At 60.9% G+C, this 56,141-nt stretch carries 55 protein-coding genes (2 of these 55 running past the window's edge); 21 read left to right on the top strand and 34 right to left on the bottom strand.

Annotated elements, in window-relative coordinates; translation table 11 throughout:
• Window positions 1-560, top strand: partial view of an exopolyphosphatase gene (ppx, locus tag HU730_RS14335; protein WP_003195352.1) — the 3' end only. It extends 943 nt beyond the left edge of the window; the window shows 560 of its 1,503 coding nt (coding positions 944-1,503); the start codon falls outside the window, past its left edge; the stop codon is at window positions 558-560.
• A 139-nt stretch (window positions 561-699) separates the two neighbouring features.
• Here the strand turns inward: ppx and ppk1 are convergent, their stop codons facing one another.
• Window positions 700-2,922: a polyphosphate kinase 1 gene (gene ppk1 / locus HU730_RS14330; RefSeq protein ID WP_186527241.1), complete on the bottom strand. Its 2,223-nt coding sequence runs from the start codon at window positions 2,920-2,922 to the stop codon at window positions 700-702.
• A gap of 18 nt (window positions 2,923-2,940) precedes the next feature.
• Entirely contained in the window at window positions 2,941-3,954 is a 1,014-nt protein-coding gene (hemB, locus tag HU730_RS14325; RefSeq protein ID WP_186527242.1) for a porphobilinogen synthase, read from the bottom strand.
• A gap of 208 nt (window positions 3,955-4,162) precedes the next feature.
• Between hemB and HU730_RS14320 the strand changes: the two genes are divergently transcribed.
• On the top strand, window positions 4,163-4,798 hold the full coding sequence (locus HU730_RS14320) for a DedA family protein (protein ID WP_034129029.1): 636 nt from the start codon (window positions 4,163-4,165) through the stop codon (window positions 4,796-4,798).
• On the opposite strand, the gene HU730_RS14315 is transcribed toward HU730_RS14320, so the two are convergent.
• Window positions 4,779-6,014 carry a sterol desaturase family protein gene (locus tag HU730_RS14315; RefSeq protein WP_186527243.1) on the bottom strand — a complete coding sequence of 412 codons (1,236 nt, stop codon included), beginning with the start codon at window positions 6,012-6,014 and terminating at the stop codon, window positions 4,779-4,781. The genes HU730_RS14320 and HU730_RS14315 overlap by 20 nt on opposite strands.
• Window positions 6,015-6,129: 115 nt before the next feature.
• Here HU730_RS14315 and elbB point away from each other — a divergent pair, with 115 nt between their 5' ends.
• Entirely contained in the window at window positions 6,130-6,795 is a 666-nt protein-coding gene (gene elbB / locus HU730_RS14310; protein ID WP_034129031.1) for an isoprenoid biosynthesis glyoxalase ElbB, read from the top strand.
• A gap of 146 nt (window positions 6,796-6,941) precedes the next feature.
• Here elbB and HU730_RS14305 read toward each other — a convergent pair whose 3' ends face one another.
• The 5 genes from HU730_RS14305 to abc-f all read right to left on the bottom strand — a co-directional run bounded on the left by HU730_RS14305 (window position 6,942) and on the right by abc-f (window position 12,775).
• Window positions 6,942-7,397 (bottom strand): YaiI/YqxD family protein, encoded by a 456-nt coding sequence (locus HU730_RS14305; protein WP_186527244.1) that lies wholly within the window; start codon window positions 7,395-7,397, stop codon window positions 6,942-6,944.
• A 1-nt stretch (window position 7,398) separates the two neighbouring features.
• The gene (locus HU730_RS14300) at window positions 7,399-9,294 is read right to left on the bottom strand and encodes an FTR1 family protein (protein ID WP_186527245.1); all 1,896 of its coding nucleotides are present in this window, start codon (window positions 9,292-9,294) and stop codon (window positions 7,399-7,401) included.
• Between the two features lie 202 nt (window positions 9,295-9,496).
• Window positions 9,497-10,129: a LysE family transporter gene (locus tag HU730_RS14295; protein ID WP_005792425.1), complete on the bottom strand. Its 633-nt coding sequence runs from the start codon at window positions 10,127-10,129 to the stop codon at window positions 9,497-9,499.
• A gap of 169 nt (window positions 10,130-10,298) precedes the next feature.
• A complete protein-coding gene (locus HU730_RS14290) occupies window positions 10,299-10,865 on the bottom strand; it encodes a mechanosensitive ion channel family protein (RefSeq protein ID WP_034129034.1) in 567 nt (188 codons plus the stop codon).
• Window positions 10,865-12,775 carry a ribosomal protection-like ABC-F family protein gene (abc-f, locus tag HU730_RS14285; RefSeq protein WP_014720438.1) on the bottom strand — a complete coding sequence of 637 codons (1,911 nt, stop codon included), beginning with the start codon at window positions 12,773-12,775 and terminating at the stop codon, window positions 10,865-10,867. The genes HU730_RS14290 and abc-f overlap by 1 nt, the downstream gene beginning before the upstream one ends.
• A 50-nt stretch (window positions 12,776-12,825) precedes the next feature.
• Here abc-f and HU730_RS14280 point away from each other — a divergent pair, with 50 nt between their 5' ends.
• Window positions 12,826-13,290, top strand: coding sequence for a TIGR02444 family protein (locus HU730_RS14280; RefSeq protein ID WP_034129036.1), 465 nt, complete (start codon window positions 12,826-12,828; stop codon window positions 13,288-13,290).
• Here the strand turns inward: HU730_RS14280 and HU730_RS14275 are convergent.
• A complete protein-coding gene (locus tag HU730_RS14275; RefSeq protein WP_217862459.1) occupies window positions 13,287-14,438 on the bottom strand; it encodes an AlgP family protein in 1,152 nt (383 codons plus the stop codon). The two genes, HU730_RS14280 and HU730_RS14275, sit on opposite strands and share 4 nt — an antisense overlap.
• Window positions 14,439-14,630: 192 nt before the next feature.
• Here HU730_RS14275 and HU730_RS14270 point away from each other — a divergent pair, with 192 nt between their 5' ends.
• On the top strand, window positions 14,631-15,308 hold the full coding sequence (locus HU730_RS14270; RefSeq protein ID WP_057975311.1) for an FKBP-type peptidyl-prolyl cis-trans isomerase: 678 nt from the start codon (window positions 14,631-14,633) through the stop codon (window positions 15,306-15,308).
• A gap of 53 nt (window positions 15,309-15,361) precedes the next feature.
• Here the strand turns inward: HU730_RS14270 and HU730_RS14265 are convergent, their stop codons facing one another.
• The 7 genes from HU730_RS14265 to HU730_RS14235 all read right to left on the bottom strand — a co-directional run bounded on the left by HU730_RS14265 (window position 15,362) and on the right by HU730_RS14235 (window position 21,750).
• On the bottom strand, window positions 15,362-15,820 hold the full coding sequence (locus tag HU730_RS14265; protein ID WP_057975310.1) for an Rsd/AlgQ family anti-sigma factor: 459 nt from the start codon (window positions 15,818-15,820) through the stop codon (window positions 15,362-15,364).
• A gap of 209 nt (window positions 15,821-16,029) precedes the next feature.
• Complete coding sequence (locus HU730_RS14260) at window positions 16,030-16,551, bottom strand: disulfide bond formation protein B (RefSeq protein ID WP_186527247.1); 522 nt, start codon at window positions 16,549-16,551, stop codon at window positions 16,030-16,032.
• Between the two features lie 236 nt (window positions 16,552-16,787).
• Window positions 16,788-18,029 (bottom strand): heme biosynthesis protein HemY, encoded by a 1,242-nt coding sequence (locus tag HU730_RS14255; protein ID WP_105228939.1) that lies wholly within the window; start codon window positions 18,027-18,029, stop codon window positions 16,788-16,790.
• A 5-nt stretch (window positions 18,030-18,034) separates the two neighbouring features.
• Window positions 18,035-19,150 carry a uroporphyrinogen-III C-methyltransferase gene (locus tag HU730_RS14250; protein ID WP_034129042.1) on the bottom strand — a complete coding sequence of 372 codons (1,116 nt, stop codon included), beginning with the start codon at window positions 19,148-19,150 and terminating at the stop codon, window positions 18,035-18,037.
• Between the two features lie 18 nt (window positions 19,151-19,168).
• The gene (locus tag HU730_RS14245; protein WP_060763908.1) at window positions 19,169-19,927 is read right to left on the bottom strand and encodes a uroporphyrinogen-III synthase; all 759 of its coding nucleotides are present in this window, start codon (window positions 19,925-19,927) and stop codon (window positions 19,169-19,171) included.
• Window positions 19,924-20,865, bottom strand: coding sequence for a hydroxymethylbilane synthase (hemC, locus tag HU730_RS14240; protein WP_034129044.1), 942 nt, complete (start codon window positions 20,863-20,865; stop codon window positions 19,924-19,926). The genes HU730_RS14245 and hemC overlap by 4 nt, the downstream gene beginning before the upstream one ends.
• 138 nt (window positions 20,866-21,003) lie before the next feature.
• Window positions 21,004-21,750 (bottom strand): LytTR family DNA-binding domain-containing protein, encoded by a 747-nt coding sequence (locus HU730_RS14235; protein WP_089041516.1) that lies wholly within the window; start codon window positions 21,748-21,750, stop codon window positions 21,004-21,006.
• 501 nt (window positions 21,751-22,251) lie between these two features.
• Between HU730_RS14235 and argH the strand changes: the two genes are divergently transcribed.
• Window positions 22,252-23,646 (top strand): argininosuccinate lyase, encoded by a 1,395-nt coding sequence (gene argH, locus HU730_RS14230; protein WP_003195396.1) that lies wholly within the window; start codon window positions 22,252-22,254, stop codon window positions 23,644-23,646.
• A 106-nt stretch (window positions 23,647-23,752) separates the two neighbouring features.
• Here the strand turns inward: argH and HU730_RS14225 are convergent, their stop codons facing one another.
• Window positions 23,753-24,412 carry a glutathione S-transferase gene (locus HU730_RS14225; RefSeq protein ID WP_034129047.1) on the bottom strand — a complete coding sequence of 220 codons (660 nt, stop codon included), beginning with the start codon at window positions 24,410-24,412 and terminating at the stop codon, window positions 23,753-23,755.
• Window positions 24,413-24,537: 125 nt separating this feature from the next.
• Between HU730_RS14225 and HU730_RS14220 the strand changes: the two genes are divergently transcribed.
• The 3 genes from HU730_RS14220 to HU730_RS14210 all read left to right on the top strand — a co-directional run bounded on the left by HU730_RS14220 (window position 24,538) and on the right by HU730_RS14210 (window position 28,182).
• A complete protein-coding gene (locus HU730_RS14220) occupies window positions 24,538-24,822 on the top strand; it encodes a hypothetical protein (RefSeq protein ID WP_014720450.1) in 285 nt (94 codons plus the stop codon).
• Window positions 24,823-24,917: 95 nt separating this feature from the next.
• Window positions 24,918-25,172 (top strand): TIGR02647 family protein, encoded by a 255-nt coding sequence (locus tag HU730_RS14215; protein ID WP_003195403.1) that lies wholly within the window; start codon window positions 24,918-24,920, stop codon window positions 25,170-25,172.
• 169 nt (window positions 25,173-25,341) lie between these two features.
• The gene (locus tag HU730_RS14210) at window positions 25,342-28,182 is read left to right on the top strand and encodes a class I adenylate cyclase (RefSeq protein ID WP_186527248.1); all 2,841 of its coding nucleotides are present in this window, start codon (window positions 25,342-25,344) and stop codon (window positions 28,180-28,182) included.
• Here the strand turns inward: HU730_RS14210 and rnk are convergent.
• The 3 genes from rnk to cyaY all read right to left on the bottom strand — a co-directional run bounded on the left by rnk (window position 28,179) and on the right by cyaY (window position 29,277).
• A complete protein-coding gene (gene rnk, locus HU730_RS14205) occupies window positions 28,179-28,592 on the bottom strand; it encodes a nucleoside diphosphate kinase regulator (RefSeq protein ID WP_034129049.1) in 414 nt (137 codons plus the stop codon). The genes HU730_RS14210 and rnk overlap by 4 nt on opposite strands.
• Before the next feature lie 131 nt (window positions 28,593-28,723).
• Entirely contained in the window at window positions 28,724-28,942 is a 219-nt protein-coding gene (locus HU730_RS14200; RefSeq protein ID WP_034129079.1) for a DUF1289 domain-containing protein, read from the bottom strand.
• A gap of 2 nt (window positions 28,943-28,944) precedes the next feature.
• Window positions 28,945-29,277: an iron donor protein CyaY gene (gene cyaY, locus HU730_RS14195; protein ID WP_034129050.1), complete on the bottom strand. Its 333-nt coding sequence runs from the start codon at window positions 29,275-29,277 to the stop codon at window positions 28,945-28,947.
• A 238-nt stretch (window positions 29,278-29,515) separates the two neighbouring features.
• Between cyaY and HU730_RS14190 the strand changes: the two genes are divergently transcribed.
• The 6 genes from HU730_RS14190 to HU730_RS14165 are packed head-to-tail and all read left to right on the top strand — an operon-like array spanning window position 29,516 to window position 34,103.
• Complete coding sequence (locus HU730_RS14190) at window positions 29,516-29,683, top strand: lipoprotein (RefSeq protein WP_003195417.1); 168 nt, start codon at window positions 29,516-29,518, stop codon at window positions 29,681-29,683.
• Window positions 29,684-29,697: 14 nt separating this feature from the next.
• Window positions 29,698-30,945 carry a diaminopimelate decarboxylase gene (lysA, locus tag HU730_RS14185; protein ID WP_186527249.1) on the top strand — a complete coding sequence of 416 codons (1,248 nt, stop codon included), beginning with the start codon at window positions 29,698-29,700 and terminating at the stop codon, window positions 30,943-30,945.
• A gap of 3 nt (window positions 30,946-30,948) precedes the next feature.
• On the top strand, window positions 30,949-31,779 hold the full coding sequence (dapF, locus tag HU730_RS14180) for a diaminopimelate epimerase (RefSeq protein ID WP_060766884.1): 831 nt from the start codon (window positions 30,949-30,951) through the stop codon (window positions 31,777-31,779).
• 13 nt (window positions 31,780-31,792) lie between these two features.
• Entirely contained in the window at window positions 31,793-32,509 is a 717-nt protein-coding gene (locus tag HU730_RS14175; protein ID WP_014720458.1) for a DUF484 family protein, read from the top strand.
• A gap of 2 nt (window positions 32,510-32,511) precedes the next feature.
• Entirely contained in the window at window positions 32,512-33,411 is a 900-nt protein-coding gene (gene xerC / locus HU730_RS14170) for a tyrosine recombinase XerC (protein WP_034129054.1), read from the top strand.
• Window positions 33,408-34,103 (top strand): HAD-IA family hydrolase, encoded by a 696-nt coding sequence (locus HU730_RS14165; RefSeq protein WP_014720460.1) that lies wholly within the window; start codon window positions 33,408-33,410, stop codon window positions 34,101-34,103. The genes xerC and HU730_RS14165 overlap by 4 nt, the downstream gene beginning before the upstream one ends.
• 188 nt (window positions 34,104-34,291) lie before the next feature.
• Here the strand turns inward: HU730_RS14165 and sutA are convergent, their stop codons facing one another.
• The 4 genes from sutA to glnK all read right to left on the bottom strand — a co-directional run bounded on the left by sutA (window position 34,292) and on the right by glnK (window position 37,072).
• Window positions 34,292-34,624, bottom strand: coding sequence for a transcriptional regulator SutA (gene sutA / locus HU730_RS14160; protein WP_014720461.1), 333 nt, complete (start codon window positions 34,622-34,624; stop codon window positions 34,292-34,294).
• A 102-nt stretch (window positions 34,625-34,726) separates the two neighbouring features.
• Entirely contained in the window at window positions 34,727-35,152 is a 426-nt protein-coding gene (locus HU730_RS14155) for a secondary thiamine-phosphate synthase enzyme YjbQ (RefSeq protein ID WP_034129056.1), read from the bottom strand.
• A 209-nt stretch (window positions 35,153-35,361) separates the two neighbouring features.
• Entirely contained in the window at window positions 35,362-36,699 is a 1,338-nt protein-coding gene (locus HU730_RS14150) for an ammonium transporter (RefSeq protein WP_020302863.1), read from the bottom strand.
• A gap of 34 nt (window positions 36,700-36,733) precedes the next feature.
• Complete coding sequence (glnK, locus tag HU730_RS14145) at window positions 36,734-37,072, bottom strand: P-II family nitrogen regulator (RefSeq protein WP_002555808.1); 339 nt, start codon at window positions 37,070-37,072, stop codon at window positions 36,734-36,736.
• A 423-nt stretch (window positions 37,073-37,495) separates the two neighbouring features.
• Here glnK and HU730_RS14140 point away from each other — a divergent pair, with 423 nt between their 5' ends.
• Window positions 37,496-37,759: an accessory factor UbiK family protein gene (locus HU730_RS14140; protein WP_003195432.1), complete on the top strand. Its 264-nt coding sequence runs from the start codon at window positions 37,496-37,498 to the stop codon at window positions 37,757-37,759.
• Window positions 37,760-38,409: 650 nt separating this feature from the next.
• Window positions 38,410-39,906, top strand: a complete 1,497-nt coding sequence (locus HU730_RS14135; RefSeq protein WP_034129058.1) for a YifB family Mg chelatase-like AAA ATPase — start codon at window positions 38,410-38,412, stop codon at window positions 39,904-39,906.
• 6 nt (window positions 39,907-39,912) lie between these two features.
• Here HU730_RS14135 and HU730_RS14130 read toward each other — a convergent pair whose 3' ends face one another.
• Window positions 39,913-40,488 (bottom strand): TetR family transcriptional regulator C-terminal domain-containing protein, encoded by a 576-nt coding sequence (locus tag HU730_RS14130; RefSeq protein WP_034129059.1) that lies wholly within the window; start codon window positions 40,486-40,488, stop codon window positions 39,913-39,915.
• A gap of 112 nt (window positions 40,489-40,600) precedes the next feature.
• Between HU730_RS14130 and HU730_RS14125 the strand changes: the two genes are divergently transcribed.
• Window positions 40,601-41,515 (top strand): ABC transporter six-transmembrane domain-containing protein, encoded by a 915-nt coding sequence (locus HU730_RS14125; protein ID WP_034129060.1) that lies wholly within the window; start codon window positions 40,601-40,603, stop codon window positions 41,513-41,515.
• 3 nt (window positions 41,516-41,518) lie between these two features.
• On the opposite strand, the gene HU730_RS14120 is transcribed toward HU730_RS14125, so the two are convergent.
• Window positions 41,519-43,495, bottom strand: a complete 1,977-nt coding sequence (locus HU730_RS14120) for a methyl-accepting chemotaxis protein (RefSeq protein WP_054896018.1) — start codon at window positions 43,493-43,495, stop codon at window positions 41,519-41,521.
• Window positions 43,496-43,671: 176 nt separating this feature from the next.
• Window positions 43,672-44,592, bottom strand: a complete 921-nt coding sequence (locus tag HU730_RS14115; RefSeq protein WP_014720465.1) for a LysR substrate-binding domain-containing protein — start codon at window positions 44,590-44,592, stop codon at window positions 43,672-43,674.
• 152 nt (window positions 44,593-44,744) lie between these two features.
• On the opposite strand from HU730_RS14115, the gene HU730_RS14110 reads away from it, so the two are divergent.
• Window positions 44,745-46,148, top strand: a complete 1,404-nt coding sequence (locus HU730_RS14110) for a NorM family multidrug efflux MATE transporter (RefSeq protein WP_096144033.1) — start codon at window positions 44,745-44,747, stop codon at window positions 46,146-46,148.
• Window positions 46,149-46,273: 125 nt separating this feature from the next.
• On the opposite strand, the gene HU730_RS14105 is transcribed toward HU730_RS14110, so the two are convergent.
• The gene (locus HU730_RS14105) at window positions 46,274-47,938 is read right to left on the bottom strand and encodes a bifunctional diguanylate cyclase/phosphodiesterase (protein ID WP_054917119.1); all 1,665 of its coding nucleotides are present in this window, start codon (window positions 47,936-47,938) and stop codon (window positions 46,274-46,276) included.
• A 266-nt stretch (window positions 47,939-48,204) separates the two neighbouring features.
• On the opposite strand from HU730_RS14105, the gene rep reads away from it, so the two are divergent.
• Both rep and HU730_RS14095 read left to right on the top strand, forming a co-directional pair.
• The gene (rep, locus tag HU730_RS14100) at window positions 48,205-50,214 is read left to right on the top strand and encodes a DNA helicase Rep (protein WP_005792464.1); all 2,010 of its coding nucleotides are present in this window, start codon (window positions 48,205-48,207) and stop codon (window positions 50,212-50,214) included.
• Between the two features lie 58 nt (window positions 50,215-50,272).
• Entirely contained in the window at window positions 50,273-50,845 is a 573-nt protein-coding gene (locus tag HU730_RS14095) for a xanthine phosphoribosyltransferase (protein ID WP_003195447.1), read from the top strand.
• A gap of 116 nt (window positions 50,846-50,961) precedes the next feature.
• Here the strand turns inward: HU730_RS14095 and HU730_RS14090 are convergent, their stop codons facing one another.
• The 6 genes from HU730_RS14090 to dadA form a co-directional block, all read right to left on the bottom strand.
• On the bottom strand, window positions 50,962-52,884 hold the full coding sequence (locus tag HU730_RS14090; RefSeq protein ID WP_186527250.1) for an acetyl-CoA hydrolase/transferase family protein: 1,923 nt from the start codon (window positions 52,882-52,884) through the stop codon (window positions 50,962-50,964).
• A 138-nt stretch (window positions 52,885-53,022) separates the two neighbouring features.
• Window positions 53,023-53,433: a c-type cytochrome gene (locus tag HU730_RS14085; protein WP_034129081.1), complete on the bottom strand. Its 411-nt coding sequence runs from the start codon at window positions 53,431-53,433 to the stop codon at window positions 53,023-53,025.
• Window positions 53,434-53,615: 182 nt separating this feature from the next.
• Window positions 53,616-54,164, bottom strand: a complete 549-nt coding sequence (locus HU730_RS14080; RefSeq protein WP_014720470.1) for a cupin domain-containing protein — start codon at window positions 54,162-54,164, stop codon at window positions 53,616-53,618.
• Window positions 54,165-54,280: 116 nt separating this feature from the next.
• Entirely contained in the window at window positions 54,281-55,354 is a 1,074-nt protein-coding gene (gene alr / locus HU730_RS14075; protein ID WP_034129082.1) for an alanine racemase, read from the bottom strand.
• Window positions 55,355-55,433: 79 nt separating this feature from the next.
• Window positions 55,434-55,787, bottom strand: coding sequence for a RidA family protein (locus HU730_RS14070; protein WP_186527251.1), 354 nt, complete (start codon window positions 55,785-55,787; stop codon window positions 55,434-55,436).
• On the bottom strand, window positions 55,759-56,141 hold the 3' end of the coding sequence (dadA, locus tag HU730_RS14065) for a D-amino acid dehydrogenase (protein WP_054896021.1). Its footprint extends 919 nt past the window's final position; the window shows 383 of its 1,302 coding nt (coding positions 920-1,302); its start codon lies off the right edge, out of view — the gene reads right to left on this strand; its stop codon occupies window positions 55,759-55,761. The genes HU730_RS14070 and dadA overlap by 29 nt, the downstream gene beginning before the upstream one ends.

Below are 56,141 nucleotides of genomic sequence, written 5' to 3'. Positions count from 1 at the left end.
GAGAGCGCACCCTCAGCTCGCTGATGGAGCGTTACCACGTCGACCTGGAGCAAGCCGCCCGCGTCGAGCGCAAAGCCTTGCACGCCTTCGACCAGGTGGCCGAGGACTGGGACCTGGAAGACGGCGTCTGGCGCGAGTTACTCGGCTGGGCAGCCAAGGTGCATGAGGTCGGCCTGGACATCGCCCACTACCATTATCACAAGCACGGCGCGTACCTGATCGAACACTCGGACCTGGCCGGTTTCTCGCGGGAAGACCAACAGATGCTCGCCCTGCTGGTACGCGGCCATCGTCGCAATATTCCCAAGGACAAGTTTGCCGAGTTCGGTAAAGACGGCATCAAGCTGATCCGCCTGTGTGCGCTGCTGCGCTTTGCAATCCTGTTCCACCACATCCGCGGCACCCAGGAAATGCCCCAGGTCAAACTGCACGCCGATGGCGATAGCCTGGAAGTGATGTTCCCCAAAGGCTGGCTGGATGAAAACCAGCTGACCCAGGCGGACTTCGCCCAGGAAGCGGAATGGCTGACGCGGGTAGGGTTCAGCCTGAACCTGCGCTAAGCAAATCTAAAAGCATTCTGCAGAACAAATGTGGGAGCGGGCTTGCTCGCGAATGCAGTGGATCAGTCACCAGATGCATTGACTGACACACCGCATTCGCGAGCAAGCCCGCTCCCACATGGAATTGCGTATGCCTGGGCTAGTTCACCGTCAGAATCGGGCTACCCAACTTCTCCAGCAACGTCGCCTGCGCGCTGCGCGGGTTCTGGTTGCCGGTCGGCGTGTTACGCACGTAGCGCCCATCCGACTGCAGGCTCCAGCTATGGGTGTTGTCGGTCAGGTAGCTTTCCAGCTCCTTCTTGACCCGCATGATCAGCTTCTTGCCTTCTACCGGGAAGCAGGTCTCCACACGCTTGTCGAGGTTGCGTTCCATCCAGTCGGCGCTGGAGAGGAACATCTGCTCTTCGCCGCCGTTGAGGAAGTAGAACACGCGTGTGTGCTCCAGGAAGCGGCCGATGATCGAGCGCACGTGGATGTTATGCGACACGCCCACAATGCCGGGGCGCAGGCAGCACATGCCACGCACCACCAGGTCGATGCGCACACCGGACTGGCTGGCCTTGTACAGCGCGCGGATGATCTTAGGATCGGTCAGCGAGTTGAACTTGGCGATGATGTGCGCCGGTTTACCGTCGAGAGCGAACTGGGTCTCGCGGGCAATCATGTCGAGCATGCCCTTCTTGAGGGTGAACGGCGCGTGCAGCAGCTTCTTCATGCGCAAGGTCTTGCCCATGCCGATCAACTGGCTGAACAACTTGCCGACGTCTTCACACAGCGCGTCATCGGATGTCAGCAGGCTGTAGTCGGTGTAGAGCTTCGCGTTGCCGGCGTGGTAGTTGCCGGTACCCAAGTGGGCGTAACGCACAATTTCACCGGCCTCACGGCGCAGAATCAACATCATCTTGGCGTGGGTCTTGAAGCCGACCACGCCGTAGATCACCACCGCACCGGCCGCTTGCAGGCGGCTGGCCAGTTGCAGGTTGGACTCCTCGTCAAAGCGCGCCCGCAACTCGATCACCGCGGTGACTTCCTTGCCGTTACGCGCAGCATCCACCAACGCATCGACGATTTCCGAGTTGGCACCGCTGCGGTACAGGGTCTGGCGCACGGCCAGGACGTGCGGGTCCTTGGCAGCCTGGCGCAGCAGGTCGACCACCGGGGTGAACGACTCGAAGGGGTGCAGCAGCAGGATGTCCTGCTTGCTCACCACGCTGAAGATGTTCTCGCTGTTTTGCAAAAGTTTCGGGATCTGCGGAGTGAACGGCTTGTATTGCAGCTCCGGGTGACTGTCCAAGCCGGTGATGCTGAACAGGCGCGTCAGGTTTACAGGGCCGTTGACCTGGTACAGCTCCGACTCGGCCAGGTTGAACTGCTTGAGCAGGTAGTCCGACAAATGTTTCGGGCAGGTGTCCGCCACTTCCAGGCGCACCGCATCGCCATAGCGCCGCGAGAACAGTTCGCCGCGCAGGGCACGGGCCAAGTCTTCAACGTCTTCGGAGTCCAACGCCAGGTCGGCGTTACGAGTCAGGCGGAACTGGTAGCAGCCCTTGACCTTCATGCCCTGGAACAGGTCATCGGCGTGCGCGTGGATCATCGACGACAGGAATACATAGTTGTCGCCAGCGCCCCCTACCTCTTCCGGTACCTTGATGATCCGAGGCAACAGACGCGGCGCTGGAATGATCGCCAGGCCCGAATCGCGGCCGAAAGCGTCGATACCTTCGAGTTCGACGATGAAGTTGAGGCTCTTGTTCACCAGCAAGGGGAACGGGTGCGTCGGGTCGAGGCCGATAGGCGTGATGATCGGCGAAATTTCGTCCCGGAAGTAACGGCGCACCCAGGTCTTGATCTTGGCGGTCCAGTGACGACGACGAATGAAGCGGACCTGATGCTTTTCCAGCTCCGGCAGCAGGATGTCGTTGAGGATCGCGTACTGGCGGTCCACATGGCCGTGCACCAGCTCACTGATGCGCGCCAGGGCCTGGTGCGGTTGCAGGCCGTCGGCACCGGCTTGCTCACGGGCGAAGGTGATCTGCTTCTTGAGGCCGGCAACACGGATCTCGAAGAACTCGTCCAGGTTGCTGGAGAAAATCAGCAGGAATTTCAGCCGTTCCAGCAAGGGGTAGGACTCATCCAGCGCCTGCTCGAGCACGCGGATGTTGAATTGCAGTTGTGACAACTCGCGGTGGATGTACAGGCTGCTGTCATCCAGGTTGGTGACCACTGGCACTGGCACCGGCGCAGGCGCTTCGGCCACCACCGCAGGCGGTGCAGGCTCCAGCTCCGGCGGGGTCTGGGCGACTTGTTCAACCACCGGGTGAGCGTCTTTTACGGCAACTTCTGAGAGTCCTTCGGTATTCATCGAGTGTTCCTGTGAGGGCTATTGTTGCTCTCTAAGCAATTGGGCGGCGCGGGCGGCGAAGTAGGTCAGAATGCCATCAGCGCCGGCACGTTTAAAGGCAGTCAGGGATTCGAGGATCACCCCTTCACTCAACCAACCATTCTGGATCGCCGCCATGTGCATGGCGTATTCACCGCTGACCTGATAGACAAAGGTCGGCACTTTGAATTCCTCTTTGACCCGGTAAAGAATGTCCAGGTAAGGCATCCCCGGCTTGACCATCACCATATCGGCGCCTTCGGCCAGGTCGGCGGCCACTTCGTGCAGGGCTTCCTGGCTGTTGGCCGGGTCCATCTGGTACGAGGCCTTGTTGGCCTTGCCCAGGTTCAGCGCCGAGCCTACCGCATCGCGGAATGGGCCGTAGTAGGCGCTGGCGTATTTGGCCGAATAGGCCATGATCCGCACATTGACGTGACCGGCCAGCTCAAGGGCTTCGCGAATCGCCTGGATGCGTCCGTCCATCATGTCCGACGGTGCAACCACCTGGGCGCCCGCAGCCGCGTGGGACAACGCCTGCTTGACCAGTGCATCGACGGTGATGTCGTTCTGAACATAACCGTCTTCGTCAAGAATGCCATCTTGGCCGTGGGTGGTGAAAGGGTCCAGGGCCACGTCGGTGATCACGCCCAGCTCCGGGAAACGCGCGCGCAGGGCACGGGTGGCACGCTGGGCAATCCCCTGGGGGTTCCAGGCTTCGGCGGCGTCCAGGGTCTTGAGTTCGGCCGGGGTCACCGGGAACAGCGCCAGCGCCGGGATGCCCAATTCGACCCACTTCGCCGCCTCTTCAAGCAACAGGTCAATGGTCAGACGCTCCACACCCGGCATCGACGCCACCGCTTCCCGGCGATTTTCACCGTCGAGCACGAAAACCGGCAGGATCAGATCATTCGTGGTCAGTACATTTTCACGTACCAGGCGACGAGAAAAATCATCACGACGATTGCGACGCAGACGGGTGGCGGGGAACAGGCGATTGGCAGGGGTAAAGCTCACGACAGACTCCTGAGCCCGTGTTTACGGGCGAGCGTTGCAGTTATAAGCGGCCATTATGACGAATGAATGACAGTTGTGCTTATCGACACGACCTGTAGTCCCATTCGTCATTTGCGTAGGAATTGTTCACTTCGTGACACATCTCGATACTTTCATGAATCTTCGTGAAGGCGTAGGCTGCGCGTTCATTTCGCCAGCACCCTAGACCATGCTTCAACAATTTCTGCATGACTTCGGCTACTTTGCCCTCTTTCTCGGCACGTTCTTCGAAGGCGAGACCATCCTTGTACTCGCAGGCTTCCTGGCGTTCCGTGGCTACATGGATATCAACCTGGTGGTGGTCGTTGCCTTTTTTGGCAGCTACGCCGGCGACCAGCTCTGGTACTACATGGGGCGCAAGCACGGCCGCAAGTTGCTGGCGCGCAAGCCGCGCTGGCAACTGATGGGCGACAAGGCACTGGAACATATCCGCAAGCATCCGGATATCTGGGTATTGAGTTTCCGCTTCGTATACGGGTTGCGCACGGTGATGCCCGTGGCGATTGGCCTGTCCGGCTACCCACCGTTGCGCTACCTGGTTCTGAACGGTATTGGCGCGGCGATCTGGGCCGCGGCACTGGGGGCGGCAGCCTATCACTTCGGCGCAGTGCTGGAAGGGATGCTCGGCAGCGTCAAGAAATACGAGTTGTGGGTATTGGCCGCCTTGCTGGTGCTGGGCTTTGGCCTGTGGCTGCGCCGTCGCTTCAAGAATGCCCGCATCGCCCGCCAAGCCTGTGCCGAGGCCAAGGCTCGGCTGGCTAACGAGCCAGCCTCGGTCGAAACGCCTAAGACACCAACCGAGTAAGCCGGCTTCTGCAACAGTAGAGGCCGATGATGCTGAGCAGGCTGTAGCTCGCCAGGCCCAGCCAGCCCAGGTTGCTGGCGGGCCACAACCCCACCAGCGGCGCCAGCCATACCAAGGGAACATTCAGCGCCAAGCGCGCCAACTCGGCCTTCAGCGCCCATGGGCGATTCTCCAGCGCCAGGCCCAGGGTAAACAGCCCCAGCGCCATCGCGCCCCAGCCAAGGACCAGAGCCGTGGAGGGCAAGCCCTCACCGAAATTCATCAGATAACTGCCAAACCCTACATAGGCCGCAAACTGCAAGGCGATGTAGACCTGTTGGCGCACATCCAGCGGCACCTCGAATTTGCGGAACTGACTCAGGTCCGGCTTGGCCATCGGGTACTTGGCCTTGACGTCCGCCGGGCGCCAGCCGGTGCGCATGAACCAGATACGCAGCTTGTCCCACCAACGCTCAGTACGCCGGGCGTCACTCCAGAGTTGCGCATAAAACTGCAGGTTGGCCCACAGCGGGTTCCAGCTGGCCAAGGGTGTGGTCACACCGAAAATCACCGGTTCGTTATCGTCTTCCTCCTGGAAGGTACCGAACAGTCGGTCCCAAATAATGAACACCCCGCCGTAGTTGCGATCCATGTAGAGAGCGTTCTGCGCATGGTGGGCCCGATGATTGGACGGTGTGACGAAAAACCATTCGAACCAGCCAAGCTTGGGAACATGGCGTGTATGGACCCAGAATTGATACAGCAGGTTGAGCGACGCCACGCTGATAAACACCACCAGTGGCACACCAACCACCGCCAGGGGCAAGTAGAAGATCCAGCTCAGCAGGAAACCGGTGCTGGTCTGGCGCAGAGCGGTGCTGAGGTTGTAGTCCTCGCTCTGGTGATGCACCGAATGCGCGGCCCACAGTATGTTGCGCTCATGACCCATGCGGTGCAGCCAGTAGTAGCAGAAGTCATAGAACACAAAGGCAAACACCCAGGTCCAGGCACTCTGGGCAGGCAATTCGAACAGCGCCAGGTGCTCGATGGCGAACGCGTAGGTCAGCAGGCCCACGCCCTTGGTGAGCAAGCCTGTGGTGGTGGACAGCACTCCGGTGCTGAGGCTGTTGATGGCATCCGCCACTCGGTAGTTGCGCACGCCACGCCAACGGTCGGCCAGCAACTCGACCACGATCAGGGCAATAAAAAACGGTACTGCGTAAGGCACAAAGTCCATGGGCTAGTCCGGTCTATTTTTGTTACATCAAGATTAGGTGCAGCCACGTGAGTTCCCATTGGCAAGAGGTTACAAATTAGTAGACATTTAACGCCATGAATCAGGAGAAATGCCCATGAGCAAAAAGATTGCAGTGATCCTTTCCGGCTGTGGCGTGTACGACGGCGCAGAGATCCATGAAAGCGTGATCACCCTGCTGCGCCTGGACCAGCGCGGCGCTCAAGTGGAATGCTTTGCACCCGACGTTGCGCAGTTGCACGTGATCAACCACCTCACGGGCGAAGAAATGCCCGAGTCTCGCAATGTGCTGGTGGAATCCGCGCGCATCGCTCGAGGCGCCGTGAAGGATATTGGCCAAGCCAACGCCGCAGACTTTGACGCGCTGATCGTGCCGGGCGGTTTTGGCGCGGCCAAGAACCTGTCGAACTTTGCCGTGGAAGGCGCCGGCTGCAGCATCAACCCCCAGGTGCTGGCACTGGCTGAAGCCTTTGCCGAAGCGGGCAAGCCGGTGGGTTTGATCTGCATTTCGCCGGCCCTGGCCGCCAAGATCTACGGCCCTGGCGTGACCTGCACCATCGGCAACGATGCCAGCACCGCCGCAGCCCTGGACAAGATGGGCGCCACCCACGTCGAATGCACTGTGGAGGATATCGTCGAGGACCAGGCGCGCAAGCTGGTGAGTACACCGGCCTATATGCTGGGCAAGAACATCAGCGAGGTGGCGTCAGGCATCAACAAGCTGGTGGATCGGGTATTGGAATTAACCCACGAAAACGACTGATGGGGATGCACCTGTGGCGAGGGAGCTTGCTCCCGCTGGGTGGCGAAGCCGCCCCATCTAAGCTGACGCAGTGATTCAGATAAAACGCTGACGACGGCTTTGGGGCTGCTGCACAGCCCAGCGGGAGCAAGCTCCCTCGCCACAGGTCAGGCTGGTTTCATCAAGCGGGTAAGAATTCGGTCCAGCGCATTGGCAAACGCCTGCTTGTCCTTTTCGCTGTGGGGCGGCGGGCCGCCGCCCATCTGGCCTTGCTCGCGCAGGTCGGTGAACAGGTTGCGCACCGCCAACCGCTCGCTCATGTTCGCAGGGCTGAACTCCTTGCCACGCGGGTCGAGGGCCGTGATGCCCTTCTTCACCAGTCGATCGGCCAAGGGCACGTCGCTGCAAATCACCAGTTCGCCGGGCACGGCGTGCTCCACCAGGTAATCATCGGCGGCATCCGGCCCGCTGGGCACCACGATCAGCTTCACACAGGTAAAGCTAGGCTTGATCTGGCTTTGCCCTGCGACCAGCACCACCTCAAACTGGCGCTTGAGGGCAAACTTCACCACTTGGTCCTTGGCCGCCCGAGGGCAGGCGTCGGCGTCGATCCACACGCGCATGCTACGCCGCCGCCCGGTGCTTTTCGGTCAGGCGGCTACGGCCATACAACACCACAATCGCCAGGATCGCCACGGCCTGTGCCCCCAACGAGTACGCATCGGCGTGGATGCCCAGCCAGTCGAAGTCAAAGAACGCCACTGGCCGCGTGCCGAAAATGCCCGCTTCCTGCAAGGCTTTCACACCGTGCCCGGCGAACACCACCGACAGCGCACACAGCAACGCGGCGTTGATGCCGAAGAACAGCGCCAGGGGCAACTTCGCCGAACCGCGCAGGATCACCCAGGCCAGGCCCACCAGCAGCACCAGCGCCGTGGCACCACCGGCCAGCACCGCGTTGTGCCCGGCAGGGCCGGCCTGCAGCCACAGGGTTTCGTAGAACAGGATCACTTCGAACAGTTCGCGATATACCGAGAAGAACGCCAGCACGGCAAACCCGAAACGCCCACCGCCGCCCACCAGGCTGCTCTTGATGTAGTCCTGCCAGGCCGCCGCGTGACGCCGGTCGTGCATCCACACGCCGAGCCATAGCACCATCACACTGGCAAACAACGCCGTGCAGCCTTCAAGCAATTCACGCTGGGCACCGCTGACGTCAATGACATAGGCCGCCAAGGCCCAGGTACCCAAACCTGCCAACAGCGCCAGGCCCCAGCCGACGTTGACGCTGCGCACCGCCGATTGCTGGCCGGTGTTACGCAGGAAGGCGAGGATCGCGGCCAGCACCAGAATCGCTTCCAGGCCTTCACGCAGCAGGATCAGCAAGCCGGAGATATAGCTCAACGACCAGCTCAGGCCATCGCCGCCCAGCAAACCAGCCGATTCAGTGAGTTTGCCTTTGGCTGCATCCAAGCGCTGCTGCACCTGCTCGATAGGCAAGCCGTCCTGCAACGATTGCCGATAGGCCATCAGGGCCTTCTCGGTGTCTTTGCGCACATTGGCATCGACGTTATCCAGGGAGCTTTCCACCAGCTCGAAGCCTTCCAGGTAGGCTGCGACGGATAGATCGTAAGCCTGCTCGTGGTCGCCGTTGCGGAAAGCCGCGAGGCTCTTGTCCAGGGTGGCGGCAGTGTAGTCGAGCAACTGCGCGGGGCCACGCTGAACCTGCGGCGGCTGCGCACGCTGGGCGCGGAATGTCGTGGCAGCGTCAGGACCGTCAGCGGCGAGCACTTCAGTGGGGGTCTGGCGGGCCAGGTCGGCGAGGTTGAATGTCTGCTCGCCTTTGGCAGCGGCCGGGTCGGCCGTGAAGCCGACGATATAGGTTGCCAGGTCCCAACGCTGGCGGTCGTCCAGTTGGTCAGCGAATGACGGCATGTCGGTGCCTTCGACGCCCAGGCCGAGGGTGTTATAGATCGCGTAGAGGCTCAGGCGGTCCAGGCGCGTTGCATCGCGCAGGTTAGCCGGCGGTGGGGTCATGCCCACGCCTGCCGGGCCATCGCCGGCGCCCGTTGTGCCGTGGCACACCGAACAATGCTGGGCGTAGAGCGGCGCGCCGCGCGTCGGGTCAGGCGTGATGGCCGGGGCCTGGCTGACTTCATACGCCACGGCCAGCTTGGCGCCCAATTGACGAGCCTGGCGGGCAACGCTCGCGCCGTCCTGGTGGGCAGTGACCGCGGCCAGCAGCTCATCAACGCCCTTTACCAGCTCGGCGCGCTCAGGCTTGTCTGGCAACTCCGCCACCAGCCCCTGCAATACCCCGAGAAACTCCACTTGTTCGCGGTATTCCGAATCATCCACCACCTTGCCCGCCTCTACCGTCGGTGGGTAGTCGGCGCCAATGTAGTCGAGCAAATGCAGGGCTTGCGGCGCGCCCTCGGCGGTCGCGGCCGACAGATTGAGGCTGCACGACAGCAATGCCGGCAACACCAGCCAGGCGAGAAAGCGGAAAGGGGCGGTCATGAATGAATCTCAAGTGGAAATACGAAGTAACACTATTGTTGAGCTTTAATGGATTCGACTCAAGGTGTTATTTCATATCACCCTAAAACCAATGTGGGAGCGGGCTTGCTCGCGAATACGGTATATCAGTCAAAGAAAATAGTGACTGAAGCACCGCATTCGCGAGCAAGCCCGCTCCCACATTTTTGAGCCAGTCGCTTGGTCAGGCCGTGGCGCGATGCAGGCTCGCAAGGAAACCGGCAGCGCCGACAAACAAGCCAGCAAAGGTGCGGTTTACACGTTTCTGTTGTTTAGGCGTACGCAACAGGCGCAAGACTTTCGAGGCCAACCCTGTGTAGCCCGCCATCACGATCATATCGACGCTGATCATGGTCGCACCAAGGATCAGGTACTGGATCAACAACGGCGCCTGCGGGTTCACGAACTGCGGCAGCACCGCCAGCATGAATACCAGCGCCTTGGGGTTGCTGGCGTTGACCAGAAAGCCGCGGAACATCATCGCCATCGGTTTGCCGATCGGGCGTACGGCGGCGTCGTCGGTCATGTCCATGGGCAAAGCGCGCCATTGCTTGATGGCAAGGTACACGAGGTAGGCCACGCCGAACCATTTGATCGCATAGAACGCAGTAGACGAGGCCGCCAGAATGGCCCCCAAACCACCGGCGACCACAGCAATCTGCATCGCCAGGCCCAGTTGCAGGCCGATGGCGTTCCAGTAGCCACGCACAAAACCGTACTGTAGGCCGCTAGACATCGAGGCGATGGCACCGGCGCCAGGAGAAAGGGAGATGATCCAACTGGCCAGGAAAAAGGCCAGCCATGTATCGAGAGCCATTGCACACCTCGCAAGGGAGTTAGCGGTTGTGCCTTAAGCTAACTCCAGCGACCAAAGGCTGGCTACAGATTTCTGCAGGAGAGAGCTTGCTCGCGAAAAATGCACAGGCGATGCGGGCTGACTGCAAGCGCTGCGTTATCGTTGACGGTCTTCGCGAGCAAGCTTGCTCCTACAGGATGTTGGTGCCAGAGCCGGGCCAACGGCGTACCGAGCGCTGGAAGAACAGACTATTGGGCACCTGCACCATCGCGCTGTTGGTCCCGGCTTCCTCGACTTCGATCAGCGTGGTGTAGAGCAAGTTGATCGCCACGACCCGGCCCTTCACGCCCGGCTTGTCGACGGTGTCCACCAGCTCGACGATATCACCCAGGCGAAACGGCCCGACGGTAAAGATCAGGATCGCGCACAGCAAGTTGGACAGCACCGACCACATGGCGAAGAACGCCACGGCCGCCACCGCGACAAAGCCGGACAGGGCCGTCCACAACACCGTGGCCGACACACCCAGGCGGCCCAATACAAAGATCAGTGCACTGCCCATGATCAGCCAGCGCAAGCCGCCGCGCAGGGGCATCAGCAATTGCGGCGGGAGCGGGTAGCGCTCACCCAGGCGTGTCAGGCCTTTGGCGACAAAGCGCTGGGCTAGGTAGCCGGCCAGCAGGATCAGCAGGATTTGCACGCCAATCCAGATGGGCTCGATCCATTGCACCGGGACTGGCAATTGCAACGCTTCCATCAGGACAGCGCCTCCAGCTCCGCTTGCAGGGTTTCGAGCAATTCGAGGGCCTCCATCCAGGTTTCCTCCAGTTGCCCCTCTCGCACCTTGAGCTTGGCCTGTTCGGCCAGCAGGTCACGCAGCTCGTCCTTGCGCGCCGCCTCATACACGGCGCTGTCGCCCAGGCTGGCTTCGATCTTGGCCAGGCGCTCATGCACCTTGCCCAGTTCGGCTTCCAGCTTGTCGGCCTCACGTTTGTGCGGCGCCAACTGCTGGCGCAGCGCGGCGGCGGCCTGGCGCTGGGCTTTCTTGTCAGTCTTGTCCGGGTTGACCGGCGTGTTGCTGGCCGGCGCATTGCGCAGGCGGTATTCCGTCAGCCAGCGCGCGTAGTCGTCCAGGTCGCCGTCGAACTCTTCGACCTTGCCGTCGGCGACCAGCAGGAAATTGTCGGTAGTGCTCTTGAGCAGGTGACGGTCGTGAGACACCACCAATACCGCACCGCTGAACTCCTGCAGGGCCATGGTCAGCGCCAGGCGCATTTCCAGGTCCAGGTGGTTGGTCGGTTCGTCGAGCAGCAACAGGTTCGGGCGATCCCACGCGATCAGGGCCAGGGCCAGTCGGGCTTTTTCGCCACCGGAGAAATTCAGCACAGGTTCGTCAATGCGCGCGCCACGGAAGTCGAAACCGCCAAGGAAGTCGCGCAGGGTCTGCTCGCGCTCGGTCGGCGCCAGACGTTGCAGGTGCAACAACGGGCTTGCCTTGGCGTCCAGCGAGTCCAGTTGGTGCTGGGCGAAGTAACCCACCACCGTGTTCTCGCCACGAGTGAGGCGACCGGCCAGCGGCTCAAGCTCACCCGAAAGGTTCTTGATCAGTGTCGACTTGCCTGCACCGTTCGGGCCGAGCAAACCGATGCGTGCGCCCGGCGTGAGCTGCAGCTTGACCTTCTCCAGGATGGTTTTGTCGCCATAGCCAAGGCGAGCGTCCGAGAGGTCCAACAGCGGGCTGGAGATCTTCACCGACTCACGGAAGACAAAGTCGAACGGCGAATCGACGTGGGCCGCCGACAGCTCTTCCATGCGCTCCAGGGCCTTGATCCGGCTCTGGGCCTGGCGGGCCTTGGTGGCCTGGGCCTTGAACCTTGCGATGTAGCTTTCCATGTGCGCACGTTGCGCCTGTTGCTTTTCAAAGGCCTGTTGCTGCTGGGCCAGGCGTTCGGCGCGAGCGCGTTCGAACGCGGTATAGCCGCCACGGTACAGAGTGATTTTCTTCTGTTCGACATGGGCGATGTTATCGACCACGGCGTCGAGGAAATCCCGGTCGTGGGAAATCAGCAGCAAGGTGCCCTGGTAACTCTTGAGGAAGTCTTCCAGCCACAGGATCGCATCGAGATCCAAGTGGTTGGTCGGTTCGTCGAGCAGTAGCAGGTCCGAGGGGCACATCAGCGCTTGGGCCAGGTTCAGGCGCATGCGCCAGCCGCCGGAGAAGTCGGCGACCGGACGGTCCATCTGTTCGTTGGTAAACCCAAGGCCGGCGAGCATCTTGCGAGCACGGGCGTCGGCGGTATAGCCGTCGGCGCTGTCCAGCTCCGAGTGCAGGCGCGCCTGTGCGGCACCGTCCTGGGCTTTTTCGGCCTCAGCCAGGTCGTGCTGCACCTGGCGCAGGCGCAGGTCGCCATCGAGCACGTAGTCGATGGCGATACGGTCCAGGGTGTCGATTTCCTGGCGCATATGGGCAATGCGCCAGTCGGCCGGCAGCAGGCAGTCCCCCGAATCCGGGGTCAGCTCACCCAGCAACAAGGCGAACAACGTGGATTTGCCGGCGCCATTGGCTCCGATCAGGCCGGCTTTGTGACCGGCGTGCAGGGTCAGCTCGGCGTCTTCGAGAAGACGTTGCGGGCCACGCTGTAATGTTAGGCTTTGAAGTCGGATCATAATGGCGGCGGAGTCTACCAGCTTCGTTGGCCGCTGGCTTGGGTGTGAATATGTGCGCTGACCTGTGGAGCTTTGCCCTTTCGACCTATGCCCGCCCGGGCGTGGAGGCCGCTTGCCTGCGCTTGCAGGAGCAAGGGGCAGACGTGTGCCTGTTGTTGTGTGGTGCGTGGCTGGAATGGCGAGGTGTGGCATATAAGCCCGAACGCGTTCAGGCACTGCAGCAGATTGCCCAGCCGTGGCGGGTGCAGGTTGTCGAACCCTTGCGACAAATGCGCGGGCAATGGCGAGCCTTGGCCCAGCAGGATGCGCAATTGGCATTGCTACGAGAGCAGGTCAAGACACTGGAACTGGAGGCCGAAAGAACGCTGCTGGCGCGCTTGGAAGCGCTGGCGCAGGCGTGGCCGATCAATGAGGTGCCGGGTCAGCAAGAATGGCTTGAAGGCCTGGCGACCGAAGCCGCCAACCTTGACCACGACGCGCTGCTGCAATTGCGCGCCATGGCCACCAACACTTAGGAAGCGCTGGTTGGGGTGGTGCTTGGCGCTACCGGTGCAGGGGTGCTGCTGGCCGATGCAGTTGGAGCGGTGGCTGCTGCCGGAGTAGCAGTGGGTGCTGCTGGAGTAGCTGGCTTTGCGGGCGCTGGCTTGGCAGCGGGCTTCGCGGCCGGTTTGGCGGCAGCAGGTTTAGCAGTTGGCTTAGCGGCTGGTTTGGCAGCAGCGGGTTTAGCAGCTGGCTTTGCAGCCGGTTTGGCAGCAGCAGGTTTAGCAGCTGGCTTCGCGGCCGGTTTAGCAGCAGCAGTTTTAGCAGCTGGCTTCGCGGCTGGTTTGGCAGCAGCAGTTTTAGCAGCTGGCTTCGCGGCTGGCTTGGCAGCAGCAGTTTTAGCGGCTGGCTTCGCGGCTGGTTTGGCAGCAGCAGTTTTAGCAGCTGGCTTAGCGGCTGGTTTGGCAGCAGCAGTTTTAGCGGCTGGCTTAGTGGCTGGTTTGGCAGCTGCGGTTTTAGCAACTGGCTTCGCGGCTGGTTTGGCAGCTGCGGTTTTAGCAGCTGGCTTAGCGGCTGGTTTGGCAGCAGCAGTTTTAGCGGCTGGCTTAGCGGCTGGTTTGGCAGCAGCAGTTTTAGCAGCTGGCTTAGCGGCTGGTTTGGCAGCAGCAGTTTTAGCAGCTGGCTTAGCGGCTGGTTTGGCAGCAGCAGTTTTAGCAGCTGGCTTGGCGGCTGGTTTGGCAGCAGCAGTTTTAGCAGCTGGCTTAGCGGCTACTTTTGCAGGCGTACGAGCACCCAGTGCCTTAGCTACGGCTTCCTTCACACGGCCAACGCCTTGGGCCAATTTCAGGCTTTCTTGAGCGTCTTTTTTGAGTTGGGAAATGTAGCTGCGGGTTTCGGCTTGGCGATCCTTGAGAGCATCCAGCAGCTCTTCAAGTTCTTTGACCGCGCCTTTCGCTTTGGCTTGCGCCTTGGACTTGCCGGCAGTGGCGGCGTCTTGCAGTTTGGTGCGGGACTTGTGCAGTTTTTCTTGCGCTTTACCGCGTTGCTTTTCCAGTTTGGCGAGCAGTTTTTCTGCATCAGCCAAGGCTTGGGAGCACGCGCTTTCCAGATGTTCGAGCAGGCTGCCCGAAAGTTGTTGGAGCAAGTGCAACGGGGTATTTACAGGCTTCTGTTTGGCCGACATGGTTTACCTCCTGGCTGACGTGGGTGCGGCTCATACTAGCCCTCTGCTCTTACCGCCGCTAGGGCATGTTGACAGTATCCTTTGCGTTGCGTTGCAGCGTGCGAAAATTCTTATCGATATAACGGAAAACCACGTCACTTTTTACGCAGCCGCACTGGCATAATCCGTCGCACTTTCGCCGGGAGAATGCCCATGTCGCGTTACCTTTTTCTAGTGTTCGGCTTGGCGATCTGCGTGGCCGATGCAAGCGAGCAACCCTCTTCAAACACCACCGCCGCAACCCCGCACGATCTTGCCTATAGCCTGGGCGCAAGCCTTGGCGAACGGTTGCGCCAGGAAGTCCCCGACCTGCAGATACAGGCCCTGCTCGACGGACTCAAGCAAGCCTACCAAGGCAAGCCACTGGCGCTGGATAACGCGCGCATCGAACAGATCCTCGCACAGCACGAAGCGCAGAGCGCCGCCGACGCCCAACGACCTCAAAGCGAAAAAGCACTCGCTGCCGAGCAGCAATTTCTCTCAAGGGAAATAGCCGCAGCCGGCGTTCGTCAGTTGGCCGATGGGATCCTGCTCACCGAGCTGGCACCCGGCACTGGCAACAAGCCGTTGGCCAGCGATGAAGTGCAGGTTAAATACGTGGGCCGACTGCCTGATGGAACTGTCTTCGACAAAAGTACGCAACCGCAATGGTTTCGCCTCAACAGCGTGATCAGCGGTTGGAGCAGTGCATTACAACAGATGCCGGTGGGTGCGAAATGGCGTCTGGTGATTCCTTCAGCCCAGGCCTATGGCGCAGACGGCGCAGGTGAGTTGATCCCCCCCTATACGCCGCTGGTGTTCGAGATCGAACTACTCGGCACTCGCCACTGACCCATAAAAAAACGGTGCGACATGCGCACCGTTTTCTTACCTCGCCACCAGCTTCAAGCCTGGGTGGCGGGTTCTTCCTTATGAGCGTTGTGCAGCACTTCGATCAAGCAATCTTCCAGCTCGAAACGCTCATGCAACAGCGCCCCCAACTCTTTGAATTTTTCCGCGACACATTTCCCGGCATCACACAGGTCGGTGAACGCCAGCAGCTTTTCAGTGATCACATCAATGCGCGGATAAAGCGTCTCAGCCAACTCCAGGCCACGCTGATCATCGAAGGCTTCGGCCTCCTTGGTCAGTTGCTCGTAGACGCCGAAATGGCCGGCAGACACGTAGTCCACCAACACCTCACAGAACTCCTGCAACGGCTTGCGATTCTCAGCCAACGCTTCGGGCTTGGCGCCGAGAGCATCAAAGGCCCGAACCAGTTCGTGACGTGCCTTCAACCAGCTGTCGATCAGCTTATGCACCCCACCCCAGCGTTCCTGAGCATTCTGACAACTTTCCAACATGATGATCTCTCTTCCCTATTGGGGCGCCGCAGCTCTGTACCTGCGCAACACTTCAAGGATGAAGCAGCAGACGGACAAGGCCGTGTCTGACAAGCGGTTTGGATAACGCGTGCGGGCCAGATTATGCCCGCATGACTATGGCTTCAAGGTACGCAGGAGAGAATGTTCATACAAGTGTTTAATCCGCTCCTACAACCTGAGTCTTGTTTTCAAGGCGTTGCGAGGCGCAAATGCCTGTCGAACAACAACCGTGACACCTGCATGAACCCCAGGATCAGCATCGCCACGAAGAACAACAGACTCCACTCAGGCAGGCTCAGGTCAAACAGCGTCCAGTTGATTTCGACACAATCGACCGTGCCATTGAACACCGAGCGCATTGCCTGCCAGACAGACAGGTTTTCAAGCATGTGCTGCACGCTGGGCCAGCAATCCCCGGCCTGACTTGCCGGCCTGTTCTGCAACAGCACTTGCCTGCCTGCGGTGATGGCGCCCAGCAACGCACAGGCCATGCTCGCCAGCCCGTAGAGGCAATGGCCGGAACGCCCAGGTCTGTGAAGCGCGGCAATCAGGTTGATCAAGGCAAAAGCCGCGAGGAACAGGCGCTGTACCTGGCATAGAAAACAAGGTCGTAGCAGCGCGCCGTATTGAAGGTAGAAAGACGCGCCCAACGTCAGCGCACCCGCCATGAACGCCAGGAAAAACAAAGAGCGTAAAGGGGCCAAAGACATTGTTTATCCGCACTGCAAGAGATAGGTCGCTACGGTAGAGGAAAGGCCCGACCCCTTTCAATACGCCCTAGAGCAGACATTTCCTCGAAAACATAAGGACATCCCGCCACGGGCCCGAGGAAATTCAGTTACAACAAGTAGGAATTAGTAACAAGGCCAGTTAAACCGAGTGTTTTCAAGCGTTGAAGGAGCGGGTGTCGGATCGGTCCGAGCCAATCCACTCACCCTTTCCTACTTCAAGCTCGCGCAGGCACCGGCAGCGGCGAAGACAGCAGGCGATTGTCGAGCAATCCCAAGCCTTCCTGAAACAGCTGGTTGCTGCGCTCGGTGTCGCCCAATTGGGCCAGCAGGCGAGCCAATTCGGCGCAGGCTTCGGGATTGCGCTGCACTTGCAGGCTGCTTTCCAGATAATCCCGCGCCTTGCCCCACAGACTGTTTTGCAGGCACAGACGGCCCAGCGTCAGCAACAGGCTGGCATCGCCTGGGTGGTCCTTGAGCCAGCCTTCGGCAAACTTCAATTGGCGCGCAGGATCACTGCCGCGCAACAGGCCGTACAACCGGATCAAGTGGCTGTCATAACCGCGCTTGAGAGCACCACGCAGCACTTCTTCGGCCTTGGCATCCGCGCCCAATCGACGCAGTTGGTCGGCATACGCCAACACCAGTTGTGGCTGTTGGCGCTGGGCAGCGGTCAGTTGCTCCCATGCGCGTTCCAAGGACTGCAACCCTGCTTCGCCTTGCTCTTCACGCTGGGCCGCCAGGCTCAGGTTCTCGCCCCAGGCGCGACGCTCCAGCTCGGCCAGCTCATTGGCGGGCAAGACTTTGTCCTTGCGCAGCTCAGGCAGCAGGCGAATCACAGACGACCAATCGCCACGCTGCTGATGCAGGCGTTGCAGTTGTCGCAGCACTTGCGCGTTATGCGGGTGACGCTCATGCATCGCCTGAAGAGTGACCAGCGCGCCTTCCGTATCACCTCGATCCATCTGCAATTGCGCGTGGCTCAAGGCAATGGCCAGTTCGGCCTGGGGCTGGCGCTCCAGAGCGCGCTCCAGCAAGCCGTCGGATTCCTCATAACGGCCCTGTTCATTAGCCGCACGGGCGGCACCGATGTAATACAGCAGCGGCTGACGCTCTGCTTCGGCGGCGCGGTGCAAGTGGCGCTCCGCACTGGCCCAACGACCTTCGGCGAGGTCCATCTGGCCTTGCTCGATAGCGATCTGAACACGGCGGCTGCGATTGCGCCGTGACCAGGGGTTGACCACGCCACCGGATGTGGTGACCAGGCTCCACAACACGCGGACCAGATAAATCGCCAGGCCGATGGCAAACACCGCCACCAATGTCGCCCACAGGCTTGATTCGTAATGCAGCAGGTGAGGATAGGTAATCAACACGTAGCCGGTGTGCTTCGAAATGCCTACACCCAGGGCCAGGGCGAGCGCAATTGCGAGCACCAGGATCACATAGAAACGCTTCATCAGCTCTACTCCTGGGTCGCCGGTTTGCCAGCCGCGGCCTTGGCTTCGTCGGCCGACAGATGACGACGCTCAAGGTACGCCTGCACAGCGGCCAGGCTCGCGGCCAGGTCAGGCGTGACCACGGACACGGCCTTGGGCTCAAGCTCGGCAATGCGCGCCAGCATCGCCTTGCTCTGCGGGTTGTCCTGGTTGAAGTTGTCCTGCAACACGCTGCGCGCTTCCCCCAACGAGCGGCTGTAGACGGCCGCCTCGCCGTTAAGCGCAGCCCATTGGGCTTGCTCCAGTGCCAGGCTCAAGGCCAGGCGCACTTGGTTCAGGCCTTGGCCTGCCAGCAAGGGACGGATGTTGTCATCCGGGTTGAAGTCGATGCGGAAATAACGGGAGATCTGCTCCCACCACTGGCTCAACTGGTTCTGCGTATCGCTGGTGGGGCGCCCCTGGGAAGCAGGCTCCGTGAGCTGATACTCCGGGGCAATCGCCGCCAGTTGCACCACCTGGTCACGCAAGGCAGCCAATTGCAGGTACAGGCCGGTACGGTCCGGTTGCTCGGTGCTGCGCAGCGCGGCCAGGCTCTTGGCCAATTGCTCCCGTGCAGCGAAAGCCCCTGGGTCGCTCTGTTCGCGAAGAATCTCGTCGGCACCCTGGACCAGCGACTGGGCGCTGTTAATGTCTTGCAAGGCGGACAAACGCAAGCTGGCCAGACGGATCAGATGCTCGGCCTCGGCCAGGCGCCAGTCCTTGCGGCTGGCACCCAACACGGTTTCCAGACGCTGGTTGAGGCGCTGCTGATCTCCCTGCAACTGCGTGACCAGGCGGCGACGCTCTTCCAGCTCATCCGCACCCGGCAACTGCGCCAGGCGGGCGGCCAGCTGTTGCTGGCCTTGCTTGAGGCTCTGGGACTGGTCATCCAGGGTCTGCACCTGGCCCAGTTGGTGCTGGCTGCTGGCTTGCAGGGCACGGACCTGCCAGATCCCCCAGCCGCCGGCGGCTACGCCCGCAGCGCCCAACAGCAAGGCGACGACGGCCAGGCCATTGCCACGGCGTGGCGCGCTGACCGGTGTCTCGACCGGCGCATCAAGCGCGGGCTGAGCTTCATCTTTAGGCAAGGCTGTTTCGCTCACGTATCCGTCCTTTGCGTATCAGAGAGTGGGAACGGGATAGCTCCCTAACGCCACTAACAAAGCCGCGGCACTCGCGCCGCGACAATCCACAACTTTTTCTGCACCCGCCGCCCGCGCCATTTCATATACACGCGGGCTGGGCACGAACAACGGCAGCTGTGCCACCTCTGGCCAATCGGGGCCGGCTAACGCGTGCAGATGTAAAAAACCCTGCCCACTGCTGACCACCAGGCCGTTCAAGCGTTCCAACTGGATGCGTTGCATCAACGCGCCCTTTTCATACACCGGAAGAAAACGCCGATACAATTCCAGGTAATCGACACTAGCACCTTGCTCGCGTAAACGCTCTGCCAGCAACTCACGCCCGCCCTCGCCGCGCAGGATCAACACCCGGCCGCCCGGCAGTGCAATAGCCTCGCGCAAGGCGGGCAGTTCAAGCAAGGCCTCGCTATCGTCGCCAGTGGCGGGATAATGAACCTTGAGGCCATGATCGGCCAGTATCTGTGCCGTCGCCGCGCCGACACTGAACCAGGGCATTGGCGGGACACTGTCCCCCAACCGCTGCAACGCCAGGCGTGCAGCCGGCTTGCTCACCACGATGACGGCGCAATAGCGCGGCAGCGCGCCGAATACCGCGCGTTGCTCAGCAGTCACCGGCAAGGCTTCTGTCTCCAGCAAAGGCAGGCAGCTGCTGTGAATGCCGCTCTTGGCCAATAACGCCGCCACGGCCGTCGACTCCTCGGCAGGCCGCGTCAGCAGCACTCGCCATTTGGTCACTGCGGGCCGGCCTCGCCATAGACTTTTTGCAAAATGGCACCCGCGCCTTTTTCCAGCAGCTCCTCGGCAACCTGAATCCCCAGTGCCGTGGCATCACGCTGCGGCCCACGCACCTCGGCGGTCAGCAGGTTACCGCCGTCCGGATCACCGACCAGGCCACGTAGCCACAGGTTCTCACCTTCGAGTACGGCATAGCAGGCGATGGGCACTTGGCAGCCACCGTTGAGGTGTTTGTTCAAGGCACGCTCGGCGGTAACACGCACTTCGGTGTCCGCGTGATCGAGAGGCTTGAGCAGTGCGTGAATTTCGCTGTCGGCGGTGCGACATTCGATGCCGACTGCACCCTGCCCGCCAGCTGGCAGGCTGTCTTCGACGCTGATGGCCGAGGTGATGCGGTCTTCAAAGCCCAGGCGGATCAGGCCGGCAGCGGCGAGGATGATCGCGTCGTATTCCCCGGCGTCCAGCTTGGCCAGGCGCGTGTTGACGTTGCCACGCAAAAAGCGGATCTGCAGGTCGGGACGCCGCGTCAGCAACTGGGCCTGGCGACGCAGGCTGGAGGTGCCGACGATACTGCCTGGCGGCAATTCGTCCAGAGACGCGAAGGTGTTAGAAACGAAGGCGTCGCGCGGGTCTTCGCGCTCGCAGATACAAAAAAGGCCCAGGCCTTCAGGGAAGTCCATGGGCACGTCTTTCATCGAATGCACGGCGATGTCGGCTTCGTTGTCCAGCAGCGCAGTTTCCAATTCCTTGACGAACAGGCCCTTGCCGCCGATTTTGGACAGTGGCGAGTCCAGCAGCTTATCGCCGCGACTGACCATGGGCACCAGGGAGACCTTGAGGCCGGGATGGGCCTGCTCAAGGCGTGCTTTGACGTATTCGGCCTGCCACAAGGCCAAGGCGCTTTTACGGGTGGCGATGCGGATTTCGCGAGAGGACATGGATCAATCCGTACTGAATAGATACGGCGGATAATAACAGCTCAGGCAAATACGCTTTGATTTGAATCAGCAAGTGCGGGGCCTCCCTGGCCACGCCGCACCGGGATAAGGAATGCAGACCGCGCCGCAGCCCTTGGGCTAAAGCTGCTGCATCATTTTGCGCACGCCAGCGACATGGCGTCGGCTGACGATCAACGCATCGCCATTGAGCCCCTTCAGGAATAACTGAAAGTGCCCCAGGGGCGTGCGCTGCAGGCGCTCGATACGTTCACGGGCGACCAGCGCGTTGCGATGAATGCGCACGAAACGCTCGCCAAACTCGTCTTCAAGCGCCTTGAGCGGCTCATCGAGCAACACTTCACCGGTCTCGTGGCGCAAGGTCACGTATTTGTGATCGGCAATAAAGTAGACCACCTGGGCGAGTGGGATCAGTTCGATGCCCTTGCGGGTACGCGCGCTGATATGGCTGCGCGGCCCGTTACCACTTTGCGCAGCCGGTTGCGTCAAGGCAGCCAGTTGGGCGCGGCTGGGACGCTCGGCTTTTTTCAAAGCTTTGAGCAAGGCTTCAGCAGTGGCCGGCTTGACGAGAAAACTGACACCGCTGTCTTCCAGCGCCTGTGCAGAAAACTCATCCTGCGCCGCACACAACACCACGGCAGGCGGCGATTCGCGTTCGCTCAGGCGGGCGGCGACCTGCAGGCCATCAAAGCCCGGCATCCGGATATCGAGCAGCACTACATCGGGCTTGTGGCTGTCGATCAGCGTCAACGCCTCCTCGCCACTGGTGGCACTCGGTTCAAGGACTGAATAACCCTCAAGTTCACTGACCAGACGGCTCAGTCGCTCGCGGGCTTGGGGTTCGTCATCAACGATCAGGACATTCATATTGCGCTGGATTCCTGCGTGAGTCTCGCACAAGGATAGCGTAGACAGGTGCGGTGACTGACGTCACAGCGATCCACGCTAAGACTAGCGCGAGCGGCAAAAAGTGCCCTGAGAATGGCACCCAAATTTACCCGGACCTGTTCAATAGCGCCCAAGACCCGCTGCATTCGGGCATCGTCGTAGGGTTCACTGATAAACAATCCGAATACCCCCCTGTTTAATGGATAGTCTGGTTATGACCGCATCACCCGACTTTGGTGCATTCACACACTATCAGTCCAACTGTAGACGCTCACTGAGGCGACATTGCTCAATCGTCAAATATCGTTTCAATAAGTACCTGTCACCAGTCTCGTCCCGGATGCGGTCAGCGGCAAGGCACTTAGCCATCTCTTACACAAATAAAATTGCCGACCACCCGCAGCACCGCCTCCACGGGCAACCCTGTTATGATCGCCTGCACACCTTCATGCCTCTTTTAAGCAGATCACGAGCGAATCCATGAGCACCGACAAGACCAACCAGTCCTGGGGCGGCCGCTTCAGTGAACCCGTCGACGCCTTCGTCGCGCGCTTCACCGCCTCCGTCACCTTCGATCAACGCCTGTACCGCCACGACATCATGGGCTCCATCGCCCACGCTACGATGCTGGCCAAGGTCGGCGTGCTGACCGACGCCGAGCGTGACAGCATTATCGACGGCCTGACCACCATCCGCGGTGAGATCGAGGCAGGGACGTTCGACTGGCGCGTAGACCTCGAAGACGTGCACATGAACATCGAGGCACGCCTCACTGATCGCATCGGCGTGACCGGCAAAAAACTGCACACCGGCCGTAGCCGTAACGACCAGGTCGCCACCGATATCCGCCTATGGCTGCGCGATGAGATCGACCTGATCCTGGGCGAAATCACCCGCCTGCAAAAAGGCTTGCTGGAGCAGGCCGAGCGTGAATCGGACACCATCATGCCCGGCTTCACCCACCTGCAGACCGCACAACCCGTGACCTTCGGCCACCACCTGCTGGCCTGGTTCGAAATGCTCAGCCGCGACTACGAACGCCTGGTCGATTGCCGCAAGCGCGCCAACCGCATGCCGCTGGGCAGCGCTGCACTGGCCGGCACCACCTACCCGATCGACCGTGAGTACACCGCACAACTGCTGGGCTTTGACGCCGTGGGCGGCAATTCTTTGGACGGCGTGTCGGACCGTGACTTCGCCATTGAATTCTGCGCCGCAGCCAGCATCGCGATGATGCACCTGTCGCGCTTCTCCGAAGAGCTGGTGCTATGGACCAGCGCGCAATTCCAGTTCATCGACCTGCCGGACCGCTTCTGCACCGGCAGCTCGATCATGCCGCAAAAGAAAAACCCCGACGTGCCAGAGCTGGTGCGTGGCAAGAGCGGCCGTGTGTTTGGCGCGCTGATGGGCCTGCTGACCCTGATGAAAGGTCAACCACTGGCCTACAACAAGGACAACCAGGAAGACAAGGAACCGCTCTTCGACGCCGCCGACACCCTGCGCGACTCGCTGCGCGCCTTTGCCGACATGATCCCGGCGATCAAGCCCAAGCACGCGATCATGCGTGAAGCAGCACTGCGCGGGTTCTCCACCGCGACCGACCTGGCGGATTACCTGGTGCGCCGTGGCCTGCCGTTCCGTGACTGCCACGAAATCGTTGGCCACGCCGTGAAGTACGGTGTGGACACCGGCAAGGACCTTGCGGAAATGAGCCTGGAAGAACTGCGCCAGTTCAGCGACCAGATCGAGCAGGATGTGTTTGCCGTGCTGACCCTGGAAGGCTCGGTGAATGCCCGTAACCATGTGGGCGGCACTGCGCCGGCACAGGTCAAGGCGGCGGTCGTGCGCGGCAAAGAATTGCTCGCCAGCCGCTAAAACTGTGGCGAGGGAGCTTGCTCTCGCTGGGCTGCGCAGCGGCCCAAAAATCTTGGGAGCGCTTCGCACTCCAGCGGGAGCAAGCTCCCTCGCCACAAAAGCGACTCTATTTCTTTGCCGCAATCATCGCCATGAACGCCGGCATCGCCGCCTGCCTGTCCGCCTCTACCTTCTGCGCATTGGGCATCTCATTCAGGCGCGCCAACAATGCCTTCGCCTTCGGCAATTGCTCCAGCAGGTCCAGCCCAAACAGCTTTTCGCCCACACCGCAGGCCAGGCTGAGGCTGTACATGAAATACAGGTCCGCGAGGGTGAAGCTCTCACCTGCCACATAAGGCGCAAACTTACCGTGCCGGCCTAACGTACCCATCCCAAGCAGCAGCTCGGCCCTGGATTTTTCCTTGATCGCCTCCGGCACCGTCATGCCGAAAAAAGCCTCGGCGTAACACGCCCGCGCAGGCAGTTCGATGTACAGCTCGATCTCACGGCACAACGCCAACACCTGAGCCCGCGCAAACGGGTCGGCGGGCAACAGTGCCGGGCCTTCCTGGCTCTGCTCGAGGTATTCGAGGATGACGCTGGTTTCGTTGATGAACCCCTGCTTCACACCCAGCACCGGCACTTTGCCGCGGGGGCTGACCGCCAAAGCTTCGGGGGTTTGCCCGGCGTAAAAAGGCACTTCTTCGAAGGGCAGTCCTTTCTCCAACAGCGCCAGCTTGACCATGTTGTAGTAGTTGCTGACCGAAAATCCGTAAAGCTTGAGCATCGCAAAGCCTCCAGGCCGGGTGTGGGGTTGGCTGCAAGAGTTATAGATCCTTGAGGGCACCCTGACCAGCAGCATCACCCACCTGAATGGGGGTAGACTGACGCCCTTTCCTTGAGGAGCCTGCCATGAGCGAGCCGACCGATATCGACAACGACGAAGAAGAATTCACCGAGACCACGCTGATCGAAGCCATCGAGAACCAGATCGAGAGCGATAACCCGCCAGCGGCCAAGGCTACGTTCAACAAACTGACCCTGGTGGGTTACGAGCGCGAAGATATCCTGAATCTGATGGCTCACGTGCTGGCGTTCGAGATCGATGCCATGCTCGAAGATGACCGCGCCTTCAATACCGAGTGGTATGAAACGGCACTGCGGGCACTGCCCGAGCTGCCGCCGGAAAAGGAATAACCCCGGCACGCAGCAACACGCTGGACAGTTCGGCAAAGTGCGTTCACCTTATGGCCTGCTAGCCTCTAATAAATTTTAGAAAGTCTGGAGTCCTTATGTCGTATACCCCTGAGTTGGTTGCCGAACTGGAAATCCTTGTACTCTTCCCCTTGGACAGCACCAAGGAAGGCTTGAAAGTCCATCAGACTGCCGCCCCCACTGCCATCGCCGCTGCCAAGCGCCTCCATGCCAAAGGGCTGATCGACCAACCGGACGGGGGCTACCTGACGAGTCTTGGCCGGGACGCTGCCGAGCAAGCCCAAACCCTGCTGACCATCCTCACCACTGCCAGCACCAAAGAAGCCGCCTGATACCTGATACTGCCCATGGAGTCCGCCGCCTGCGGATTCCGCGGGCACTGCTGCGCGGCATACAGAATTCTGACGCCAAAAAGCCATTTCCCTCTAAAACTCCTACGCTACTGTCTGTAAACTCCTGCATGGCCGCCCGCGTCGGGCCCTGCGAGCCAACGAGTTCGACATGACCCGCACCCATGAAATCCGCCCCGATCTGGACGAAGGCATCGACCGCAAGGTGCTGACCCAACTGCGCGCGCGTTTCATGACCCTCAATCAAGGCCGCATGGCCCGGGCCGTCGAGGGGCTGACGCCACGTCAGCAAAGCGTGCTGGCCTTGTTGCCGCTGTTTTTCCACGTCAATCACCCGCTCTTGCCGGGCTATGTCTCTAGCAGCACGCCGGCCGGGCTGTCGAATTTCGAACCGGACGCCCAGGCCCTGGCCGATGCCCAACGCCTGACCCGTTCGTTCTCCTATAAACCGCGCCACGGCAACCCGCCTACGCCGATCCACGGCTTGTTCCTGATGGGCAGCCTTGGCACGCTGGCGCAGGCCGATCAAAGCGATATGGACGTGTGGGTATGCCACGCTCCCGACTTGAGCGAAACCGAGCTGGCCGAGCTGCGCAAAAAGTGCCAACTGCTGGAAACCTGGGCCTTGGGCATGGGCGCCGAAGCGCATTTCTTCCTGATCGACCCGACGCGCTTTGTGTTGGGTGATCGCGATACGCAACTGAGTTCCGACGACTGCGGCACCACCCAGCACTACCTGTTGTTGGATGAGTTCTATCGCACCGCGATCTGGCTGGCCGGGCGCACGCCCATCTGGTGGCTGGTGCCGGTCTACGAAGAAAGCCGCTACGCCGAATTTACTCACACCCTGGTGTCCAAGCGTTTTATCCGCACCGATGAAACCCTCGACCTCGGCCATCTGGCTCATATTCCTCCAGGGGAGTTTATCGGGGCCGGGCTGTGGCAACTGTTCAAGGGCATCGAGTCGCCCTACAAGTCGGTGCTCAAGCTGCTGCTGACCGAGGTCTACGCCAGCGAACACCCGAACGTGCGCTGCCTGAGCCTGCGCTTCAAACAGGCGGTGTTCAGCCATCAGGTAGACCTGGATGAGCTGGACCCGTACATCATGGTCTACCGCCGTATCGAGGAGTACCTCAAGGCCCGCAACGAGCTGGAGCGCCTGGAATTGGTGCGGCGCAGCCTGTACCTGAAGGTCAACCGCAAGCTCAGCGCCGGCCAGCGCACCGCCGGTTGGCAACGGCAACTGCTGGAACGCCTGACGCATGAGTGGAGCTGGGACACGCGCCAACTGGCCCTGCTGGACAGCCGCAGCCAATGGAAAGTGCGCCAGGTCGCCTCCGAGCGCCGTGCCCTGGTCAATGAGTTGAACTACAGCTACCGCTTCCTCACGCAGTTCACCCGCAGCGAACAGACCGCCAGCGCGGTCAATAAGCGCGAACTCAATGTACTGGGCCGCCGCTTGTACGCGGCGTTCGAGCGCAAGGCCGGCAAGGTCGAGTTCATCAACCCCGGCATCGCCCCTGACCTGGCCGAAGATACCTTGACTCTGGTGCAGTCGCCCAACCGCAAGGAGCCGGGCCAATACCATTGGGGCCTGTATAACGGCAACCTTACCGCTCTCGAATGGGAACACTTTGCACCGATCAAACGCAGCCGCGACCTGCTGGAAATGCTCACCTGGTGCCATCGCAACGGCGTGATCGACAGCAGCACCCGCCTGGCGCTGCACCCCGGCACCAGTGACATGACCGAGTTCGAGCTGTTCAACCTGCTGGGCAGCCTGCAACAGACCATCACCCTGCCCCTGGCCAGTGTCGACGAGGTCCGCTTGCTGCGCCCGGCAGTGCCAGAAGAGGTGCTGCTGCTGATCAACGTCGGGGTTGACCCGCTCAAGCATCATCGCGACCTGAATATTCTGATGACCACGGAGCGCACCGACTCCCTGAGCTATGCCGGCGTGCGCGACAACCTGGTGCTGACTCTGGACCAAGTCACGCTCAACAGTTGGAACGAAGTAATGGTCAGCCGCTATGACGGCCCGCACGCCCTGCTCGACTGCCTGCGCGACTATCTCAACCAATTGCCATCGAACCATCTGCCACGCCTGCGAGTGCGTTGTTTTTGTCACAACCGGGCACAGTTCATTGCCCAGCGGGTGGAAGAGGTATTCGACACCGCGCAGCATCTGCTGCTCGGCCAAGGCAATCATCGCTACCTGCTCCAGGTGCAGCAGCATTATCACGTCATGGAACTGGTACCGGGCCAAGCCACCCATGTATCACTGCCGACTCAGGACGCGCTGATCGCTTACCTTAGCGAGGAGCTGGCCAGCTACAGCCCGTGGCACCTGGACGCCATGGCCTTGGAAGACCACGACCTGGCGCTGCTGCTGCCCATGGGCCAAGCCGAGTGTGTGCAGGTGTTCTACCGGGTCAATGAAGGCTTCGCCGACGTCTATGTGCTCGACGAATTCAACGCGCTCTGGCAACAGCGCTTGCCGTTTCATGATGAGCAAAGCCTCTTGGCCCCACTGCAACGCTTTTTGCAATCGATCCTGTACCGCCGGGAAGCGCTATTGTCCCTGGACACCCAGCAACCTGCGGGCGAAGTACAGATCCTGTACTACCAACTGTTGCCATCGGGCAACGGCCGGGCGCGGGGCGTGGAGCCACGACCGGCCCCGCAAGACCCGGCCAACAAGGCGTTTTATGACGTGCAGGCCATCATCGGTAAAGGCGCGCCCGGCCAGGTAGGGATCACGCTGTACTGTAATCAGCGGGAGTTTTCCGAACTGGAATTTGGCGACCAGCTGTTTGCAGTGGTCGCCCGGGAGATCGTCGGGCAACGTCGGGAAACCGAGCGTTACCGCGGCTATATCACTGACCTGGATCTGTCGGGGCTGCTCGGTGATGTGCAAAGCCCAAGCAATCTGTACCTGCGCTATAAAGCCGAACTGGAACAGTCACTCAATGCGGCCTTGGATCAGGTTTAGAGCGGGAAGGCGCCGCCATCTTTGGGCTGGCCTTCGACGCTGAGCAATTCCAGCTTGAGGGTCTTGCCGCCAGGCGCCGGCCAGTCGATGTGCTGGCCCACTTGCAGGCCAAGCAATGCGCTGCCCACGGGCGCCATGATCGAAATCTTGCCTTCGTCGGCGTTCGCGTGCTTGGGGTAGACCAGCGTCAGGTGATAGTCCTTGCCGCTGCTTTGTTCACGGCAATGCACGCTGGAATTCATGGTCACGACACCCGCAGGCACTTCATCGTGACCAACCACGTCTTCGGCGCGGTCGAGTTCGGCTTGCAACGCTTCGACGCCGGGAAACTCGTCGCCCAAGCGGTCGATCAGTTGCTCCAGACGCTGCACGTCAAGACGGGTAAGAATGATGGACGGTGCGGTGGTCATGATTCAGGCAGACTCCTTTTTTCTGCACAAAAAAGCAAAACCCCGCCAGGAAAAGGCGGGGTTCTCACGGACCTCGATGAATGGAGGTGTATCCGGACACTACCACAGCGACACAAATAAACAAGACGCCGTCAGGTGCTCGCCTTGCGCTGCTCGGCCTCGGCGCAGATCACCCGGCGCCGCGCATCGTCGGCAGAGCGCCATTCCCGGATGTCTTCTACATGGCGAAAGCAGCCAAGGCAGACTTTCCGCTCGTCCAGGCGACACAAACTGATACAAGGTGACGGCACCGCCGGGCTGACATTGCTGAACAGCGGCTTGGGCGGGCGTACGGCTACAGGCTCACTCACCATCAGATCTCGTCGAAATCCAGCTCGACGCCGGTGTATTCCTGAACCAGGCGCATGAGCATCTCACCCAGCAACTCTTCACTCTTGTCGCACTGCCATTTGCCGCTTTCTTCATCGTAGTCGAAGTGAACGCCACCGGAGCGCGCCGCCAGCCACAACTGACGCAGCGGCTCCTGGCGACTGAAGATCAATTGCTGGCCGCTCTCGAACTTGACCGTCAGCACACCGGCCGAGCTTTCCAGGTCCACGTCCAGGCCGCTGTCGTCGAAAATATCTTCCAGCTTCTCTTGGGTGGCATCCACCAGGTCGTGAAAACGGGCTTCGGTCAAACTCATTGTGGCAACCTCAAAAGTGTCTGGTTTTGCTCAAGCGCCGCACGATACGGGCGAGCTTCGCCGATTGCAAAGGATACTGATTTCATCACGGATGACGGTACGAAATATCCCCAGGCATCGTAGCCTGCTTCCCTACTGTCTCGGCAAACCCCCGCCGGACGGGTGGTGCGGCGCATAGGCAAGCTGGCGGGTGGTCGGTATACTCGGGCGCAATTAATGCATATTCAAGGATTTCGCCATGAAGCGCCTGATCTCTTCCCTTGCTGCGCTCGTCGCGGTCGCTTGCCTCGTTAGTGCCTGTGGCCAGAAAGGCCCGCTGTACCTGCCGGATGACAGCAAAGATCCAAACGAACAGGCGCAATCGTCGCAAAAGCCGTCAAAAGCCCATAAGCACGACACCTACTAAGTTAAGGGAAACTTATGGACGCTTTTAACTACCGGGACGGCGAGCTGTTCGCGGAAGGCGTGGCCTTGTCCGCGATTGCCCAGCGCTTCGGCACCCCGACCTATGTGTACTCGCGTGCGCATATCGAAGCTCAATACCGCTCGTTCACCGACGCCCTCGACGGCGTGCCGCACCTGGTGTGCTACGCAGTCAAGGCCAACTCCAACCTGGGTGTACTCAATGTCCTGGCGCGTCTTGGCGCTGGTTTTGACATCGTGTCCCGTGGCGAGCTGGAACGCGTACTGGCCGCCGGCGGCCAGGCGGACAAAATTGTCTTCTCTGGCGTCGGCAAGAGCCGCGAAGACATGCGCCGCGCCCTGGAAGTCGGCGTGCATTGCTTCAACGTCGAATCCACCGACGAGCTGGAGCGCCTGCAAATGGTCGCCGCCGAGATGGGCGTGCGTGCGCCGATCTCCCTGCGCGTCAATCCGGATGTCGACGCCGGCACCCACCCGTACATCTCCACCGGTCTCAAAGAGAACAAGTTCGGCATTGCCATCGCCGACGCCGAGGACGTGTACATCCGCGCCGCCCAACTGCCGAACCTGGAAGTGCTGGGTGTCGACTGCCATATCGGCTCGCAACTGACCACCCTGCCACCGTTCCTGGATGCCCTCGACCGCCTGCTGGCCTTGATCGACCGCCTAGGCGAGTGCGGCATCTACCTGCACCACATCGACCTCGGTGGTGGCGTGGGTGTGCGCTATCGCGATGAAGAGCCGCCGCTGATTGCCGACTATATCCAGGCCGTGCGCGAACGCATCGAAGGCCGCGACCTGACGCTGATGTTCGAGCCGGGCCGCTACATCGTCGCCAACGCTGGCGTGTTGCTGACCCAGGTCGAGTACCTCAAGCACACCGAACACAAGGATTTCGCCATCGTCGATGCGGCGATGAACGACCTGATCCGCCCGGCGCTGTACCAGGCCTGGATGGATGTCACCGCCGTGACGCCGCGCACAAGCGAAGCCCGCGCCTATGACATCGTCGGGCCCATCTGCGAGACCGGCGACTTCCTGGCCAAGGATCGTGAGTTGGCGCTTGAGGAAGGTGATCTGCTGGCCGTGCATTCGGCCGGTGCCTACGGGTTTGTCATGAGTTCCAACTACAACACCCGCGGGCGTACCGCCGAGGTGCTGGTGGACGGTGATCAAGCATTTGAAGTGCGTCGCCGCGAGACGGTAGCCGAGTTGTATGCTGGCGAAAGCCTGCTGCCGGAGTAAGCCATGCTGCTGCGTTTTACCAAGATGCACGGGCTGGGTAATGATTTCATGGTCCTCGACCTGGTCAGCCAGCACGCGCACATCCTGCCCAAGCACGCCAAACAGTGGGGTGATCGCCACACCGGGATCGGTTTCGACCAGTTGCTGCTGGTCGAGGCACCGAGCAACCCGGAGGTGGATTTCCGTTACCGGATCTTCAACTCCGACGGTTCCGAAGTGGAACAGTGCGGCAACGGCGCGCGCTGCTTTGCGCGCTTTGTGCTCGACAAACGCCTGACTGCCAAACGCCAGATTCGCGTCGAAACCAAGGGCGGCGTGATCGAACTGGACATCCGCAATGATGGCCAGATCAGCGTCAACATGGGCGCCCCACGCCTGGTGCCGGCGGATATTCCGTTCCAGGCCACCGAGCAGGCCCTCAGTTACCCGCTGGATGTGGATGGCAAAACCGTGGAGGTCGCCGCCGTGTCCATGGGTAACCCCCATGCGGTGCTGCGGGTCACCGACATCAATAACGCCCCCGTGCATGAACTGGGGCCGAAGATCGAACATCACCCGCGCTTTCCGGCACGGGTCAATGTGGGCTTCCTGCAGGTGATCGACCGTAACCGTGCGCAATTGCGCGTATGGGAACGCGGCGCCGGCGAAACCCAGGCTTGCGGCACCGGTGCTTGCGCCGCTGCCGTGGCCGCGATCAGCCAGGGGTGGATGGATTCGCCACTGTTGATCGACCTGCCCGGCGGACGTTTGTCCATCGAATGGGCAGGCCCTGGCCACCCGGTGATGATGACCGGGCCAGCCACGCGTGTATACGAAGGACAGGTCCGTCTATGAGTGAGCCAAGCTAATGACCGATAAGCCTCAAGTACCCGCACACGCTACCCCGAGTGAAAGCCTGGAGGCCGCTGCTGTCGCGGCGTACCTTGAGGCTAACCCGGACTTCTTCGTCGAGCACGAAGAACTGCTGCCGGCCCTGCGCATCCCCCACCAGCGCGGCGATACCGTGTCGCTGGTGGAGCGGCAAATGAAGATCCTGCGCGAGCGCAACATTGAAATGCGCCACCGACTCTCTCATCTGATGGACGTGGCCCGCGACAACGACCGCTTGTTCGACAAGACCCGCCGCCTGATTCTGACCCTGATGGATGCCACCAGCCTGGAAGAAACGGTGATCGCCGTGGAAGACAGCCTGCGTGAGGATTTCCAGGTGCCCTTCGTCAGCCTGATCCTGTTCAGCGACAACCCGATGCCGGTGGGGCGCTGGGTCACAGGTGGCGAAGCGCAGACGGCCATCGGTGGCCTGCTGTCCGAAGGCAAGACCGTCAGCGGCACCTTGCGCGAGCATGAGCTGGACTTCCTGTTTGGCGCCGAACAGCGCAAGCAGATCGGCTCTACGGCCGTTATCGCCCTCAGCCATCAAGGCTTGCACGGGGTACTGGCCATCGCCAGCCGCGACCCGGCGCACTACAAAAGCTCGGTGGGCACGTTGTTCCTGACCTATATCGCCGAAGTGCTGGGCCGCGTCCTGCCACGCCACACCACCACCCTGCGCGCGGTGCGCTGATCATGGAGCGGCAACTGGACGCTTACTGCGCTCACCTGCGCAATGAGCGCCAGGTGTCGTCCCACACGCTGGAAGCTTATCGGCGGGACTTGAACAAGGTCCTGGCCTATTGCGAAAAACAGCACGTCAGCAGTTGGAAGGCCCTGGATATCCAGGCCCTGCGCAGCCTGGTCGCCCGGTTGCACCAACAGGGCCAATCCTCCCGCAGCCTGTCTCGCCTGCTATCGGCGGTGCGCGGCCTCTATCACTACCTCAATCGCGAAGGCCTGTGCGACCACGACCCGGCCAATGGCCTGTCACCGCCCAAAGGCGAACGGCGCCTGCCCAAGACCCTGGACACAGACCGCGCCCTGCAATTGCTCGACGGTGCCGTCGAGGATGACTTCCTGGCCCATCGCGACCAGGCAATCCTGGAGCTGTTCTACTCCTCGGGCCTGCGCCTGTCGGAGCTGACGGGCCTGAACCTCGATCAGTTAGACCTCGCCGATGGCCTGGTGCAAGTGCTCGGCAAAGGCAGCAAGACGCGCGTACTGCCCGTGGGCAGGAAAGCCCGCGAAGCCTTGCAGCTATGGCTGCCGCTACGCCTTCTGACCAACCCTGCAGACGATGCCGTGTTTGTCAGCCAGCAAGGCCGGCGCCTGGGGCCGCGCGCGATTCAACTGCGGGTCAAGGCTGCCGGCGAGCGCGAGCTGGGGCAGAATCTGCACCCGCACATGTTGCGTCATTCCTTTGCCAGCCACCTGCTCGAATCCTCCCAGGACCTACGCGCCGTGCAGGAGCTGCTCGGGCACTCGGATATCAAGACCACGCAAATCTACACCCACCTCGACTTCCAGCACCTGGCAACGGTGTACGACAGCGCCCATCCACGGGCCAAACGCATCAAGGGCGGCGACTCATGAGTATCAAGCTGATTACCTTCGACCTGGACGATACCCTCTGGGACAACGTACCCGTCATCATCAGCGCCGAAGCGTCGATGCGCGAATGGCTGGCGACCCACGCGTCCAAGGTCGGCGACCTGCCCCTTGAGCATTTTGCCAGCCTGCGCCAGCAGGTGCTGCAGCGTCATCCCGAACTCAAACACCGTATCAGCCTGCTGCGTCATCGCGTGTTGATGCATGCGTTCGAGGAGGCCGGTTATCCCCAGCCTGAGGCCACAGAGATGGCGGATGTCTGCTTCGAAGCGTTCATCCACGCACGCCACCAACTCACCGTGTTTCCGGAAGCCGAGCCGATGCTCAAGGCGCTGCGCCAGCACTTCCTGCTCGGCGTGATCACCAATGGCAATGCCGATGTGCAGCGTGTGGGCCTGGCGGACTACTTTCACTTTGCCCTGCGCGCTGAAGATATCGGCATCGCCAAGCCGGATGCACGGCTGTTTCATGAAGCACTGCAACGTGGCGGTGTGGATGCCAGCGCGGCAGTGCATGTGGGCGATCATCCTGGGGATGACATCGCCGGCGCGCAGCAGGCGGGACTGCGGGCAGTGTGGTTCAACCCCACGGGCAAGGCCTGGGAGGGTGACAAGCGCCCGGATGCGCAGATTCGCAGCCTGACGGAGTTACCGCCACTGCTGAGTCGCTGGAGCTAACACTGACCCCAATGTGGGAGCTGGCTTGCCTGCGATAGCGGTGGATCAGTCAACACAGGGCTCGCAGATAGACCGCTATCGCAGGCAAGCCAGCTCCCACAGGGTATTGCAGCAAACCGGTAAATTGCTCCAGGCATGAAAAAGCCCGCAGCGACGGCGGGCTTTTTCTTACAAGCAGGAGGCAGACCTCAGATAGGTCGGCTGCCGTACTTGTTATCCGGCTTCTTCGGTGGATCAGCCACCACGTTGGCCTCGACTTCCTGCACTTTGCCGCCTTTAGCGAGGAACTCTTCCATCGCACGCGCCAGGGCATCGCGCTCTTTGTTCTTGGCTTCAACGCTCGGCAACTCGTCTACCGACACAGCCGCCTTGGCTTTGCCTTTGGCTTTGGGAGCCGCGTCATCGCCAACACTGTCATCGACGTCCTCAGCAACGTCTTCGGCCGCAACTTCAAGACCGTCTTCGGTGTCGTCTTCATCACCTACTTCGAGGTCGTCTTGTTCCAGATCATCGTCGCTCATGTTCTACCTCATGACTTGCGAAAAGCAGATTAGTTATAGCCCAGCTTCACCCTCTGTCGAGGTTGCCGGAAAAAAATCAACATCCACTGGATCACCAGTGGCTTATGCCCCTTCACCATGCAAGGTGGCGAGGACTTTACGAGCACCGCCATGATCACGGTGCTCGCCCAGATAAACACCTTGCCAGGTCCCTATCGCCAAGCGGCCGGCCTTGACCGGCAAACTCAGCTGGCAGCCCAGCAGACTGGCCTTGAAGTGCGCCGGCAGATCATCCGGACCTTCGTCGTTATGTTCAAACCCTGCGCGACCTTGTGGCACCAGCAGGTTGAAAAAACGCTCGAAGTCACGGCGAACCGCCGGGTCGGCATTCTCGTTGACGGTCAACGAGGCCGAGGTGTGCTGCAGCCACAGATGCAACAGGCCCACACGGCACGCCCTCAATTCAGGCAAGCCGGCAAGCAACTCGTCCGTTACCAAGTGAAAGCCCCGGGGCTTGGCCCGCAGGGTAATCAGGGTCTGTTGCCACATACAGTTCTCCGCCCATCGGCGCGCATTCTAGCGCGCTCTGGGAAAAAACAAAGTGCCTAATACGCCTTCATGCCTGTAAGACATTTGCACCCTTAAAAGTGCAGTGTGGATCCCATCACACAGTCGATGAAAAACCCATGCACCTTTAGCCACAGACAAACGCCGGGCAAAAAAATGCCCGGCAAGCCGGGCATGTTTTTTTCGCGTAGTTACAAGTTGTAGCCGCGCTCGTTGTGTTGCGCCAGGTCGAGGCCGACCGCCTCTTCTTCTTCGGTGACACGCAGGCCCATAACCATGTCGAGCACCTTGAGGATGACGTAGGTCACAATCGCCGTGTAGATCACGGTGAAGCCCACGCCTTTGCACTGGATCCAGACCTGGGCCGCGATGTCGGTCACGGTGCCGAAGCCGCCCAGAGCAGGAGCTGCGAACACACCGGTGAGGATCGCACCGACGATACCGCCGATACCGTGCACGCCGAAGGCGTCCAGGGAGTCGTCATAACCCAGCTTGCGCTTGAGGCTGGTCGCGCAGAAGAAGCACACCACACCGGCGACCAGACCAATCACCAGGGCGCCCATCGGGCCCACGGTGCCAGCCGCTGGCGTCACGGCGACCAGGCCGGCGACCACGCCCGAGGCGATACCCAGTGCGCTTGGCTTGCCGTGGGTGATCCACTCGGCAAACATCCAGCCCAGGGCCGCAGCTGCGGTAGCGATTTGAGTTACCAGCATCGCCATGCCCGCGGTGCCGTTGGCCGCCGCAGCGGAACCGGCGTTGAAGCCAAACCAGCCGATCCACAGCATGGCCGCGCCCACCAGGGTATAGCCCAGGTTATGCGGGGCCATCGGGGTGGTGGGGAAGCCTTTGCGCTTGCCGAGCACGATGCACGCCACCAGGCCAGCCACACCCGCGTTGATGTGCACAACGGTGCCGCCAGCGAAGTCCAGCACGCCCCAGTCCCACATCAGGCCGCCATTGCCGCTCCAGACCATGTGCGCAATCGGCGCATAGACCAGGGTGAACCAGATAGCCATGAAGATCAGCATCGCGGAGAACTTCATACGCTCAGCGAAAGCACCGACGATCAGCGCCGGAGTAATGATGGCAAAGGTCATCTGGAAGGTGATGAACACGGCTTCCGGAAACAGCGCCGCCGGCCCGGTGATGCTGGCCGGGGTGACACCCGCCAGGAACGCCTTGCCCATGCCGCCGAAGAAGGAATTGAAGTTGACCACACCTTGTTCCATACCGGTGGTATCGAACGCGATGCTGTAGCCGTAGACGACCCACAGGATGCTGATCAGGCCAGTGATGGCGAAACACTGCATCATCACCGACAGAATATTCTTGGAGCGGACCATGCCGCCGTAGAACAGCGCCAGGCCAGGGATGGTCATGAACAGCACCAGCGCGGTGGCGGTGAGCATCCAGGCGGTGTCGCCGGAATTGAGGACTGGAGCAGCCACTTCATCTGCCGCCATGGCCAGGCTTGGCATTACGATGGACAGCAGGGCTCCGAGCCCTGCGAATTTACGCAGAGTCATATTGTTTTCTCCTGGGGCGTTGGGGTTTGGCGGCTTAGATTGCGTCGGTATCGGTTTCGCCGGTACGGATGCGAATAGCCTGTTCCAGATTGACCACGAAGATCTTGCCGTCACCGATCTTGCCGGTGTTGGCCGCCTTGGTTATCGCCTCGATAACCCGATCAAGATCCTTGTCGTCAATGGCGACATCGATCTTCACCTTCGGCAGGAAATCGACCACGTATTCCGCGCCGCGATACAGCTCGGTATGACCCTTCTGCCGACCGAAGCCCTTGACCTCAGTAACGGTAATGCCCTGCACGCCGATCTCGGACAGTGACTCGCGTACATCGTCCAACTTGAACGGCTTGATGATGGCAGTGACTAGCTTCATGAAAACTCTCTCCCGAATTTGGTGGACTTGCCCCAGGAAAACAAACCCGTCTCAAGTCTAAGCGCAGTGCCTGGCTTTGTAACGCATCGTCGCCTCGGCATTTGCCGTCGCGACGCCAGCGAACCACTGGTGACGAGCCCTGTACCCCGGATCCGTCGGCGCACTGCATTCGTCACAGCGACTGCATCAGTGCATGGGTCATGATCGTCTAAGCAGAAACCTTGCCAGCTCCGTAAAAACCACCGAAATCAATCCTTTGCCCGCTTATGCCCACCTACGGGGCACCTGCGCGGCCGCAATGCGCATCAAAACAGTGCGCAGCCGCCCGCCCCAATGCGCGAAAACCGTGCGCAGCGGGGCGTGAAAATGACTATAGACGCTGCGTGGTACACTGCCGGCCAACTGTTTTCCGGAATATGTCCAATGCTCGCGCCCAAAGACTTCCTCGACGCCCTGAGCGGCCACGCCTCTCGCCTGTTCAGCGGCGACACCCCGCTGCCCCGCAATGAAATCGAAAGCCAGTTCAAGGCTTTGCTACAGAGTGGTTTCAGCAAGCTCGACCTGGTCAGCCGGGAAGAGTTTGACAGCCAGATGGTGGTGCTGGCCCGCACACGTGCGCGGCTGGAGAGCCTGGAGGCGAAGGTGGCTGAACTTGAAGCACGGTTGACGCCACCCTCTGCTGAATAAACACGGTGAGTGTGGGAGCTGGCTTGCCTGCGATGGCCATAGGTATCTACACAGCTGTGGCGACGCTGGACTTGTGGCGAGGGAGCTTGCTCCCTTGACGACCGGATAGCCGACGCTGTTCTAACTGACGCACCGCGATCCAAATGTGGGAGCTGGCTTGCCTGCGATAGCGCCCTGACAGTCAACACAGCTGGATTGTGTACATATCCATTGCTGCGGTAACGGCCACTTAGGGTTCCGCCCTGACGGCGGCTCACTTTTGAAAAGCCGGAATGCCGGCCCAGACAAAAGTAAGCAAAACGCTCTTGCCCGACCACTCGGCACCTCGCTTAGGCTCGGTGTGCCCGTAATTCGCCAGCGTGGTTTAACGGGGCGCCTAAGATCAAAAGCAGATCAAGAGCGACTCGCTTCGCATCGTGGTTACCTTGCTGCGACAACCTACAAAGTTGTGTAGATATCTAAGCTGCGATGGCGGTGCATCAGCGGATGATTCTTTGCTGACACACAGCCATCGCAGGCAAGCCCGCTCCCACATTTGTTTTGCATTGCCGCCCGGATACGTTCTGTAAAACCTCCCCGCCCCGCTCCATCCCACCTCGTCTACCCTTGAAAAAACCGCAGGAAGCGGCCCTCCCATTCAAGGAACGAGCATGTCCCTCGCCATCGTCCACAGCCGCGCCCAGGTCGGTGTAGAAGCCCCCGCCGTCACCGTCGAGGTGCACATGGCCAATGGTCTGCCGTCTCTCACTCTCGTGGGTTTGCCCGAAACTGCAGTGAAGGAAAGCAAGGATCGCGTGCGCAGCGCCATCCTCAACTCGGCGCTGCAATATCCGGCCCGCCGCATCACGCTCAATCTCGCGCCCGCCGACCTGCCCAAGGACGGCGGGCGTTTTGATCTGGCGATTGCCCTGGGCATCCTGGCAGCCAGTGTGCAAGTGCCGGCGTTGATGCTCGATGACGTGGAATGCCTTGGGGAATTGGCGCTGTCCGGCGAGGTGCGCGCGGTGAAGGGGGTGTTGCCGGCCGCGCTGGCGGCGCGCAAGGCCGGGCGCACCGTGATAGTGCCGCGCGCCAATGCCGAGGAGGCGTGCCTGGCGTCGGGGTTGAAGGTGATTGCGGTGGATCACCTGCTGCAAGTGGTGGCGCACCTGAATGGACATGTGCCGATTGAGCCCTACAGGTCCGACGGTTTGCTGTACTTGAACAAGCCTTACCCAGACCTGAGTGAAGTGCAGGGCCAACTCGCGGCCAAGCGAGCATTGCTGATCGCGGCGGCGGGCGCGCATAACCTGCTGTTCAGCGGGCCACCGGGTACCGGCAAGACCTTATTGGCCAGCCGGCTACCGGGCTTGCTGCCGCCATTGAGCGAGCAGGAAGCGCTGGAAGTGGCCGCAATCCAATCCGTGGTCAGCCTGGCCCCTCTGAGCCATTGGCCCAACCGCCCGTTCCGTCAGCCACACCACTCGGCATCCGGGCCGGCGCTGGTGGGTGGCGGCTCGAAGCCACAACCGGGGGAAATCACCCTGGCCCATCACGGGGTGTTGTTCCTGGATGAGCTGCCAGAGTTCGATCGCAAGGTGCTGGAGGTGCTGCGTGAGCCATTGGAATCGGGGCATATCGTGATCTCCCGCGCCCGTGACCGCGTGAGCTTCCCGGCGCGCTTTCAACTGGTCGCGGCGATGAACCCCTGCCCTTGCGGCTACATGGGCGAGCCCAGCGGGCGTTGTCGGTGTACACCGGAGCAGATCCAGCGCTATCGCAACAAGCTCTCCGGGCCGTTGCTGGACCGGATTGATTTGCACCTGACAGTCGCGCGGGAGGTCACTGCGCTGAACCCCGCCCAACAAGCCGGTGATACCACCGCGCAAGCGTCCGCTCAGGTGGCGCAAGCCCGGGAACGCCAGCACCAGCGCCAGGGTTGCGCCAATGCATTCCTCGATCTGCCCCGGCTGCGCGAACACTGCCAGTTGGCCAAAGCCGATGAAAGCTGGCTGGAAAGCGCGTGTGAGCGGCTGACATTATCACTGCGCGCAGCCCATCGATTGCTCAAGGTGGCTCGCACCCTGGCGGACCTTGAGCAAGTGGAAGGCATCGCCCGCCATCATTTGGCGGAGGCGTTGCAGTACCGACCAGCCGCAAATGGCTAGCACTTGTCAGGCAAAATCCAGCAGCAGCCTCGCCACTTCCAGCACTTCTTGCAGCGCCGCTTCTGCGGACTCTGCGGAAGGCTTGAGCATCAGGTCATCGGCATAGCCCATCGCCAGGGCGAAGATCTGCCGTGCAGCGCGTTGAGCCGACTCGCAGCGAAAGACGCTATCGGCAACGCCCCGCTCGATCACCTCGGCAAGCATGCTTTGCCATTGGGCGTTGATTACCAGATAAGCCTGGGTCATTTGCGCGTCATGCATGGCCTCGTCCCAGGCGTCGAGCCACAGCGCCCAGCCGGCGTCAGCGGTGCTGGGCAGGCAGTCGCGCAAAAAACCCACGAGCGCCTCCAGGGGTGGCGCATCGGCCAACGGCTCGCGCACTTCATCCAGTTGCTCATTGGCAAAGCGTACGAAGGCTTCGCGGCGCAGTTCATTCCAGTCGCTGAAGTAGTGATAGACATGACTGCGCGACAAGCCGGCATGTTCGGCGAGGTCACGGGTGGATACATCGGCGAAACCCTTGCTGCGAAACAGCTCCAGGGCGGCGGCGATGATCTGGTCTTTACGGTCGGTACGCGACATGGGCAATTCCTTCGAGCACGAGCAGATAAGCGGCGCTTGCTTTTTGAGCGATCGCTCAAGGATACTTGAGCAGTCGCTCAATAATAGCGTCTATTACTCCTCTGGTGCACCCATGACATCCGTCACCCCACAAATTCTGATCGAAGAAAGCAAGAAAATCGGCCAGCAGTCTGCCAGCCAGACCCTCAAGGCTATTGCCAGAGCCTATCCCGGCAAGCTGTCTTGCACCTTGTCGCTGGTGGCGCTGGAGAACGCGCTGTTGTTGGCTTACCCACTGTTTGCCGGGTTCGCGGTGGATTCGATTATCCGTGGCGATACCACCAGTGCGTTGCTGTATGCCGCCGTGGTCATGGCGTTCTGGGCCGTTGGGGCGGCGAGACGGGCGCTGGACACCCGTACGTTCACGCGCATCTACGCGGACCTTGCGGTGCCGGTCATTCTCAACCAGCGCCAACAGAACCACAGCACCTCGAAATCGGCGGCACGGGTAGTACTTGCTCGGGAGTTTGTCGACTTCTTTGAAAAGCACGTGCCTATCATCGCCACGGCGTTGGTGTCGATTGTGGGCGCGGCAGTGATGCTGATCGTGATTGAGCCATGGGTAGGCATGGCGTGCCTGGCGGCCCTGCTGCTGTGCATCACCTTGTTGCCGCGTTTTGCCCAGCGCAATCAGGCGCTGCACGAACGTCTGAACAACCGCCTGGAAAAAGAAATCGGCCTGGTCGAAAAGGTCGGCGCGCCGACCCTGCGACGCCACTACCAGGTGCTGTCACGCCTGCGCATCTGGCTGTCAGACCGCGAGGCTGCGGCGTTCCTGTTTATCGGCATGACCGCGGCCTTACTGTTCGTGGTTGCGATCAGCCAATTGGCCATGTCCCCAGCGGTGAAGGCCGGCCACATCTACGCCGTCATGACCTATCTGTGGACCTTCGTCACCAGCCTGGACGAAGCGCCAGGCATGGTCGACCAACTGGCGCGGCTAAAGGACATTGGCAAGCGCGTAGACCCAGGGCTTGGGGAGGCCTGAGCCTCAACGAAACCGATCCACCTCATGACGCAAGCCTGCCGCCAAGGTCTCCAGTTCCTTGGCGGTAACCGCCAGGTTGGACACCACTTCACGCTGCTCGCTGTTGGCCAGCGCAATGCTCTGCAGGTTGCTGCTGAGCAAGGTCGCGGTGCTGCTCTGTTCCTGGGTGGCGGTGGTGATCGCAGCAAATTGCTGGCCGGCCGAGCGGCTTTGCTCGTCGATACGCGCCAGGGCCGAGGCCACATCGGCGTTGCGCGACAGGCCTTCCTGCATCAGCGCATTGCCGTGCTCCATGGTGCTGATGGCGTTACCGGTTTCCTGCTGGATGCTCTGGATCATGCCGGAGATTTCATCGGTGGCCTGGCGGGTGCGCGAAGCCAGGTTGCGCACTTCGTCGGCGACCACGGCGAAGCCACGGCCTTGCTCGCCGGCGCGCGCGGCCTCGATGGCGGCGTTGAGCGCCAGCAGGTTGGTCTGTTCTGCGATGGCGGTAATCACGCCGACGATCCCGCCGATTTCCTGGGAACGCTGGCCCAGGGTGTTGATCACGGCAGCGGTGCTGTTCAGCGCAGTGGCGATATGTTCCAGGGACGATGACGCCTCTTGCATCGAACTGCGGCCGATACGGGTTTGCTGGGCATTCTCTTGAGCCAGGCGCTCGGTGTTGCCCATGTTGTCGGCAATGTTCAGCGAGGTAGCACTGAACTCTTCCACCGCACCGGCCATGCTGGTGATCTCGCCGGACTGCTGCTCCATGCCTTCATAGGCACCGCCGGACAAGCCCGACAGCGCCTGGGCGCGGCTGTTGACCTGTTCGGCGGCGGTACGGATATGCGACACCATGGTCGACAGCGCCTCACCCATCTGGTTGAAACTACGCGCCAGCTGGCCGATTTCGTCATGGCTGGACACATTGAGCCGCGCACTCAAATCGCCCGCGCCCAGGGCCTGGGCCTGGCGCACCAGCTCGCTCAATGGCGCCAGCTTGCTGCGCAACAGCCACACCGTGGCGCCCACTGCCAGTAACATCGCCAGCACACTGCCGATCACCAGGCGGATGCCGACTTCCCAGGTCACTGCGCGAATCTCAGCCTTGGGCATGCTCGCTACCACCGCCCAAGGGCCGCCTTCAAACGGCACCGAGACACTATAGAAATCTTCGTTTTTGTCGCTCCAGAAACGGCCAGCACCCGGCTTTTTCGCCAGGTCGAGCATCACGGCAATCGCCTGATCCGGCGCTTGCACGCCAGCCGGCGGCACCAGCCAGTGCTTTTGCTCATCCAGCAGCGCAAGGGAGCCGGTCTGGCCGATACGGAAGCGCTTGAGGTTTTCAAACTGGGCGTTCTGGGCATCGGTGTAATCGAAACCGATGAACAGCACGGCGATGACCTGCCCACTGCTGTCACGTACGGGGCTGTATTGGGTCATGTAGGAGCGGTCGAACAACACGGCACGGCCGATGTAGGTCTGGCCGCTCACAACGCGCTGGTAGGCCGCGCCCTGACGGTCGAGCACGGTGCCAATGGCGCGATTGCCGTCCTGCTTGGTCAGGGAGGTGCTGACGCGGATAAAGTCGTCGCCGCTGCGCACGAACACCGTGGCCACGCCACCGGACATCTGCTTGAACTCATCCACCTCTTCGAAGTTATTGTTCAGCACCTCATTGCCCAAGTAGAGGCTCGGCGTCTGCACGCCGGCCACGGCCACGGGCTGGTCCGCACGCACACTCAAGCCGGCGCCGAAGCGCTTTTCAAACAGCCCGCTCAAACGCTGGGTGCTTTCACGCAAGGTGCTGTGGAAGGTGTTGAGTTGGTCGGCGAGCAAACGTGCCTCGCTGGCCAAGTGTTCCTCGCGGGTGGCGAGGTTGGCGGAGTCGAGGGTACGCAAGGCAAAGACCGTACTGCCGCTGATCACGACAGCCAGAATCACGGCGAGTGCAAGGCCTAACTGGGAGGCAATCCGGGCACGAGGTTGAGACATGACAGCTCCTGGCCGAGGCCAGGATCATCCTGATCTCATAGCGCTGCTCGGCAAATTATCTAGTGGGAAACGGTAGTGCACGAGGGTTCCAACACCTTTCTTCGGCGGCATTTGGCAATACTTGAGCGAATCACAGGGATATCCCGCAAACGATTGCACAAAAGGTCCGGCCCTACTCAATCGAGGCGTTCAACCTGAGGCAATTCCATTGCCTTGACTTCACCCTGAAGAAATTCCGCCAGCCGTCGCAAACGTTCGCCACCCGGACGGGTTTTCGGCCACACCAGGTAGTAGCTTTCCCCACTGGCGACCGCCGTAGGCCACGGCAGGCTCAAGCGTCCCTGCGCCACGTCTTCGGCCACCATCAGCAAATCCCCCATGGAGACGCCATAGCCTCGGGCGGCGGCTATCATGCCCAGTTCAAGCGTGTCGAACACCTGCCCACCCTTGAGTGAAACGTGAGATGACAACCCCATGCGCTGCAGCCAGTAACGCCAGTCGCGGCGGTCAGGCGTCGGGTGCAGCAGTTCGGCGGTTGCCAGCCGCGTCACGTCCCAAGGACCGTCGTCCAACAGATTCGGCGCTCCCACCGGGATAAGCATTTCCGCAAACAGATAACTGGCCTCCCAGTCCGCCGGAAAGTGCCCGTTGCTGAGCAACACCGCGCAGTCGAATGGCTCTTGGTTGAAGTCAACTTCATCAATGCTCATCCACGCACTGGTGAGTTGCACCTCATTGCCTGGCTGCAATGCGCGGAAGCGACTCAACCGCGCCAGCAGCCAGCGCATGGTCAAGGTGGACGGCGCCTTCATACGCAGGATGTCATCTTCGGCATTCAAGGTATGGCAAGCACGCTCCAGGGCAGCGAAGCCTTCCCGTACGCCTGGCAGCAACAAACGCGCCGCTTCCGTGAGCTGCAACGTGCGCCCGCTGCGCTGGAACAATCGGCAGGCGAAATAATCTTCGAGCGTACGGATATGCCGGCTGATCGCACTCTGGGTAATCGACAATTCCTCAGCCGCACGGGTAAACGAGTGGTGACGGGAGGCGGCTTCAAATGCCCGCAAGGCATAAAGAGGAGGAAGACGACGAGACATGCAGAAAGCTCCGACTGCGCAATCTGGAAACCCTACCAGAATCGCTCATGCATGAGTTTTAATCATGCTAACGATCGCTTTTATCCTTTTGTGCAATGCGCTGAATGCGCCGAGAATCAACCCTTCCCCACCTTCCTGACCATTCGAGTGTGATGATCATGCAACATCCGGCACGTACCGAACTCTGGGCCATTCTGCGGCTATCGGGGCCGTTGATTGCCTCACAGTTGGCGCACATGCTGATGGTGCTGACCGACACCTTGATGATGGCGCGCTTGAGCCCCGAGGCACTGGCCGGCGGAGGCCTGGGCGCGGCGAGCTATTCGTTCGTGGCGATCTTCTGCATCGGCGTGATCGCAGCCGTGGGCACCCTGGTCGCCATTCGCCATGGCGCGGGCGATATCGATGGCGCCACTCGCCTGACCCAGGCCGGGCTGTGGCTGGCGTGGTTGATGGCCCTGGCGGCGGCGTTGCTATTATGGAACTTGAAGCCGGTGCTGCTGATGTTCGGCCAGACCGAAACCAACGTGCATGCGGCCGGGCAATTTCTGACGATCCTGCCCTTTGCCCTGCCCGGCTACCTGAGCTTCATGGCCCTGCGCGGCTTTACCAGCGCCATCGGCAAGGCCACCCCGGTAATGGTGATCAGCCTGTGCGGCACCGTGGTCAACTACCTGCTCAACCATGCGCTGATCGAAGGCATGTTCGGACTGCCGAAACTGGGCCTGATGGGCATCGGCCTGGTGACCGCCATCGTCGCCAATGGCATGGCGCTGGCACTGATGTGGTACATCCGCAGCAACCGCACCTACGCCGCCTACCCGCTGGGCACAGGCCTGCTGCGCCTGAATACCCACTACCTGCGCGAGCTGTGGCGCCTGGGCCTGCCGATTGGCGGCACCTATGCGGTAGAGGTCGGGTTGTTTGCCTTTGCGGCGTTGTGCATGGGCACCATGGGCAGCACGCAGTTGGCGGCACACCAGATCGCCCTGCAGATTGTCTCGGTGGCCTTCATGGTGCCGGCGGGGATGTCCTACGCGGTGACCATGCGCATCGGCCAGCATTACGGCGCCGGGCAGTTGCTGCAGGCACGCCTGGCCGGACGAGTGGGCATAGGATTCGGCGCCATGGTGATGGTGGGATTTGCGGCGGTACTGTGGCTGTTTTCCGACCCGCTGATCGGACTGTTCCTCGACCATGACGACCCGGCGTTCCATGACGTCATCGTCCTGGCGGTGAGCCTGCTGGCCGTCGCCGCCTGGTTTGAATTGTTCGATGGCGTGCAGACCATCGCCATGGGTTGTATCCGTGGCCTAAAGGACGCCAAGACCACCTTCCTGGTGGGCCTGGGTTGCTATTGGCTGATTGGCGCACCGTCAGCCTGGTTGATGGCGTTCACCCTGGGCTGGGGGCCAACCGGCGTCTGGTGGGGCCTGGCATTGGGCCTGGCGTGTGCGGCGGTGAGCCTGACCTGGGCATTTGAGGCGAAGATGAAGCGGATGATTCGGCAGGAGCCGGATGCTCCTGTTGGATTCCGAGCGGCCCTGCCGGACTAGCGAGTAGTCGCGGCACATGTGGGAGCTGGCTTGCCTGCGATAGCGGTGTGTCAGGCTAATCATTATTAGCTGAACGACCGCTATCGCAGGCAAGCCAGCTCCCACATTTGAACCACTTTGAAGGCTTAACCCAACAGCGCCTGCTGGCTTTGCCCGAACATCAGGTATTCCACCAGCTCGGGCAGCGGCAACGGCTTGCTGATCAGGTAACCCTGGACCTGGTCGCACCCAAACAAGCGCAAAAGCTCAAGCTGCTCAGGGGTTTCCACGCCTTCGGCGACCACTTCCAGGTTGAGGTTGTGGGCCAGGTTGATCATGGCATGCACCAGCTTGCGGTTTTCTTCGCGCTCTTCCATGCCGCCGACAAAGCTCTTGTCGATCTTCAACAAGGCAATCGGCAGGCTGTTGAGGTGCACAAACGACGAAAAACCGGTGCCGAAATCATCCAGGGAAAACCGCACACCCAGCCGGCCAAGGGCGTCCATGGTCTGCTTGACCAGGTCGCTGCGGCGCATCACGGCGGTTTCGGTCAATTCGAACTCCAGCCATTGCGCTTCCACGCCGCGCTCGGCAATCAGGCGGCTGAGGGTAGACAGCAACTGACTGTCCTGGAACTGGCGAAACGACAGGTTGACCGCCATGTGCAGCGGCGGCAGGCCGCGTTCACGCAGGTCTTGCATGTCGCGCAGGGCTCGGGAGATCACCCAGTAGCCCAATGGCACGATCAGACCACTCTGTTCGGCCAGCGGCACGAATTCGCTAGGCGGCAACAAGCCGCGCTCACCGTGGCGCCAGCGCACCAGAGCTTCGAGGCCAACGATATGACCGTCGTCCAGGTCCAGTCGCGGCTGGTAATGCAGCTCCAACTCATCGCGACGCAAAGCCCGGCGCAGTTCACTTTCCAGGTCGGCCAGGCTGCGCGCGTTGCGGTTGATGCGTTCATTGAAGATATGAAAGGTACAGCCCTGGGTGCTTTTGGCCTGCTGCATGGCGATATGGGCATGCCACATCAACGGGTCGGCGCCAGCGCGGGCTCGAGCATGGGCCATGCCCAGGCTGCAACCGATCAACAGGCTTTCGCCATCCACCCAATAGGGTTCGGCCATCACTTCGGTGATGCGCTCGGCCATCCATTCGGCGCGCTGGGGCGCCCGGCGGGTATCGATCAACAAGGCAAACTCATCGCTGCCCAGGCGCGCCAGTTGGTCCCCGGCTTCGAGCTGACTCTTGAGCCGCGACACCACTTGCAGGATCAAACGGTCGCCCGCCTGATGGCCGAGGGCATCGTTGGCATGACGAAAATTGTCCAGGTCCAGATGGCCGAGGGCCAGGCCACGGCCTTCGTTTTCTGCCAGCCGGGCGGCCAGCAAGGTCTGGAAGCCCTGACGGTTGGCAATACCGGTGAGCGGGTCTTGCTCGGCCAGGCGCTGCAAGGTGTTTTCCAGCACGCCGCGCTCGCGCACATGGCGCAGGCAGCGGCGCAATGTGTCGGCGTCCAATGCATCCAACACCAACCAATCGCTGACACCCAGCGGCGACACCAGTGGCTCCTGCTCCAGCAGCAATACACACGGCAGGCTGCACCGGCCGGGGCCGGGCTGCAGGCTGGGCGTGGTCAATAACACAGCACCCTGGTCGTCATCGAACAGGCGGCTTACCGAGTCCCAGTTGGGCGCACTGATCAGCACAGCCCCTTCGCCCATCGGCTCCAGGCACTCGCGCAACAACGCTGCCCACTCGGGCTCATCGGCCAGCAGCAGCAAACGCAAGGGTTCGACAGGCGTAGACACGCTAACTCCCTAGACTCTGCAAAATTTCATTAGCGGTGCCATTATGACGTGCGGCCTGACAATGACAAAGGATGACAAATGATAGGTGTTATCAAACACGTAGACTGTAAATATTAGTCTCGAATAATCCTTAACATCCTGCGGCAAAGTAGCAAAACCGGCAAATTTAGATCGAGTGGTACGTCACACCGTCGTTCTATGGAAGCAGAATCTTTCCAGCCTGTTAAAATGCCCGCCCTTTTGAACAACGACCCCTGAAATTCCGTATGTCCCGACTCAACCCCCGGCAGCAAGAAGCCGTGAACTACGTCGGCGGCCCTCTATTGGTGCTCGCCGGTGCAGGCTCCGGCAAGACCAGCGTGATCACGCGCAAGATCGCGCACTTGATCCAGAACTGCGGCATCCGCGCCCAGTACATCGTCGCCATGACCTTCACCAACAAGGCGGCGCGGGAAATGAAAGAGCGGGTCGGCACCCTGCTCAAGGGTGGCGAAGGCCGTGGCCTCACCGTGTGCACCTTCCACAACCTGGGCCTGAACATCATCCGCAAGGAGCATGTGCGACTGGGCTACAAGCCGGGCTTCTCGATCTTTGACGAGACCGACGTCAAGGCCCTGATGACCGACATCATGCAGAAGGAATACGCGGGCGACGACGGCGTCGACGAAATCAAGAACATGATCGGCTCGTGGAAAAACGACCTGATCCTGCCCGCCGAAGCCCTGGAAGCTGCACGCAACCCCAAGGAGCAGACCGCTGCCATCGTCTACACCCACTACCAGCGCACGCTCAAGGCGTTCAACGCCGTGGACTTCGACGACCTGATCCTGCTGCCGGTCAAGCTGTTCCAGGAGCACAAGGACATTCTGGAGAAGTGGCAAAACAAGGTGCGCTACCTGCTGGTGGACGAATACCAGGACACCAACGCCAGCCAATACCTGCTGGTGAAATTACTGATCGGCACGCGCAACCAGTTCACCGTGGTGGGCGACGACGACCAGTCGATCTACGCCTGGCGCGGCGCCCGCCCGGAAAACCTGATGCTGCTCAAGGAAGACTACCCCTCCTTGAAAGTTGTGATGCTGGAGCAGAACTACCGCTCCACCAGCCGCATCCTGCGTTGCGCCAACGTGCTGATCTCCAACAACCCCCACGAGTTTGAAAAACAACTGTGGAGCGAGATGGGCCATGGCGACGAGATCCGTGTGATCCGCTGCCGCAACGAAGACGCCGAAGCCGAGCGCGTCGCCGTGGAAATCCTCAGCCTGCACTTGCGCACCGACCGGCCCTACAGCGACTTTGCGATCCTGTATCGCGGCAACTACCAGGCCAAGCTGATCGAGCTGAAACTGCAGCATCATCAGGTGCCGTATCGCCTGTCGGGCGGCAACAGCTTTTTCGGACGCCAGGAAGTCAAAGACCTGATGGCCTACTTCCGGCTGATCGTGAACCCGGACGACGACAACGCCTTCCTGCGCGTGATCAACGTGCCGCGCCGGGAAATCGGCTCCACCACCCTGGAAAAGCTCGGCAACTACGCCACCGAACGCAAGATCTCGATGTACGCCGCCACCGACGAAATCGGCCTGGGCGAACACCTGGACACGCGCTTCACTGATCGCCTGTCACGCTTCAAGCGCTTCATGGACAAGGTCCGCGAGCAGTGCGCCGGCGAAGACCCGATCAGCGCCCTTCGCAGCATGGTCATGGACATCGACTATGAAAACTGGCTGCGCACCAACAGCTCCAGCGACAAGGCCGCCGATTACCGCATGGGCAACGTCTGGTTCCTGATCGAGGCGTTGAAGAACACCCTGGAAAAAGACGAAGACGGCGAGATGACCGTCGAGGACGCCATCGGCAAGCTGGTGTTGCGCGACATGCTCGAGCGCCAGCAAGAAGAGGAAGACGGTGCCGAAGGCGTGCAGATGATGACCTTGCATGCGTCCAAGGGCCTGGAATTTCCCTACGTGTTCATCATGGGCATGGAAGAGGAAATCCTCCCGCACCGCTCCAGCATCGAAGCCGACACCATCGAGGAAGAACGCCGCCTGGCCTACGTGGGCATTACCCGCGCACGTCAGACCCTGGCCTTCACCTTTGCAGCCAAGCGCAAGCAATACGGTGAAATCATCGATTGTGCCCCCAGCCGGTTCCTGGATGAACTGCCGCCGGACGACCTGGCCTGGGAAGGCAATGACGACACGCCCACCGAGGTGAAGGCCGTTCGCGGCAACACCGCCTTGGCGGACATACGCGCGATGTTAAAGCGCTAGAATCGACTACTTTTTAATCTACTTTCGGCGCACAACGCGCCATTAGAGGAAGCTTTCCGTGGAAGCACTGCACAAGAAAATTCGCGAAGAAGGCATCGTGCTTTCCGATCAGGTCCTCAAGGTTGACGCCTTTCTGAACCACCAGATCGACCCGGCACTGATGAAACTGATCGGCGACGAGTTCGCCGCACTATTCAAGGATTCGGGCATCACCAAGATCGTCACCATCGAAGCGTCGGGCATTGCCCCGGCGATCATGACCGGGCTGAACCTGGGTGTGCCGGTGATCTTCGCCCGCAAGCAGCAGTCATTGACCCTCACGGAAAACCTGCTGTCGGCCACGGTGTATTCCTTCACCAAGAAAACCGAAAGCACCGTGGCGATCTCCCCGCGCCACCTGACCAGCAGCGACCGCGTGCTGGTGATCGATGACTTTTTGGCCAACGGCAAGGCGTCCCAGGCGCTGATCTCGATCATCAAGCAGGCCGGCGCGACCGTAGCCGGCTTGGGCATTGTGATCGAGAAGTCGTTCCAGGGTGGGCGTGCAGAACTGGATGCACAGGGTTATCGGGTTGAGTCGCTGGCGCGGGTGAAGTCGCTGGCCGGTGGTGTCGTGACCTTTATCGAGTAATCACTGTGTGGGAGCTGGCTTGCCTGCGATGAGGGTGTGTCAGTCGACAGAGATGTCGACTGACACACCCTCATCGCAGGCAAGCCAGCTCCCACATTAGGTTTTGCGTTGCGCTGTCAGTGGGCGGTGGCCTGCAGTCCGGCCAGCAGCAAGCGTTGATACAGGTCTTCCTTGATGCCCTCCGGCTTATCCAAGCGCATCCGCTGCAAATGCTCGGGAAACGCCTCCGGCTCCGGCGCGTCGAGTGCCGCCTTGCCCAACTCCAGAATTTCCGTGAGCTTGAATTTGCTCTTGAGCCAGTTCAGCGCCCGCAACAAGTCCCGCTCCTCATCCGTGAAGTCACTGCCCAGGGGGTATTCGGGAAACAAGCGACGGTGCCTGGCCTGAATCGCCTGGAGCCGCTGCGGCGTGTTGTCGGCAAAACGCGGATCCAACTGGAAATCCTTGGGCAGTTTGCCGGCCTTTTGCGCCTGCTCAATCAAGTCGTGCTGGAACCTTGAGTCAGTGATGTTCAGCAACGCTTCGATCACCTTGGCATCCGTCTGACCGCGCAAGTCGGCAATACCGTATTCGGTAATGACGATATCCCGCAGGTGCCGGGGAATGGTGCAGTGGCCGTACTCCCAGACGATATTGGAACTGACCTCACCCGCCGACTCACGCCAGCTGCGCAAAATCAGGATTGAGCGTGCACCTTCCAGCGCATGCCCCTGGGCCACGAAATTGTATTGCCCGCCCACACCACTGAGCACGCGACCGTCTTCCAACTGATCAGCCACGCCAGCACCGAGCAAGGTGACCATGATGGCGCTGTTGATAAACCGCGCATCCAGGCGCTGCAAGCGCTTGAGTTCTTCCTGCCCGTACAGCTCGTTGATATAGCTGATGCGGGTCATGTTGAATGCCTGGCGCTTGGCATGGGTCATTTCCTGCAAGCGCTGGTAAAAACTGCGAGGCCCCAGGAAGAAACCGCCATGGATCGACACGCCATCGGGTTGCGCCGCGTCGTCCAGGGTGCCCGCGTTGGCCTGCATCTGGGTCGCCACATCCGGGTAGACCTTGCGCCGCACGATCCCGGCATCCGCCAATACCAGCAGGCCGTTGACGAACATCTCGCTGCAACCGTAAAGGCCACGGGCAAACGGCTCGACGCCGCCTTCGCGACTGATCAACGGCGCCCACTGATACACATCCAAGTCGGTGAGCAACAGGCGATAGGCTTCGTTGTCGGCCTGGCGCGCCAGCAAGGCAGCCGTCAGTGCATCGCCCATGGAGCCGATGCCAATCTGCAACGTACCGCCATCACGCACCAGGGTGCTGGCATGCAGGCCGATAAAATGATCCTGAAAGCCCACCGGCATATTCGGGGTGGAGAACAACGTGGTGCTGTCTTTTTCATCCAGCAGGTAGTCGAACTCATCCATGCCCAACTCGGCATCGCCAGGCATGTAGGGCAAATCGCTATGGACCTGGCCGACGACCAGGATGGTCTCCCCGGCCGCGCGGCGCTTGGCGATCATGGGCAGCAGGTCGAGGGTGATATCCGGGTTGCAGCTCAGGCTCAGGCGGTCGGGATGCTCGCTGCTACTGGCAACCAATTGCGCCACCAGGTTCAGGCCGGCGGCATTGATGTCGCGGGCCGCATGGCTGTAGTTGCTGCTGACGTAATCCTGTTGCGCCGCGGCGCTGTGGAGCAAGCTGCCGGGCTGCATGAAGAATTGCTGCACACGGATATTCCTCGGCAGGCTGCCCTTGTGCAGGTCCGCGAGGAAATCCAACTCGGGGTAGTCGCCAAACACTCGTTCGATGAAAGGTTCGATAAAGCGCTTTTGAAGACCGTCACCCTGCGTAGGGCGGCCCAGGCTCAAGGCCGTATAGAGCGTCAGCGCCCGTTCGGGCAATTTTGCGATGCGCCGGTACAGCGCGTTGACGAACAGGTTGGGCTTGCCCAGCCCCAGCGGCATGCCCATGTGGATATGCGCCGGCAGGCGCTCCAGTACGTCGTCAACTGCTTGCTCGATTGAACACAACTGCACCATCCGACTGCTCCCGAACATTCCATGAATTAGGGGTTGGACCGAGCTTGCCGGGTCTTTGCTGCAATGAACAGCCTGAATACCAAATCGCGGGCACAAAAAAGCCGCTGGTAAGCGGCATTTTTGACGAAGATCGGCCGATTACAGCCCGGACATCTTCTTGATCGCACCCTTGAGGTCGTCATCCGAACAATCAGCGCAGGTGCCTTTGGGCGGCATGGCGTTGATACCGGTGATGGCCTTGGCCAGGATGCCATCGAGGCCACCTTGATGGTCGGCGCGTTCTTTCCATGCGGCGGTGTCGCCAATTTTTGGCGCACCCAAAAGGCCGCTGCCGTGGCACGCATTACAGTGCTTGGCGATGATCTCATCGGGGGTTTTCGCGCCGCCGCCGCCGGCTGCCACGGCAACTTCCATGCCCTTGCATTCCTGGCCCTGGACGCAAACCTGGCCCACAGGCTCCAGGCGCTTGGCAATGTCATCATTGGTCGCAGCTTGAGCGCTGACAGCCCATAGGGCCAGTACGGTTGCTGGTGCAGCCAGCATTTTCATAATTAGGTTCACGCGTTCACCCTCAATGGTGGCTATTCACGCCTGCGGCCACGGTTTCGCAGGCGGCGAAAGTATAACGGTTAGCCCGCCTGGCCGAAACAACCCTATTAAATAAAGGGAGATTCGGCCTCACGGTGTACAGCTGCGGGAACCTCTGCAACGCTGGCAGGGCGCCTCTATTCTTAAAAGTTCGCGGGTGTGGCTGCGCTGATTAGTCGCGCCGGCACGTCGAACGGATTGCGAAAACGATGAGGCCTGGTGCTTTCAAAGTAGTAGCTATCGCCCGCTTCGAGCACAAAAGTTTCAAGACCGACCACCAATTCCAGGCGCCCTTCCACCAGAATTCCGGTTTCTTCGCCTTCATGGGTGAGCATTTCTTCGCCCGTGTCGGCACCCGGAGGGTAGATTTCATTGAGAAATGCGATAGCCCGGCTTGGGCGCGCCCGGCCCACCAGTTTCATGGTGACGGCACCGTCAGAGATGTCGATCAGCTCATTGGCTTTATAGACGATCTGCGTCGGTATTTCCTGGAGCACTTCTTCGGAGAAGAACTCGACCATGGACATGGGGATACCGCCCAACACCTTGCGCAGGGAGCTGATCGAGGGGCTGACGCTGTTTTTCTCGATCATCGAAATGGTGCTGTTGGTGACGCCCGCACGCTTGGCGAGCTCACGCTGGGAAAGACCTTTGAGTTTACGGATGGATTGCAGTCGTTCGCCGACGTCCAATGCAGGAGCCTCCTAGGATTCAGGCTTTGTTGTAATTGAGCGTTATCATGGCGACAGCGTTCAGTATTTACAACACTTGGGCCTAAATCCCGGTGTGCTCGGTTCGTTGCCGGCGGCTAAGCGCCGCTATAGAGCCTTGGCACTCGGCGCAGATTGCAGAAAATCTGATAGGGGATGGTCTCGGCGGCCACGGCAACATCACTGGCGAGGATGTGCTTGCCCCACAACTCTACGGTGGAACCAAGGCCCGCCTGGGGCAAGTCGGTGAGGTCGACACACAGCATGTCCATGGACACGCGCCCCAGCAGCCGGCTGCGCTGGCCAGCGACCAGCACCGGGGTACCGGTCGGCGCATGACGTGGGTAACCGTCGGCATAACCCATGGCAACCACGCCGATGCGCATCGGCTTGGGCGTGACGAACCTGGCGCCGTAGCCCACCGGCTCACCGGCCGGCAACTCGCGCACGCAGATGACTTTGGACTCCAGGGTCATCACAGGCTGCAAGCGCGCGGCGAGGGCCTGGTCTTCGCCAAAGGGCGTTGCGCCATAAAGCATGATACCGGGGCGCACCCAGTCGCTGGACACGCTTGGCCAGCCCAATACAGACGGTGAGTTGCGCAGGCTCACCTCAGCCGCCAGCCCCTGGCGCGCCGCCTCAAACACCGTTACTTGTTCGTTGCTGCTGACGCAATCGAGCTCATCGGCGCGGGCAAAATGGCTCATCAGCACGATTTTCGCCACTTTGCCACTCGCCAGCAGGCGCTGATACGCCTCCTGGTAATCCTTGGGGTGCAGGCCCACACGGTGCATGCCCGAGTCCAGCTTCAGCCACACTGTCAGCGGCTTGCTCAAACGAGCTTGCTCGATGGCGTCCAACTGCCACAGCGAATGCACCACGCACCACAAATCCTGCTCGATGATCAGCGGCAACTCGTCGGCTTCGAAAAAACCTTCCAGCAGCAACACCGGCGCACGAATGCCGGCGGCGCGCAGTTCCAGCGCTTCCTCGATGCACGCCACCGCGAAGCCGTCGGCTTGCGCCTCCAGTGCCTGGGCCACGGGCACCGCGCCATGGCCGTAGGCATCGGCCTTGATCACGGCGAGGGCCTTGGCCCCGGTGACTTCTCGGGCCAATTGGTAGTTATGGCGCAGGGCTTGGAGATCGATCAGGGCACGGGCTGGACGCATGGCGGCAGGCTTCTAGGCAGCAAAGTCAATAAAAAACCGGTGCCGACCAACAACGCCGGCACCGGGAGAGGGATCGTTGTTAAGGCAGCGCAGCCACGACAGACAGCTCTACCAGAATCTCGGGTTCGCACAGCTTGGCTTGCACAGTGGCGCGGGCCGGGGCGACGCCTTTGGGCAGCCATTTGTCCCATACCGCGTTCATCAAAGCGAAGTCGGCGTCGATGTCCTTCAGGTAGATCGTTACCGACAGCAACCTGGATTTGTCGGTACCGGCAAGGTCCAGCAAGCGCTCGATATTGACCAGGGCTTCACGGGTCTGCTGCTCAATCCCGGCGCTCATGTCGTCGCCAACTTGCCCTGCCAGGTACACGGTACCGCTGTGGACAACGATCTGGCTCATGCGCTCATTGGTGAGCTGGCGCTGGATTGACATGTTGTGCGGACTCCTGGTGGTTGCCATAACGGGAAATATCGAGGCCTGCGGCGCTGATCTGCGGCGTTTTCTTCGCCATCAGGTCGGCCAGCAAGCGACCCGAACCACAGGCCATGGTCCAACCGAGGGTACCGTGGCCTGTATTCAGGAACAGGTTCTTGAACGGCGTGGCACCCACAATCGGTGTACCGTCCGGGGTGGTCGGGCGCAGGCCGGTCCAGAAACTGGCCTGGGCCAGATCGCCGCCCTGAGGATAAAGGTCGTTGACGATCATCTCCAGGGTTTCACGTCGCCGCGGGTTCAGCGACAGGTCAAAACCGGCTATTTCAGCCATGCCACCGACGCGAATACGGT

The sequence above is a fragment of the Pseudomonas sp. SWRI22 genome (assembly GCF_014268395.2).
Taxonomy (GTDB): Bacteria; Pseudomonadota; Gammaproteobacteria; order Pseudomonadales; family Pseudomonadaceae; genus Aquipseudomonas; species Aquipseudomonas paracarnis.
This window is presented reverse-complemented; position numbering and strand designations above follow the sequence as displayed.

Excerpts from the sequence above, each read along its gene's own strand:
- ppk1 (WP_186527241.1), bottom strand. The coding sequence starts at position 2,922 with ATGAATACCGAAGGACTCTCAGAAGTTGCCGTAAAAGACGCTCACCCG.
- HU730_RS14320 (WP_034129029.1), top strand. The coding sequence starts at position 4,163 with ATGCTTCAACAATTTCTGCATGACTTCGGCTACTTTGCCCTCTTTCTC.
- HU730_RS14315 (WP_186527243.1), bottom strand. The coding sequence starts at position 6,014 with ATGGACTTTGTGCCTTACGCAGTACCGTTTTTTATTGCCCTGATCGTG.
- elbB (WP_034129031.1), top strand. The coding sequence starts at position 6,130 with ATGAGCAAAAAGATTGCAGTGATCCTTTCCGGCTGTGGCGTGTACGAC.
- HU730_RS14305 (WP_186527244.1), bottom strand. The coding sequence starts at position 7,397 with ATGCGCGTGTGGATCGACGCCGACGCCTGCCCTCGGGCGGCCAAGGAC.
- HU730_RS14300 (WP_186527245.1), bottom strand. The coding sequence starts at position 9,294 with ATGACCGCCCCTTTCCGCTTTCTCGCCTGGCTGGTGTTGCCGGCATTG.
- HU730_RS14295 (WP_005792425.1), bottom strand. The coding sequence starts at position 10,129 with ATGGCTCTCGATACATGGCTGGCCTTTTTCCTGGCCAGTTGGATCATC.
- HU730_RS14290 (WP_034129034.1), bottom strand. The coding sequence starts at position 10,865 with ATGGAAGCGTTGCAATTGCCAGTCCCGGTGCAATGGATCGAGCCCATC.
- abc-f (WP_014720438.1), bottom strand. The coding sequence starts at position 12,775 with ATGATCCGACTTCAAAGCCTAACATTACAGCGTGGCCCGCAACGTCTT.
- HU730_RS14280 (WP_034129036.1), top strand. The coding sequence starts at position 12,826 with ATGTGCGCTGACCTGTGGAGCTTTGCCCTTTCGACCTATGCCCGCCCG.
- HU730_RS14275 (WP_217862459.1), bottom strand. The coding sequence starts at position 14,438 with ATGTCGGCCAAACAGAAGCCTGTAAATACCCCGTTGCACTTGCTCCAA.
- HU730_RS14270 (WP_057975311.1), top strand. The coding sequence starts at position 14,631 with ATGTCGCGTTACCTTTTTCTAGTGTTCGGCTTGGCGATCTGCGTGGCC.
- HU730_RS14265 (WP_057975310.1), bottom strand. The coding sequence starts at position 15,820 with ATGTTGGAAAGTTGTCAGAATGCTCAGGAACGCTGGGGTGGGGTGCAT.
- HU730_RS14260 (WP_186527247.1), bottom strand. The coding sequence starts at position 16,551 with ATGTCTTTGGCCCCTTTACGCTCTTTGTTTTTCCTGGCGTTCATGGCG.
- HU730_RS14255 (WP_105228939.1), bottom strand. The coding sequence starts at position 18,029 with ATGAAGCGTTTCTATGTGATCCTGGTGCTCGCAATTGCGCTCGCCCTG.
- hemC (WP_034129044.1), bottom strand. The coding sequence starts at position 20,865 with ATGTCCTCTCGCGAAATCCGCATCGCCACCCGTAAAAGCGCCTTGGCC.
- HU730_RS14235 (WP_089041516.1), bottom strand. The coding sequence starts at position 21,750 with ATGAATGTCCTGATCGTTGATGACGAACCCCAAGCCCGCGAGCGACTG.
- argH (WP_003195396.1), top strand. The coding sequence starts at position 22,252 with ATGAGCACCGACAAGACCAACCAGTCCTGGGGCGGCCGCTTCAGTGAA.
- HU730_RS14225 (WP_034129047.1), bottom strand. The coding sequence starts at position 24,412 with ATGCTCAAGCTTTACGGATTTTCGGTCAGCAACTACTACAACATGGTC.
- HU730_RS14220 (WP_014720450.1), top strand. The coding sequence starts at position 24,538 with ATGAGCGAGCCGACCGATATCGACAACGACGAAGAAGAATTCACCGAG.
- HU730_RS14215 (WP_003195403.1), top strand. The coding sequence starts at position 24,918 with ATGTCGTATACCCCTGAGTTGGTTGCCGAACTGGAAATCCTTGTACTC.
- HU730_RS14210 (WP_186527248.1), top strand. The coding sequence starts at position 25,342 with ATGACCCGCACCCATGAAATCCGCCCCGATCTGGACGAAGGCATCGAC.
- rnk (WP_034129049.1), bottom strand. The coding sequence starts at position 28,592 with ATGACCACCGCACCGTCCATCATTCTTACCCGTCTTGACGTGCAGCGT.
- cyaY (WP_034129050.1), bottom strand. The coding sequence starts at position 29,277 with ATGAGTTTGACCGAAGCCCGTTTTCACGACCTGGTGGATGCCACCCAA.
- HU730_RS14190 (WP_003195417.1), top strand. The coding sequence starts at position 29,516 with ATGAAGCGCCTGATCTCTTCCCTTGCTGCGCTCGTCGCGGTCGCTTGC.
- lysA (WP_186527249.1), top strand. The coding sequence starts at position 29,698 with ATGGACGCTTTTAACTACCGGGACGGCGAGCTGTTCGCGGAAGGCGTG.
- dapF (WP_060766884.1), top strand. The coding sequence starts at position 30,949 with ATGCTGCTGCGTTTTACCAAGATGCACGGGCTGGGTAATGATTTCATG.
- HU730_RS14175 (WP_014720458.1), top strand. The coding sequence starts at position 31,793 with ATGACCGATAAGCCTCAAGTACCCGCACACGCTACCCCGAGTGAAAGC.
- xerC (WP_034129054.1), top strand. The coding sequence starts at position 32,512 with ATGGAGCGGCAACTGGACGCTTACTGCGCTCACCTGCGCAATGAGCGC.
- HU730_RS14165 (WP_014720460.1), top strand. The coding sequence starts at position 33,408 with ATGAGTATCAAGCTGATTACCTTCGACCTGGACGATACCCTCTGGGAC.
- sutA (WP_014720461.1), bottom strand. The coding sequence starts at position 34,624 with ATGAGCGACGATGATCTGGAACAAGACGACCTCGAAGTAGGTGATGAA.
- HU730_RS14155 (WP_034129056.1), bottom strand. The coding sequence starts at position 35,152 with ATGTGGCAACAGACCCTGATTACCCTGCGGGCCAAGCCCCGGGGCTTT.
- HU730_RS14150 (WP_020302863.1), bottom strand. The coding sequence starts at position 36,699 with ATGACTCTGCGTAAATTCGCAGGGCTCGGAGCCCTGCTGTCCATCGTA.
- glnK (WP_002555808.1), bottom strand. The coding sequence starts at position 37,072 with ATGAAGCTAGTCACTGCCATCATCAAGCCGTTCAAGTTGGACGATGTA.
- HU730_RS14140 (WP_003195432.1), top strand. The coding sequence starts at position 37,496 with ATGCTCGCGCCCAAAGACTTCCTCGACGCCCTGAGCGGCCACGCCTCT.
- HU730_RS14135 (WP_034129058.1), top strand. The coding sequence starts at position 38,410 with ATGTCCCTCGCCATCGTCCACAGCCGCGCCCAGGTCGGTGTAGAAGCC.
- HU730_RS14130 (WP_034129059.1), bottom strand. The coding sequence starts at position 40,488 with ATGTCGCGTACCGACCGTAAAGACCAGATCATCGCCGCCGCCCTGGAG.
- HU730_RS14125 (WP_034129060.1), top strand. The coding sequence starts at position 40,601 with ATGACATCCGTCACCCCACAAATTCTGATCGAAGAAAGCAAGAAAATC.
- HU730_RS14120 (WP_054896018.1), bottom strand. The coding sequence starts at position 43,495 with ATGTCTCAACCTCGTGCCCGGATTGCCTCCCAGTTAGGCCTTGCACTC.
- HU730_RS14115 (WP_014720465.1), bottom strand. The coding sequence starts at position 44,592 with ATGTCTCGTCGTCTTCCTCCTCTTTATGCCTTGCGGGCATTTGAAGCC.
- HU730_RS14110 (WP_096144033.1), top strand. The coding sequence starts at position 44,745 with ATGATCATGCAACATCCGGCACGTACCGAACTCTGGGCCATTCTGCGG.
- rep (WP_005792464.1), top strand. The coding sequence starts at position 48,205 with ATGTCCCGACTCAACCCCCGGCAGCAAGAAGCCGTGAACTACGTCGGC.
- HU730_RS14090 (WP_186527250.1), bottom strand. The coding sequence starts at position 52,884 with ATGGTGCAGTTGTGTTCAATCGAGCAAGCAGTTGACGACGTACTGGAG.
- HU730_RS14085 (WP_034129081.1), bottom strand. The coding sequence starts at position 53,433 with ATGAAAATGCTGGCTGCACCAGCAACCGTACTGGCCCTATGGGCTGTC.
- alr (WP_034129082.1), bottom strand. The coding sequence starts at position 55,354 with ATGCGTCCAGCCCGTGCCCTGATCGATCTCCAAGCCCTGCGCCATAAC.
- HU730_RS14070 (WP_186527251.1), bottom strand. The coding sequence starts at position 55,787 with ATGTCAATCCAGCGCCAGCTCACCAATGAGCGCATGAGCCAGATCGTT.